Annotated in this window: 60 protein-coding genes; 31 read left to right on the forward strand and 29 right to left on the reverse strand. The window is 71.1% G+C overall.

Going from position 1 to position 53791, the window contains the following annotated elements:
• Window positions 1–317: 317 nt before the first annotated feature.
• Window positions 318–899, reverse strand: coding sequence for a TetR/AcrR family transcriptional regulator (locus BGO91_RS18645; protein WP_290474230.1), 582 nt, complete (start codon window positions 897–899; stop codon window positions 318–320).
• 104 nt (window positions 900–1003) lie between these two features.
• On the opposite strand from BGO91_RS18645, the gene BGO91_RS18650 reads away from it, so the two are divergent.
• The gene (locus BGO91_RS18650) at window positions 1004–2254 is read left to right on the forward strand and encodes an amidohydrolase family protein (RefSeq protein WP_290474231.1); all 1251 of its coding nucleotides are present in this window, start codon (window positions 1004–1006) and stop codon (window positions 2252–2254) included.
• 120 nt (window positions 2255–2374) lie between these two features.
• Here BGO91_RS18650 and BGO91_RS18655 read toward each other — a convergent pair whose 3' ends face one another.
• Window positions 2375–2719 (reverse strand): VOC family protein, encoded by a 345-nt coding sequence (locus BGO91_RS18655; RefSeq protein ID WP_290474232.1) that lies wholly within the window; start codon window positions 2717–2719, stop codon window positions 2375–2377.
• 53 nt (window positions 2720–2772) lie between these two features.
• Window positions 2773–3090, reverse strand: a complete 318-nt coding sequence (locus BGO91_RS18660) for a MerR family transcriptional regulator (RefSeq protein WP_290474233.1) — start codon at window positions 3088–3090, stop codon at window positions 2773–2775.
• Between the two features lie 428 nt (window positions 3091–3518).
• Between BGO91_RS18660 and BGO91_RS18665 the strand changes: the two genes are divergently transcribed.
• The gene (locus BGO91_RS18665) at window positions 3519–3947 is read left to right on the forward strand and encodes an Hsp20/alpha crystallin family protein (protein WP_290474234.1); all 429 of its coding nucleotides are present in this window, start codon (window positions 3519–3521) and stop codon (window positions 3945–3947) included.
• A gap of 112 nt (window positions 3948–4059) precedes the next feature.
• On the opposite strand, the gene BGO91_RS18670 is transcribed toward BGO91_RS18665, so the two are convergent.
• Window positions 4060–5148, reverse strand: coding sequence for an alkene reductase (locus BGO91_RS18670; RefSeq protein WP_290474235.1), 1089 nt, complete (start codon window positions 5146–5148; stop codon window positions 4060–4062).
• Window positions 5149–5518: 370 nt separating this feature from the next.
• On the opposite strand from BGO91_RS18670, the gene BGO91_RS18675 reads away from it, so the two are divergent.
• Both BGO91_RS18675 and BGO91_RS18680 read left to right on the forward strand, forming a co-directional pair.
• Complete coding sequence (locus BGO91_RS18675; protein WP_290474236.1) at window positions 5519–6010, forward strand: hypothetical protein; 492 nt, start codon at window positions 5519–5521, stop codon at window positions 6008–6010.
• A gap of 85 nt (window positions 6011–6095) precedes the next feature.
• Complete coding sequence (locus BGO91_RS18680; RefSeq protein WP_290474237.1) at window positions 6096–6413, forward strand: hypothetical protein; 318 nt, start codon at window positions 6096–6098, stop codon at window positions 6411–6413.
• 158 nt (window positions 6414–6571) lie between these two features.
• On the opposite strand, the gene BGO91_RS18685 is transcribed toward BGO91_RS18680, so the two are convergent.
• The 3 genes from BGO91_RS18685 to BGO91_RS18695 all read right to left on the reverse strand — a co-directional run bounded on the left by BGO91_RS18685 (window position 6572) and on the right by BGO91_RS18695 (window position 7510).
• The gene (locus BGO91_RS18685) at window positions 6572–6739 is read right to left on the reverse strand and encodes a hypothetical protein (protein ID WP_290474238.1); all 168 of its coding nucleotides are present in this window, start codon (window positions 6737–6739) and stop codon (window positions 6572–6574) included.
• Window positions 6740–6872: 133 nt separating this feature from the next.
• Window positions 6873–7205 (reverse strand): hypothetical protein, encoded by a 333-nt coding sequence (locus BGO91_RS18690; RefSeq protein WP_290474239.1) that lies wholly within the window; start codon window positions 7203–7205, stop codon window positions 6873–6875.
• Window positions 7205–7510, reverse strand: a complete 306-nt coding sequence (locus BGO91_RS18695) for a hypothetical protein (protein WP_290474240.1) — start codon at window positions 7508–7510, stop codon at window positions 7205–7207. The genes BGO91_RS18690 and BGO91_RS18695 overlap by 1 nt, the downstream gene beginning before the upstream one ends.
• 59 nt (window positions 7511–7569) lie before the next feature.
• On the opposite strand from BGO91_RS18695, the gene BGO91_RS18700 reads away from it, so the two are divergent.
• The 3 genes from BGO91_RS18700 (at window position 7570) to BGO91_RS18710 (ending at window position 10160) form a co-directional block, all read left to right on the forward strand.
• Window positions 7570–7932 carry a hypothetical protein gene (locus BGO91_RS18700; RefSeq protein WP_290474241.1) on the forward strand — a complete coding sequence of 121 codons (363 nt, stop codon included), beginning with the start codon at window positions 7570–7572 and terminating at the stop codon, window positions 7930–7932.
• Window positions 7933–7945: 13 nt separating this feature from the next.
• Window positions 7946–8797, forward strand: a complete 852-nt coding sequence (locus BGO91_RS18705) for a hypothetical protein (protein ID WP_290474242.1) — start codon at window positions 7946–7948, stop codon at window positions 8795–8797.
• A gap of 376 nt (window positions 8798–9173) precedes the next feature.
• Window positions 9174–10160 carry a YaaC family protein gene (locus tag BGO91_RS18710; protein WP_290474243.1) on the forward strand — a complete coding sequence of 329 codons (987 nt, stop codon included), beginning with the start codon at window positions 9174–9176 and terminating at the stop codon, window positions 10158–10160.
• Window positions 10161–10728: 568 nt separating this feature from the next.
• Here the strand turns inward: BGO91_RS18710 and BGO91_RS18715 are convergent.
• On the reverse strand, window positions 10729–11031 hold the full coding sequence (locus BGO91_RS18715; protein ID WP_290474244.1) for a DUF5652 family protein: 303 nt from the start codon (window positions 11029–11031) through the stop codon (window positions 10729–10731).
• Window positions 11032–11144: 113 nt separating this feature from the next.
• Here BGO91_RS18715 and BGO91_RS18720 point away from each other — a divergent pair, with 113 nt between their 5' ends.
• Both BGO91_RS18720 and BGO91_RS18725 read left to right on the forward strand, forming a co-directional pair.
• Window positions 11145–12008: a universal stress protein gene (locus BGO91_RS18720; RefSeq protein ID WP_290474245.1), complete on the forward strand. Its 864-nt coding sequence runs from the start codon at window positions 11145–11147 to the stop codon at window positions 12006–12008.
• Window positions 12001–12855: a universal stress protein gene (locus BGO91_RS18725; protein ID WP_290474246.1), complete on the forward strand. Its 855-nt coding sequence runs from the start codon at window positions 12001–12003 to the stop codon at window positions 12853–12855. Before BGO91_RS18720 ends, BGO91_RS18725 begins: the two co-directional genes overlap by 8 nt.
• A gap of 6 nt (window positions 12856–12861) precedes the next feature.
• Here BGO91_RS18725 and BGO91_RS18730 read toward each other — a convergent pair whose 3' ends face one another.
• The 5 genes from BGO91_RS18730 to BGO91_RS18750 all read right to left on the reverse strand — a co-directional run bounded on the left by BGO91_RS18730 (window position 12862) and on the right by BGO91_RS18750 (window position 16506).
• On the reverse strand, window positions 12862–13764 hold the full coding sequence (locus BGO91_RS18730) for a universal stress protein (protein WP_290474247.1): 903 nt from the start codon (window positions 13762–13764) through the stop codon (window positions 12862–12864).
• A complete protein-coding gene (locus BGO91_RS18735) occupies window positions 13761–14318 on the reverse strand; it encodes a flavodoxin family protein (RefSeq protein WP_290474248.1) in 558 nt (185 codons plus the stop codon). Before BGO91_RS18735 ends, BGO91_RS18730 begins: the two co-directional genes overlap by 4 nt.
• A complete protein-coding gene (locus tag BGO91_RS18740) occupies window positions 14315–14992 on the reverse strand; it encodes a BON domain-containing protein (protein ID WP_290474249.1) in 678 nt (225 codons plus the stop codon). The genes BGO91_RS18735 and BGO91_RS18740 overlap by 4 nt, the downstream gene beginning before the upstream one ends.
• Window positions 14993–15055: 63 nt before the next feature.
• Window positions 15056–16063, reverse strand: coding sequence for a zinc-binding alcohol dehydrogenase family protein (locus BGO91_RS18745; RefSeq protein WP_290474499.1), 1008 nt, complete (start codon window positions 16061–16063; stop codon window positions 15056–15058).
• A 5-nt stretch (window positions 16064–16068) separates the two neighbouring features.
• Window positions 16069–16506: a hypothetical protein gene (locus tag BGO91_RS18750; RefSeq protein ID WP_290474250.1), complete on the reverse strand. Its 438-nt coding sequence runs from the start codon at window positions 16504–16506 to the stop codon at window positions 16069–16071.
• Window positions 16507–16630: 124 nt separating this feature from the next.
• Between BGO91_RS18750 and BGO91_RS18755 the strand changes: the two genes are divergently transcribed.
• Together BGO91_RS18755 and BGO91_RS18760 are read left to right on the forward strand one after the other, a co-directional pair.
• Complete coding sequence (locus tag BGO91_RS18755) at window positions 16631–17701, forward strand: zinc-dependent alcohol dehydrogenase (protein ID WP_290474251.1); 1071 nt, start codon at window positions 16631–16633, stop codon at window positions 17699–17701.
• Entirely contained in the window at window positions 17698–19572 is a 1875-nt protein-coding gene (locus BGO91_RS18760; RefSeq protein WP_290474252.1) for a heavy metal translocating P-type ATPase, read from the forward strand. The genes BGO91_RS18755 and BGO91_RS18760 overlap by 4 nt, the downstream gene beginning before the upstream one ends.
• A 22-nt stretch (window positions 19573–19594) precedes the next feature.
• Here the strand turns inward: BGO91_RS18760 and BGO91_RS18765 are convergent, their stop codons facing one another.
• On the reverse strand, window positions 19595–20251 hold the full coding sequence (locus BGO91_RS18765) for a response regulator transcription factor (protein ID WP_290474253.1): 657 nt from the start codon (window positions 20249–20251) through the stop codon (window positions 19595–19597).
• A complete protein-coding gene (locus tag BGO91_RS18770) occupies window positions 20248–21879 on the reverse strand; it encodes a GAF domain-containing protein (RefSeq protein WP_290474254.1) in 1632 nt (543 codons plus the stop codon). Before BGO91_RS18770 ends, BGO91_RS18765 begins: the two co-directional genes overlap by 4 nt.
• A gap of 165 nt (window positions 21880–22044) precedes the next feature.
• Here BGO91_RS18770 and BGO91_RS18775 point away from each other — a divergent pair, with 165 nt between their 5' ends.
• Genes BGO91_RS18775 through mgtA form a run of 5 tightly spaced genes read left to right on the forward strand, consistent with a single transcriptional unit; the run spans window position 22045 to window position 27271 of the window.
• A complete protein-coding gene (locus BGO91_RS18775) occupies window positions 22045–22956 on the forward strand; it encodes a universal stress protein (RefSeq protein ID WP_290474255.1) in 912 nt (303 codons plus the stop codon).
• A complete protein-coding gene (locus tag BGO91_RS18780) occupies window positions 22943–23389 on the forward strand; it encodes a pyridoxamine 5'-phosphate oxidase family protein (protein WP_290474256.1) in 447 nt (148 codons plus the stop codon). The genes BGO91_RS18775 and BGO91_RS18780 overlap by 14 nt, the downstream gene beginning before the upstream one ends.
• Window positions 23386–23862 carry a universal stress protein gene (locus tag BGO91_RS18785; protein ID WP_290474257.1) on the forward strand — a complete coding sequence of 159 codons (477 nt, stop codon included), beginning with the start codon at window positions 23386–23388 and terminating at the stop codon, window positions 23860–23862. The genes BGO91_RS18780 and BGO91_RS18785 overlap by 4 nt, the downstream gene beginning before the upstream one ends.
• Window positions 23859–24677, forward strand: a complete 819-nt coding sequence (locus BGO91_RS18790) for a universal stress protein (protein ID WP_290474258.1) — start codon at window positions 23859–23861, stop codon at window positions 24675–24677. The genes BGO91_RS18785 and BGO91_RS18790 overlap by 4 nt, the downstream gene beginning before the upstream one ends.
• An 8-nt stretch (window positions 24678–24685) precedes the next feature.
• Window positions 24686–27271 (forward strand): magnesium-translocating P-type ATPase, encoded by a 2586-nt coding sequence (gene mgtA, locus BGO91_RS18795; protein ID WP_290474259.1) that lies wholly within the window; start codon window positions 24686–24688, stop codon window positions 27269–27271.
• A gap of 19 nt (window positions 27272–27290) precedes the next feature.
• Here mgtA and BGO91_RS18800 read toward each other — a convergent pair whose 3' ends face one another.
• From BGO91_RS18800 to BGO91_RS18815, 4 genes are read right to left on the reverse strand one after another with little or no spacing between them, the layout of a single operon-like run.
• The gene (locus tag BGO91_RS18800; protein WP_290474260.1) at window positions 27291–27533 is read right to left on the reverse strand and encodes a ferredoxin; all 243 of its coding nucleotides are present in this window, start codon (window positions 27531–27533) and stop codon (window positions 27291–27293) included.
• A gap of 3 nt (window positions 27534–27536) precedes the next feature.
• Entirely contained in the window at window positions 27537–28781 is a 1245-nt protein-coding gene (locus tag BGO91_RS18805) for an NADH-ubiquinone oxidoreductase-F iron-sulfur binding region domain-containing protein (RefSeq protein WP_290474261.1), read from the reverse strand.
• Window positions 28778–29350: a ferric reductase-like transmembrane domain-containing protein gene (locus BGO91_RS18810; protein WP_290474262.1), complete on the reverse strand. Its 573-nt coding sequence runs from the start codon at window positions 29348–29350 to the stop codon at window positions 28778–28780. The genes BGO91_RS18805 and BGO91_RS18810 overlap by 4 nt, the downstream gene beginning before the upstream one ends.
• Window positions 29347–30339 carry an FAD:protein FMN transferase gene (locus BGO91_RS18815; protein WP_290474263.1) on the reverse strand — a complete coding sequence of 331 codons (993 nt, stop codon included), beginning with the start codon at window positions 30337–30339 and terminating at the stop codon, window positions 29347–29349. The genes BGO91_RS18810 and BGO91_RS18815 overlap by 4 nt, the downstream gene beginning before the upstream one ends.
• A 56-nt stretch (window positions 30340–30395) precedes the next feature.
• On the opposite strand from BGO91_RS18815, the gene BGO91_RS18820 reads away from it, so the two are divergent.
• The 9 genes from BGO91_RS18820 (at window position 30396) to BGO91_RS18860 (ending at window position 36169) form a co-directional block, all read left to right on the forward strand.
• Window positions 30396–30647, forward strand: coding sequence for a hypothetical protein (locus BGO91_RS18820; protein ID WP_290474264.1), 252 nt, complete (start codon window positions 30396–30398; stop codon window positions 30645–30647).
• 327 nt (window positions 30648–30974) lie between these two features.
• Window positions 30975–31223, forward strand: coding sequence for a cation transporter (locus BGO91_RS18825; RefSeq protein WP_290474265.1), 249 nt, complete (start codon window positions 30975–30977; stop codon window positions 31221–31223).
• Window positions 31220–31657 carry a DUF1232 domain-containing protein gene (locus BGO91_RS18830; protein ID WP_290474266.1) on the forward strand — a complete coding sequence of 146 codons (438 nt, stop codon included), beginning with the start codon at window positions 31220–31222 and terminating at the stop codon, window positions 31655–31657. The genes BGO91_RS18825 and BGO91_RS18830 overlap by 4 nt, the downstream gene beginning before the upstream one ends.
• Window positions 31658–31845: 188 nt before the next feature.
• Window positions 31846–32328, forward strand: a complete 483-nt coding sequence (locus BGO91_RS18835) for a helix-turn-helix domain-containing protein (protein WP_290474267.1) — start codon at window positions 31846–31848, stop codon at window positions 32326–32328.
• Between the two features lie 299 nt (window positions 32329–32627).
• Window positions 32628–33551, forward strand: a complete 924-nt coding sequence (locus tag BGO91_RS18840; RefSeq protein ID WP_290474268.1) for an MFS transporter — start codon at window positions 32628–32630, stop codon at window positions 33549–33551.
• Window positions 33545–34369, forward strand: a complete 825-nt coding sequence (locus BGO91_RS18845; RefSeq protein ID WP_290474269.1) for an MFS transporter — start codon at window positions 33545–33547, stop codon at window positions 34367–34369. The genes BGO91_RS18840 and BGO91_RS18845 overlap by 7 nt, the downstream gene beginning before the upstream one ends.
• A gap of 4 nt (window positions 34370–34373) precedes the next feature.
• Window positions 34374–34823, forward strand: a complete 450-nt coding sequence (locus BGO91_RS18850; protein WP_290474270.1) for a MarR family transcriptional regulator — start codon at window positions 34374–34376, stop codon at window positions 34821–34823.
• Window positions 34824–34936: 113 nt separating this feature from the next.
• The gene (locus tag BGO91_RS18855) at window positions 34937–35371 is read left to right on the forward strand and encodes a hypothetical protein (RefSeq protein WP_290474271.1); all 435 of its coding nucleotides are present in this window, start codon (window positions 34937–34939) and stop codon (window positions 35369–35371) included.
• Window positions 35372–35509: 138 nt separating this feature from the next.
• On the forward strand, window positions 35510–36169 hold the full coding sequence (locus BGO91_RS18860) for an HAD family hydrolase (protein ID WP_290474272.1): 660 nt from the start codon (window positions 35510–35512) through the stop codon (window positions 36167–36169).
• Here the strand turns inward: BGO91_RS18860 and BGO91_RS18865 are convergent.
• On the reverse strand, window positions 36156–37529 hold the full coding sequence (locus BGO91_RS18865; protein WP_290474273.1) for a sensor domain-containing diguanylate cyclase: 1374 nt from the start codon (window positions 37527–37529) through the stop codon (window positions 36156–36158). The two genes, BGO91_RS18860 and BGO91_RS18865, sit on opposite strands and share 14 nt — an antisense overlap.
• Window positions 37526–38368: an alpha/beta hydrolase gene (locus tag BGO91_RS18870; protein ID WP_290474274.1), complete on the reverse strand. Its 843-nt coding sequence runs from the start codon at window positions 38366–38368 to the stop codon at window positions 37526–37528. The genes BGO91_RS18865 and BGO91_RS18870 overlap by 4 nt, the downstream gene beginning before the upstream one ends.
• Window positions 38369–38551: 183 nt before the next feature.
• Here BGO91_RS18870 and BGO91_RS18875 point away from each other — a divergent pair, with 183 nt between their 5' ends.
• Window positions 38552–39337, forward strand: a complete 786-nt coding sequence (locus BGO91_RS18875) for an EAL domain-containing protein (protein ID WP_290474275.1) — start codon at window positions 38552–38554, stop codon at window positions 39335–39337.
• Between the two features lie 31 nt (window positions 39338–39368).
• Here BGO91_RS18875 and BGO91_RS18880 read toward each other — a convergent pair whose 3' ends face one another.
• Entirely contained in the window at window positions 39369–39626 is a 258-nt protein-coding gene (locus BGO91_RS18880) for a hypothetical protein (RefSeq protein ID WP_290474276.1), read from the reverse strand.
• Between the two features lie 134 nt (window positions 39627–39760).
• Between BGO91_RS18880 and BGO91_RS18885 the strand changes: the two genes are divergently transcribed.
• A complete protein-coding gene (locus BGO91_RS18885) occupies window positions 39761–40078 on the forward strand; it encodes a hypothetical protein (protein WP_039922040.1) in 318 nt (105 codons plus the stop codon).
• A gap of 21 nt (window positions 40079–40099) precedes the next feature.
• Here the strand turns inward: BGO91_RS18885 and BGO91_RS18890 are convergent, their stop codons facing one another.
• The 4 genes from BGO91_RS18890 to BGO91_RS18905 form a co-directional block, all read right to left on the reverse strand.
• Window positions 40100–40903 carry an energy-coupling factor transporter transmembrane component T gene (locus BGO91_RS18890; protein ID WP_290474277.1) on the reverse strand — a complete coding sequence of 268 codons (804 nt, stop codon included), beginning with the start codon at window positions 40901–40903 and terminating at the stop codon, window positions 40100–40102.
• Complete coding sequence (locus BGO91_RS18895) at window positions 40900–42708, reverse strand: ABC transporter ATP-binding protein (protein WP_290474278.1); 1809 nt, start codon at window positions 42706–42708, stop codon at window positions 40900–40902. Before BGO91_RS18895 ends, BGO91_RS18890 begins: the two co-directional genes overlap by 4 nt.
• Before the next feature lie 5 nt (window positions 42709–42713).
• Complete coding sequence (locus tag BGO91_RS18900; RefSeq protein ID WP_290474279.1) at window positions 42714–43307, reverse strand: ECF transporter S component; 594 nt, start codon at window positions 43305–43307, stop codon at window positions 42714–42716.
• Window positions 43308–43433: 126 nt separating this feature from the next.
• The gene (locus tag BGO91_RS18905; RefSeq protein WP_290474280.1) at window positions 43434–44996 is read right to left on the reverse strand and encodes an amino acid permease; all 1563 of its coding nucleotides are present in this window, start codon (window positions 44994–44996) and stop codon (window positions 43434–43436) included.
• A 52-nt stretch (window positions 44997–45048) separates the two neighbouring features.
• Here BGO91_RS18905 and BGO91_RS18910 point away from each other — a divergent pair, with 52 nt between their 5' ends.
• Window positions 45049–46032 (forward strand): Gfo/Idh/MocA family oxidoreductase, encoded by a 984-nt coding sequence (locus tag BGO91_RS18910; RefSeq protein WP_290474281.1) that lies wholly within the window; start codon window positions 45049–45051, stop codon window positions 46030–46032.
• A gap of 83 nt (window positions 46033–46115) precedes the next feature.
• Here BGO91_RS18910 and BGO91_RS18915 read toward each other — a convergent pair whose 3' ends face one another.
• The 3 genes from BGO91_RS18915 to BGO91_RS18925 all read right to left on the reverse strand — a co-directional run bounded on the left by BGO91_RS18915 (window position 46116) and on the right by BGO91_RS18925 (window position 48227).
• Window positions 46116–46694 (reverse strand): hypothetical protein, encoded by a 579-nt coding sequence (locus BGO91_RS18915; protein ID WP_290474282.1) that lies wholly within the window; start codon window positions 46692–46694, stop codon window positions 46116–46118.
• 97 nt (window positions 46695–46791) lie between these two features.
• The gene (locus BGO91_RS18920; RefSeq protein WP_290474283.1) at window positions 46792–47652 is read right to left on the reverse strand and encodes an EamA family transporter; all 861 of its coding nucleotides are present in this window, start codon (window positions 47650–47652) and stop codon (window positions 46792–46794) included.
• Window positions 47652–48227, reverse strand: a complete 576-nt coding sequence (locus BGO91_RS18925) for a dihydrofolate reductase family protein (RefSeq protein ID WP_290474284.1) — start codon at window positions 48225–48227, stop codon at window positions 47652–47654. The genes BGO91_RS18920 and BGO91_RS18925 overlap by 1 nt, the downstream gene beginning before the upstream one ends.
• 95 nt (window positions 48228–48322) lie before the next feature.
• Between BGO91_RS18925 and recQ the strand changes: the two genes are divergently transcribed.
• The 3 genes from recQ to BGO91_RS18940 all read left to right on the forward strand — a co-directional run bounded on the left by recQ (window position 48323) and on the right by BGO91_RS18940 (window position 53206).
• On the forward strand, window positions 48323–50335 hold the full coding sequence (gene recQ, locus BGO91_RS18930) for a DNA helicase RecQ (protein ID WP_290474285.1): 2013 nt from the start codon (window positions 48323–48325) through the stop codon (window positions 50333–50335).
• A gap of 181 nt (window positions 50336–50516) precedes the next feature.
• Window positions 50517–50960, forward strand: coding sequence for a DapH/DapD/GlmU-related protein (locus tag BGO91_RS18935; RefSeq protein WP_290474286.1), 444 nt, complete (start codon window positions 50517–50519; stop codon window positions 50958–50960).
• A 161-nt stretch (window positions 50961–51121) separates the two neighbouring features.
• Window positions 51122–53206, forward strand: a complete 2085-nt coding sequence (locus BGO91_RS18940; RefSeq protein WP_290474287.1) for an acyl-CoA dehydrogenase — start codon at window positions 51122–51124, stop codon at window positions 53204–53206.
• The last annotated feature ends 585 nt before the right edge of the window (window positions 53207–53791 follow it).

Below are 53791 nucleotides of genomic sequence, written 5' to 3' on the forward strand. Positions count from 1 at the left end.
CCGGGCCCGCTCGTGACGGCGCGGGCCGTTCTGCTCGTTCTGCTCGGCCGGCTCGGTCGGCTCGTTCTGTTCGCTCACGGAGGGAACCCTTCGTTCGTTCGCATCGACATACGAGTCTCAGCAGAGCGCGCTGGCAAACCCTGCAGACGTGCACCGCGGGCCAGCGGCGCGCGGGAGTGGACTACCCGCGGTCGGGGGACAGGCTCCGGAGGCGGGATCGAGCGGCGCTCGCCGGTGAGCGCGGGGAGGAGCGTCCGCACGGCGTCGAGGGGACGCCGCGCGATCATCGCCTGAGAGAACTCACAGAAACGGGCGGATCAATCCGCTCGATCGAGCCTCCAGCCGCGCCGGAGGTTCTCGAACACGATCCGCAAGGCGTCGGCGGGGGAGGGTTCGCGGGCCGCGAGGTCGGGCGTCTCGAGGATGAATCGGGCGAGCGAGCGGAGGCCCGCACCGTCGCGCTCCCGCCACTCCTCGGCGAGCGCCGAGACCAGCGCATCCTCGCAGTCGGTCCACTTCGTCCGCACGTACGCGCGGAGCTGCGGCGTGGAGAAGATCAGCTCGAGGATCTCGCGCGAGTCCTGGTCGCCGCCATCGAACGGGAGCCGGCTGTCCATGAAGGTCTCGATCGCGCTCAGCGGGTCGGTTCCGGCCGGCCGCTCGCGGATCGCCTGGACGAGTGCCGTCGCGCGGTCCTCCTCCTGTTCGAAGACCAGACCGACCTTGCCCGCGGGGTAGTAGGTGAAGAGCGTCGTCAGCGCGACGTTCGCCTCGTCCGCGATCTCGGCGACGGTCACGTCGTCGAACCCGCGTTCCAGGAACATCCGGACGGCGGCGTGATGGAGAGCGCGCCGGGTCTGCACCCTCTTGCGTTCGCGGAGTCCGGTCCCTGCTGCCACGCGACCATCCTAGATGATGGACGCAAGCGAATCCAATTATGGTATTACTAGTTTTCTGTAGTCACTACAGAATTACGATTCGACGCGGAAGCAAGGAGAAGCGGATGGACAGGACGGCGATCGTCGATGCACGGATCTTCGACGGCGAGGAGGTCATTCCCGAGACGTCGGTGGTGATCGAGCGGGGCCGCATCGTGGCGATCGGGGGCGCGGTCCCCGACGGAGCGGCCATCGTGGACGCTCGTGGCGGGACGCTGCTGCCCGGTCTGATCGACGCGCACGTCCACACCTCCCTCGACGGGCTCGAACAGGCCCTCACCTTCGGCGTGACGACCGAGCTGGAGATGCAGGGGATGTTCACGCGCGGCGCGCGCGCGCAGGTGGCCGAGAACGATCGCGTCGCCGACGTCCGCTCGGCGGGTTTCGGGATCACGCCGCCCGGCGGCCACCCGAGCGAGCTGATGGGCGACGGCGGGCACGACGACGGCGACGAGGCCCCCTGGGAGTCCGAGGGCGAGGTCGCCGACCAGTGGGCCGACATCGTGATGCCGTTCGCGACCACCCCCGAGGAGGCGGTCGCGTTCATCCCGCGGCTCGAGGCGGCCGGTTCGGACTACATCAAGTTCATGATCGACGACGGGACCGTCGAGGGCGCCCCCGGCCTCCCGGTGCTCGACGACGCCACCGTCGCGGCGGGCGTGGAGGAGGCGCACCGCCGCGGCCTCCTGACCGTCGCGCACACGCTGACCGTGGAGGCGACCTCCTCGGCGATCGCCGCCGGCATCGACGGGCTGGTCCACCTGTTCATGGACCGGCCCGGCACCCCGCAGCTCATCGACGCCATCGGGAGGTCGGGGGCGTTCGTCGTGCCCTGCATCGTGCTGAACGCCTCGATGATGGGGATCCCGGCCACGGCGTTCGCCGCGGACCCGCGGGTGCGTTCCAAGCTCGACGACGCCTGGATCGCGACCCTGGAGAGCAGCTACGACCGGTATCCGCAGGGCGATCTCGACGCGGTGCTCGCCTCCGTCGGCGCCCTCCACGCCGCGGGCGTCGACATCCTCGTCGGCACCGACGTGTCGTTCCCGCTCCCGACGCTGGGCGGCATGGCGCACGGTGCCAGCGTCCACCACGAGCTGCAGCTCCTCGTCCGCGCCGGCCTGACGCCCGTCGAGGCGCTGCGTGCCGCGACCGCGACTCCCGCACGCCGGTTCGGTCTCGACGACCGCGGGCGGATCCGCGAGTCGCTCCGGGCCGATCTCGTGCTCGTCGACGGGGACCCCACGACGCGGATCTCGGACACCCTCGACGTGCGCCAGGTCTGGCGTCGCGGCGCAGCGCTGTTCGCGAACTGAACCACCCCGCCGCGCTCCCTCCTCCCCCTGGCCTGCCCCGCCGAGGTTCACGTCGTTGCGCTCATTCCCGCCCGAATGGCGACCACGTCGTGAACCTCGGCGGTCCGCCTCCGCGGGGATTCAGGTGTGCGTGCCGACGTTGATGACGCGCCCCGCCGCGTCCCGGTAGAAGAACCGAGTCACTCCCCACGGCTCCTCCGTGAGGGGGTGGACGATCTCGGCGCCCGCCGCCACCGCCCGGCGGTGGGCCTCGTGCACGTCATCGACGAAGACGGAGACGTCGGGATTCGTCGGTGCGGAGGCGTCGTGCGTCAGGAGGCTCAACTGGTGGCCGTCGCTGTCGCCGAGCGTCACGATCCAGCCGTGATCCATCAGCACCGACCAGCCCAGGACCGCCCGGTGGAGTTCGACGGCGCTCGCGATGTCCGGCACCTGCAGGATGGGGACGACCCGTTCGACTCGCATGCCCCCATTAGACCGCGCCGCGCGTGCGGGAGGCTATCCCGGCGGGCGCCCGCTCAGCGCTCCGGGTCGCGATCCTCGGTGGCCGCCGCCGCTCTGGTCGCCGCCAGGTCGCGGCGCAGCGCTTCGTTCTGATCCTCCAGGTCGATCACCCGGCCGATGCCCGACAGGTTCACCCCGTCGGCCTGGAGGTCGGCGATCCTGCGCATCCGCTCGATGTCGTCGGCGCTGTAGCGGCGTGTGCCGCCCTCGGTGCGGGCCGGGGTGAGCAGCCCCTTCTGCTCGTACAGCCGCAGCGTCGCCGGCGCCAGGCCGAGGAGCTCGGCGGCGATGGCCATGCTGTAGACCGGGCGGCCGGCGTGCGGAGTGCTCATTGCAGAGAGTCTGCAGAACCGGGTTGCATCCTGTCAATGTTTGATGTAGAAAATCTGTATCAACTGATCCACATCCTTTCAGAGATGGAGGTGATGAGCCGTGACCGTGGCGGACAGTGTTGATCAGGCATTCGCCGACATCGTCTGCTCCGATCCGGAGTGGGTCGCTGCCGAGTTCGAGCAGATCGTCTCCGGACTGTGGGACGAACCGGTCGCCGTGCGCACTGCGGCATCCGGATCCCGCTCGGCGAGGGGACCGGTGAGCGGGGCGGCGCGTCGACGCCGCGGGGCATCGAGATCCCTGTGGCGGGTCGACGTGCTCGCGACCATCCGCTCCCCACCGCGGAAAGCAGTGCAGCAGTGAAGGAGTGAAGCAGTACGCAATTCGGGCGGCGGGATGCCGCCCCTATCGGAAGGAGAATCTCACCATGTCGATGTCATTCGATCCTTTCAGCCAGCTGGACCGCATCGCGCAGAGCCTGTTCGACACCAGCCGGCAGCCGCGCCTGATGCCGGTGGACCTGTTCCGCGAGGGCGATCGGTACGTTCTGAACGCCGACCTCCCCGGCGTCGACCCGGGCTCTGTCGATATCGATGTCGACGGCCACCTGCTGACCATCCGCGCCCAGCGCTCCGCGGGCAACCGGGAGAACTTCCGCTGGCTCGCCCAGGAGCGGCCGTTCGGCTCCTACATGCGGCAGTTCACCATCGGTGACGACGTCGACGCCGAGGCCATCAGCGCCAGCTACGACAACGGCGTGCTCAGCGTCGTCATCCCGATCGCCGAGCGGGCCAAGCCGCGCAAGATCCAGGTCGAGTCCGCGGCGGAGAACGGTCGCAAGGCCGTGGCCGCCTGACCATCGCGCAGAACACCGCGGGGCGGTCGCCGGGAGGATTCCCGGCGGCCGCCCCGTCGGCGTCTCCGCGGTCCGGTCGGCGAACGACAGCCGCGCCGACGGAAGCGCGCCGCTACCGGGCCCCGGTCGCCTCGGCCAGCGTCGGGTAGTCGATGTAGCCGCGCGGGCCGCCGGCGTAGAACGTCGACGCGTCGTGGTCGTTGAGCTCGTGGCTCGCGGCCCAGCGCTCGGCGAGGTCCGGGTTGGCGATGGCCGCCCGCCCGACCGCGACCGCGTCCGCGACACCGGACTCCACCAGCTCGACGGCCTCCTCGCGCGTCGTCACCGTGCCGAAGCCGGTGTTGGCGATCAGGGGTGCGCCGAGCGCACGGCGGATGCCCTGCACGAGCTCGCCGGCCGGGTCGGCGTGCAGGATGTCGACGAACGCGATGCCGAGCGGCGCGAGACCGCGGGCGACGGCGGCGTAGGTGGCGGCGGTCTCGGCGGCGTCCTCCTCGAGGGCGCCCTGGATGTTGTGCTCGGGGGAGAGGCGGATGCCGACCCGGTCGGCCCCGATCGCACCGGCCACCGCGGTCACGACCTCGACCGCGAACCGGGCGCGGTTCTCGGCGCTGCCGCCGTAGCCGTCGGTGCGCTGGTTGGTCGCCGGCGACAGGAATTGGTGGACGAGGTAGCCGTTGGCCCCGTGCACCTCCACGCCGTCGAAGCCCGCGCGGATCGCGTTGCGGGCGGCCGCGGCGAACCCGGCGACGGCCTCCTGCACCTCCGCCTCCGTGAGCGCGTGCGCGACGGGCAGGTGGGTCTTCCCCTCGGGGGTGCGGATGGTGCCCGGGCCGGCGAGGGCGCTGGCCGAGACGACGCGGCCGGTCCCGGAGATCGTGGGGTGCGAGATGCGCCCGCCGTGCATGAGCTGGGTGACGATCGTCCCGCCCGCCGCGTGCACCGCGTCGGTCACGCGCCGCCAGCCGGCGACGTGCTCCTCGGTCTCCAGCCCGGGCTGCCCGATCCAGGTGCGCCCCTCCCGCACCGGCCACGTGCCCTCGGTGAGGATCATGCCGAAGGAGGCGCGCTGCTGGTAGTAGGTGACGAGCAGGTCGCCCGGGGTGCCGTCCTCGCCCGCCCGGATGCGCGTGAGCGGCGCCATGACGAGACGGTTGGGGAGGGAGAGGGAGCCGAAGGCGGCGGAGCTGAAGATGTTCACCCCGAAGGCAACCGGAGGACCGCCGATCGTATTTCCCGCCCGGGTCGACGTCGATCTGACGGAGTGTCCTCTCCTGAGCGGCTCACTCCAGGTCCGTCAGCGGGATGCCGACGAGCGACAACCCTCGGCCGCGGCGGCACGCATCCTCGTACTCGACCCTCGGGAGGCCATCGACCGCATCCGAGAACAGCGGCCTCGTGCCCTCGCGGCTCGGCGGGTCTGCCCCCTGCACTTGCATCGTTAGAAGGGGTCTTGTGGCATGGTAGGGATACCGTCTCCGGAGACAGCAACCGACGGGCCGTCGAGAACGGATCGGAGACCGCCTCGGATGCGCAGAAGACTGCGTCCCCACATCCTCCAGATCGTTGGGATGTTCATTCCGACAGGGGTCCTGATCTTTGCGTCGCTGTCGGTGTGGAACCCGGATAAGCCGGCCGTCAGTCTGATCTTGGTGCTTGTTTTCTGTCCGGTCAGCGAAGCGCCGGCTGTCGTCAAGCAGATCCAGTCCGCTGATGCGGCCGGGAAGGCTCAGAAGCTCGGCCAGGTTGTTGCACCGCTGGCCGGTTGCGGCGAGAACGTACGGTCCCTCGCGGGGCCGTTCGGGTACGCCACGAGCGTCCAGGGTTGCGCGGTGATCGGCTATCCCGGCTACCAGCGCGAGTACCACTGGTACAAGGAGTCCGACGTCAGCATCTGCACGCACGGCAAGGGATTCAACAGCAGCAACGCGGCAACCTGGTACAACACCGGATGCCAGGACGGCAACTGGCTTGTGCCATGGGGAAACACCCTCGCGTACACGCAAATGCAGGGTCTCTCCCTGTCCGGCGCGACCGGCGCCGCCTACGTCTGGCGTGCCTGACGCGGCGTAACGTGTAGTCCAACCGGGCCAGCTCGGCGTCCTGACGGGTGCCGGGCTGGCCCACAACGACAGACCAGAAGGAACAATGCCGAACTCGCGCCTTCAGCCGAAAATCGTCCTCTGGTGGGGGATCGCCCTCACGGTCGTGGGCACACTCCTCATCATCTTCCTGCCAGACATCGCCTACTACATCGGCGGCAGCAGGGACTCCGCGGCAGGCGTCGATCAAGGCCTACTGCTCGGGTTCGATCTCGTCGTGCGCATCATCAGCGCCGTCGTCACACCCCTCGGCGTAGTGCTGATCGGCGTCAGCATCGTCATGGCGTACGTGCGACAGCTCCTTCGCCCCACTCTGGGTGCCATGGTCACAGCGCGAACCGAATCCACTCGACGCGACTTCTGAGCCGATGCGATCGGCCACGGTAGGGGAGGGTAGCGCCCGAGGCTATGCGAAACCACCCTCGACCTCGATCAGGTCGGACAAGATCCCGGGCAGCTGACCGGCGGCGATCGTCACCGTAATGGCCTCGGGATCGGCGGCCGCCACCGCGATCGCCCGACTCATTGCAGGCTCTCCGCGAGATGATCGAACACGCTTCGGCCCTGGCTGGAGATCATCGGCCCAAACTTGTCCTTGGCCATCTCGACCCGGAGTAGCTCTGCGGCTTCCTTGCGTCGCCCGTTGGCGATGAGGGCGAGCGCGTGGCGCAGGCGCGCCTGCAGCCGCACTGCCTCATCCTCGGGATCTGTGCGTCCAGCTGGCCGAGGAAGTCGGCCGGGGTCGGCGCGACGCGCAGGTACTCCGTTAGCAGTTCGTCGAACCGGTCGAACATGACGGCCAACGTCGGCTCGGGTTCTACACCTACGGGGCCGTCAGCTTGCCACGCTCAGGGTCGAGGGCGGGGGTGGTGAATGCTCCGTTGACGCGCAGGCTGCGCCGCTTCGCCGGGCTGAGCTGAAGGTCGGGCATGAACGCCGCCCAGAGGATGTCGTCGAGCTCGGCCGGTTTGATGGAGGCGGACCAGCTGACCGTGTAGGGGTCCGTGGCCTGCGCGATATACCCGCCGACGGAGGCGACGTAGCCGTCGACGTAGACGTACGCGTAGCCGCCGACGGTGCGCAGCCCGCGTTCGCGTGCGACTTCGACGAACCGGCGATTCCAGACCCTCCGCGTCTGCGGCAGACCGGATGGCACTACTGCGCCCTCCGGTCGCTGACTGCACTGGCGACGGGGATCCCGTACTGGTCCTCGGTTCGGTCCAGGGGATGCTGCCCCGGGTGCCAGCGGAACGAATAGCCGGCGTCGCGCAGGCACTCCAACCCCTCGAGCGCGACCACCCCGATGTCGAGATCGAGGGTGCGGTCTTCCGCGTTGCCGCCGCGTGCAGCCGATACCTGGCAGCCGCCGGTTTCAAGGAGCGCCCGCAGCAACTCCGCCTGGTCTCGATCAGCAGCCCACACCCACGTGGCCCGAAGGCTCGTCGACAGTTCTAGCTCCATGCGTTGAGGCTAGTGGGCCAGCGTCCCAATCGGCTCGTGTCGCCGGTAGCCTGGGCGGCATGGCCAACCTCACGGAAGAGCAGCGCGCGGCCCAGCGCAAACTCGTCGGCACGCTCAACCGGCGGAACGCGATGTGGTTCGAGCCGAACGGCGCGTTCTGCATCTGGCGTGACGAGGTCGCAGAGGAGTGGGGTGGTGGCATCCCTCAGCTCAGTGAGGCCTACGATGCCTTGGCGATTCCGTACGTCGTCCGCGTCGAACAAATGATCGTGAGCAAGCGGAAGAAGGTCGGATTCACGATCGTCGTCAACTGGGAGGACCTGCCCTGCTTAGTGCGGTGGGCACCGTCGTTCGAGAAGACGATCGACGGTGTACGCGCGGAGGTCGAGAAGGCGCGGGCGGCTGCGGAGACCGCACAGTGAGGAGACCTGTCCCATGACGGACGCCTGGTCGGAATGGGAGCAGCGCCTCGCGCACATCGCAGCTGCGGTCGAGCTTTGGAGCGGTCGAACGAAGACCGCGCCGGTGGTCCCCGCCGGGAGCGCACTGAGCGGCGACGACCGCCCAGCGCTGTCAGTCTCAAGCATTGCCTGGTACCCGCTGATCATCGCCGTCGAGCACCTTGACTTCGCGCTCTCGACGATGCGGGCCACACAGACGATGTACCCGACCAGCTACATGACGACGCTGCGGACGGCGTTGCTGACGGCATCGCAAGCGGCCTGGGTGCTGGCCCCTGTCCAGCGCGCCGAACGACGAGGGCGCGCGATGCGCCTGCGGATGCAGGATCTCGATGACCAACTCAAATTGGTGAACAGCGCGTCCGAGCTGACGAAAGGCCAGGAGCGCGCACGGACACACGACGTCGAGGAGTTGAACAAGCAACTGGAAGAGTGCCGGCACACTGCCGCCACGCTCGGCCTACCGAAGAGCAGCACGGCGAAGCTTAACAACACGGACATCATCACCGAAGCAGCCAAGCAACTGCACGATGACCCGGTCGCGGCGTCCGGTGTACAGCTCCTGTGGCGGACGGGCTCAGCAGCCGCACACGGTCAACGCGCATACGCGCTCATGCGGATGAACACCAACGTGGTGGAGAACGACGGGGAGCGGCGGGTGATGCAGCTGCGCGGCGACCTCGTCCACGACGTCGGCCCGGCGGTGGCCGCTGCGACTCTCGCGGCAAACGAGGCGTTCCGGCTGTTCGACCTCCGATGCGGTCACGCGCCGGAGTCGATAGGGCAGTTGCAACGCATCATCGACCTGCTGCCCGGGCGGAGCTAAGCATACAAGCGCCTATCATCTCGAACAGCTTCGGCTTGGCGGCCACAACACGCCAGTCGTGTTCGGCGCTCCCTGCGCGATCGCGGTGAAGCCGACCGCGCCCCTCGTTGCCCTCGGTCCTCAGCTAATTTCGGGGGCTCTTAGAGGTGTGTTCGGTGACTTGGGGTCTGCCATGATGCGATTGGATAGAAGAGAAGCGGGGGTGCGGGATGGCTCAGAAGCGAGCGCAACGATGACAGTTGGGATGGCTGGGCGTCCTTTGGCGGCGCGGATGGGGGAAGCCGCTGCCAGCAAGGGCCGGGCTGTGGTTCCGGGTGTCGGGTCATTTCTCCACCCGATCTCACCCCGGGCGTCTGTCGCCGACCTGTGGTCAACGATGGACATCGCCGCCGCCGCGGGCGAAACCGCGCTTCAGCGCTCGGGCTCCCCAAAACTAGACCTCGCGGCGCGTGCACGTCTAAGGGCTTATGTAAATCAGGCGCGCCAGTACTACGAGGCAGTCACCAATGCCGATCCCGTAGCGAAGCCCCTCCTCGGCTACTATTTCGTCCTGAATGCCGCGAAGGCGTACCTGACAGCCATCGATCCTGATTCGACGAAAAAGTCAGCGTCCCACGGTATCGGTCAGAACAACTCTCACATGCAAGATCCTTACGATTTCTACCAAGAGCATTTCGAGGTAAAGCCGCCCGGTGTGTTTCAGCTGCTTGCTCGGAAGAGTGGCCGCGGATATGTGTGGAGCGCCGGCTCGATGAAGCTCTCCCGGCTTATGCCGTATCTAGCGGAGAGCACCGACCTGTTCTCCAGTTCGTTCGGAATACGACCGGCCCTAATACCTATCGACTCAATCCGAGTCGAGTCGTCCGGCAAGCGGCCAGATCAAGACGCCTGGTTAAGCGTTGAGATATCTCGAAATGCTCTAAAGGAAGCGGAGCTCAGCCCTCGTCTGCTTCTCACGAGAGCGGCAGCCTTCGCAGAGTCGTTCGATCTCGTCGACGCCGGAAGTGACGCGACTGCCACGTACCAGCTCAAGCAACCCGTGCACTATTCGGCAATGCCCGCTCCTTTATCCGGTCTCCGGGAAGCATTTGACAGGTCTCTCATCGTGAGAAATCGGTCTCTCGCGCAGCCGCGCGACAGCGTCATAATTTCGCCACATGTCGATCTCGTATCAAGCGAGGGCATCACCTTTGCGGTGATGATCCATCTGAGCAACATGGTGAGATATCGGCCCCACCACGTTGAAGAGCTGAGAGGCTCGGGCCACTGGTGGCTATTCACAAGCTGGGTGGACCGTGCGTGCGAGAACTTTCTCTTGGCGGTTTCCTCACGTATTGCGCTCGAAGAACATCTTGTCAGCTGACACGTCAGCGGCCCCGCTGAGGCAAGAGACACCATACCGATAGGTGGCGCCCCAACAGGACGTGCGTAAGCCGCCGCAGTTCTCGTCCCAGGCGTGGGCCGCTGACGACCGCCACTCGGCGACGCCGGCCCGACCTGCCCGTCGAATCTTGGGGACTACGTGAGGCGGCATGAGGACGACGCCTACTTCACGGTCTTCGGCCAAGCCGGCGCTCACTACGATGTTGCCCTCATCGTGGAGAGCCAAGTTGACGATCGCGGCAAGGCAGAGGCGATTGCGCAATGGCATGCGGTCCAAAATGGCCTTCCATATCGCTAGTCGCGCACATGCTCGCCTATGCCTCCGCGATTCGAATTCGGAAGAGGCGCCAGCCCGCTGGAACGGCTGCACGGCATCGGTGCGGAACCAGTCCGTCGCGGGCGGCCCCAGGTCGGTGCTCCGGTTTCCATCGGATACTCACTTCTGCGGTCATGCGCAACCCGAGTTGAAGTCGCGTTCGAAAGGGCGCCCTCCTGCGTAATCTGGAGGGCTGAGCACCTCGCGGGGATTTCCGACGTAACGAACTCCGTCAGGTCTCCTGCGGGTGGCCGCCCTGTTCGGGCTCGCCCGTGAGCGTCAGGATCGCCCGCTCGGTCAGGTCGCCCCGTTTCGCCTGTCGATCGACGCCGAAGAGATAGACGGCGTCGAGCACGCCCAGGGTGTTGGTGACGAGCAATCCCACGAACCAGGGCTTGCTGCCATTGCGCGCGGCGCGCCACATCGACGCGCCCTTCCACGCCAGGCTCCAGGCGACGACGGCGACGAAGGCCCCCCGGGCACCCGGGGGGATGTCGTGCATCGGCGTCCGCGATGCACCGTGATGGCTGTTCATGACCTCATTCGACCGTGCGTGCCTCGCGACGGCAAGGGCCGAAGGTCCCGGTGGTCGGGTGCGAGCCGGTGCCATGCTCGGGAGCAGCAGCACGAGCACGGGATGGAGCAGCGATGAGCGACGGGCGCACGGTGGTCGGATTCGACGGGACGCCGGCCGCCTGGCGCGCGCTGGACTGGGCGACCGAGCGCGTCGCGGCGCGCGGCGGGCGCCTGGACATCGTCCAGGCGGTTGATCGCAGGCTCGGCGAAACGCTCACCGGCCGGGACGCGTCGGGCACCACCGCCGCGGAGGAGGGCCTCCGGGCCGCCGCCGAGCATGCCCGGGCGCTCGCTCCGCAGGCGCTCGTCGAATCACGCTGGATGGACGGGCCGCCGACACGGGCTTTGATCGCGGCCGCGGTCGACGCGACCCTCCTCGTCGTGGGCACGGACCGGCGCCCGGGCGGCGGGGACGGCGCCGCGGTCGGTTCGGTGCCTCTGACCGTCGCGGCCAAGGTCGGCTGCGTGGTCGCCGTCATCCCGGACTCCCCGCGCGCGGCGAGGAAGGTCGTCGTCGCGGGCGTCGATGCGTCACCCTACGCCCGCTCGGCGCTGGCTCTCGCCGTCACGGAGGCCAGCTGGCTCGGCGGTCAGGTCGAAGCCGTGCACGCCTGGGACGTCCCGGAGCCGTTCGAGCGTCCGCTCGACGACGATCGCACCGACCCGGTCGCCGCCGCTCGGGAGCAGCGGGTGATCCCCGACGCCATCGCCGACGTCCCCATCGCGCGGACAGCCGCGATCGTACCGGTCATGGTGCGCAGCAACCCGGCGGACGCGTTGGTGAGCCGGGGAACGGGCGCGGCCGCCATCGTGGTCGGCACCCGCGGTCGGGGGCGCGTCGCCTCGTCCCTGCTGGGGTCGGTCAGCCGCGACCTGCTCGAGAACATCCCGTGCCCCGTTCTGGTGACCCCGAAGGAGTGGAGAGACCATGGATGACAGGACGATCGTGGGCTGGGACGGCTCGCAGGAATCGGAGCGCGCCCTCGACTGGGCCATGGCGCGGGCGGAGGCCGAGCACGACGGGATCCTCCTCGTGGACGTGGAGGACACGGAGACCGGGGCGCCGGGGCTGGTCGTGACAGAGCAGATGGTGGCGGAACGCCACCTCGCCGCCGACGCCCGGGCCGAGCGCGCCGCTGCAGCACACCCCGGTTTGCGGATCAGCACCCACATCATGGCGGGCGACCGGCTGGAGGAGTTGCGGCGGTTCTCCCGCCCCGACACCCTCGTGGTCGTCGGCACGAGTCGGCGCACCTGGCCGCACGCGCGCTATCGCTGGTCGATCGGAGCGAAGCTCGCCGCCGTCGCCAGTGGCGCCGTCGCCATCATCCCCGAGATCCCGGAAGGCCGCTCGACGGTCGTCGCCGGCATCGACGGTTCGGAGGTGTCGATGAAGGCGGCCCGCTTCGCCGCCCGTGAGGCCCGTCGGCTGGGCGCGTCGCTCCGGCTCGTCCACGCCTGGGCGGAGCCCGCGATCGCCGCACGCGGCATGGCGGCGGATGCGGTGTTCCTCGACCAGATCCGCGATGAGCACCGCCGGATCCTGCAGTCGGCGGCCCGCGCCGTCCGCTCCGCGAACCCCGACCTCACGACGACGATGTCGCTGGTGCACGGCGAGCCGGCCCGAGCGCTGGCCGAGGAGCTGGACGACGCCTGTCTGCTCGTCGTCGGAACGGCGCAGTACACCGGCATCGACCGCCTCCTGCTCGGGTCCGTCAGCCATGCGATGGTCATCGACATCAGCGTGCCGACGGTGATCGTCTCGACGGACGCCCTCGTCTGACCCGGCTCAACGGTCGAGAGAGGAGCTCTCCGCTCCGATGACGACAGTCGGCGCGGCGAGGTCGAGCACGAGCCCGTGCGAGACCGAACCGAGCCAGGCGCGCTTCCAACCCGTGAGACGACGACTGCTGACCACCAGCATGAACGCGTCCTGCGAGCGGGAGCGCAACCCGGAGATCGCGTTCTCGCGCAGCAGCACCGGTTCCACGTTGACGCTGGGATGCCGTTCCCGCACCGTGCGCACGTGATCCTCCAGGAGTTCGGCGTGCGCCGACTGCTGTGCGTCGATGAAACCGTCGAATTCGTCGTCCGGGACGACCAGGGGCTCCGCGGCGAGCGGCTCCTGCCAGCAGTGCACGATGGTGAGGGTGTGCTGCGCGGCTTCCGCCTGCTCGGCGGCGTACGCCAGTGCGCGGCGGGCCACGGCCGAACCGTCGACGCCGACCACGATCCCGGTCCGATCCCGGTCGGCGACCCGCTCCTCCATCGGAACGATCGCCACCGGACCGTCCGCCGCCGTCGCGAGCCGGGCACCCAGCGACCAGCCGTACCGCAGCCGGGGTCCGACCCGTCGGCGCGTGCCCACCACGACCAGCGTTCCGGGACCGGTCTGCGTTCTGAGGATCTCCTCTGGATCGCCCACGAGCAGGGCGCTCGAGGAGACGGCGCCGCGATGCTCGAGTGCGAGGTCGTCCATCCGCCGCGCGAGCCGCCCCTCCTCCTCCACGGTGGCGCGGTCGAGCGCACGCGGGTCGCCGCGGAACAGCCCGCGATCCACGACGTCGAAGACCTCGACGGTCCCGCCGACGTCGCCGGCGTGACGTATCGCCCACGCGACGGCAGCGTCTGCGGGCTCCGTCCCATCCCAGCACACGACGGTCCGTTCGGGCGCCGCCGCCCCGGGGGTCACCGCGCACCCGCTCGCGAGCCGACGGCCTGCGCCAGCGTTCCGCCCCACGCGCGGGCGCGCTCGAGTTCACCGGCTTCGAGCGCGCTGTCCTTGTCCACGAGGAAGCTCGCCCGATCGGCGAAGCGTCGCGACCCGGCCGCGCGGAGGCGCTTGTCGAGGGCTGCCGCTGCCGAACCGGAGAACAGCTCCGTCATGTCGGCGCGGGTGTCGAAGGCGGCGAACAGGCCGGGGAGGGTGCCGCAGCTGTCGAGCCACTCACCCATCCCGATGCCCTCGGCGTCCGGTTCCAGGGTCAGCGCTCGATCCGGGTCGTCGCCCCAGCGGCCGGCCTCGGCGCGCGTCGAGGGTCTGCTCAGCCCGTGCACGTGGGTCGGAGCGCCGACCACGATCGCATCGGCGTCGGGGAACGTCTCGGGTGCGTCCTTGACGGGCAGCACCGTGACGTCCGGTCCGCCGCGCATGCCCTCGGCGATCGCCTCGGCGATACGGCGGGTGCTGCCGAACATCGACTCGTACACGATGACCACCCGGCCGTTCGCGGCTCCCGCGCTCATCGGATCGCCTCGGGCTCGACCCGGAGGAGATCGTGCACCATCCGGACGTGCGGCGATGCCCAGGCGATGCGGGTCGCGTGGCGGCGTTCCGTCCACGAGCTCACCGCGCCCGTGAGAGTCACCTCGTCGCCGTCGACCGTCACCTCGATGCGCCGCGCGTCGAGGATCGCATTGCGCGTGATTCCGTTGGCGATCTGCTCGGCGATGTCGTCCGCTGCCGGGCGCCGGGTCAGTTCGATGCGGCTCTCGACCGAGCGCACGCCGCAGATCCGTTCGACGGCGCGTTTGGCGGCGGCACGCTGCGCATCCCATTCGACGGTGCCGCTCAGCACGACATGATGCCCGTCGACCTGGGCGTGGATGCCGTCGTGGGGGACGCCGCTGGTCCAGGCGAGGATCGCGTCGATCGCTGCGGCGAGTCGACGCCCTTCGGGCTCCCGCGCGGTCGACGGGAGGCTCAGCTCGTCCGCGACGGTGCGCACACCGGCCACGCGCTGGACGGCGTCGACGGCGGCGATGCGCTCGTGGAGCGTGGCGACCTCGCCCGTGAGGGTCACGACTCCGTTCTCGACGGAGACGCCGATCGCGGGGGCGCTCACATCCGGGGTCCACGCGAGCTCGGCTTCGACCGCGCGGCGGACGGCGAGATCGCTGAAGATGATTGTGGCGTTCATGCGGCCAAGCATCCACGCCGCACGGTCGCCCGGGGTGGGCCGAAGGTCCCGTGGCGCGGCCGGTCAGGCGGGGACGTCTCCTGGCGCGACCCGCACGACGAGCGAGCCGCCGGCCCGACCCGAGCGGACCCTGTCGATCGCCTCCGCGACGTCGTCGAACGGGACGACCGTGACGCGCGGACGCAGGTGCAGAGTGCGTGCCAGAGCGAGGAACCGTGTGCCGTCCTCCCGGGTGTTCGCGGTGACCGTGCGCAGATCGCGCTCCCGGAACAGCGAGTCCTCGTAGACGAGGGAGGGGATGTCGCTCATCTCGATCCCGGCGAGCACGACGGTGCCGCCGCTGACAGTGGCCGCGAGGGCGACGGGGACGAGTCCGCCTGCCGGCGCGAACACGATCGCCGCGTCCAGCGGCTCCGGCGGCCGCTCGGCCTCGTCGCCGACGAACGTCGCCCCGAGCTCGCGGGCGAGCGCCCGGTTCTGCTCACCGCGCGTCATCGCGAACACCCGGGCGCCGCCCGCCATGGCGAGTTGCGCTGTGACGTGCGCGCTGGATCCGAAGCCGTAGATCCCGAGGTTCCCGCCGGGCGGGAGGTTCGCGCGGCGGAGTGCGCGGTAGCCGATGATCCCGGCACAGAGCAGAGGGGCGATGCGGACGGGATCGACGTCGCCGTCGACGGGATACACGTACGCGGCGGGTGCCGTGAGGTACTCGGCGAAGCCGCCGTCCGCGTCCCACCCGGTGTACTCCGAGTGCGGGCAGAGGTTCTCCGCCCCGCGCCGGCAGAAGGCGCACTGGCCGCAGGTGCGGCGCAGCCACGCCACGCCCACCCGATCGCCGAGCGCGACACCGGTGACGGCCGTGCCGCGGCCGACCACGCGCCCCACCGCCTGGTGGCCCGGGATGACGTGCGGACGATGGACGGGGATCTCGTGATCGACGACGTGGAGGTCGGTGCGGCACACTCCGCACACCTCGACCTCGACCAGCACCTCGTCGACCGACGGCTCCGGGACGGGCACCCGCACCTGCTCCAGCCCCCCGCTCGTCCCCGTGGTCCGCCAAGCCCGCATCGACGTCACGAGGCGACCGTCCGGCCGGACGTCCGTTCGACCGGGAGCAGGCCGAGGGCGAGCAGCAGGAGCCCCAGCTCCGTCAGGCCCGCGGCGAAGTACGCCGCCTGCAGCGGACTGAACGGGATGAACGCCATCTGCACGAAGATCCAGATCAGCAATCCGAAGCCGGCGACGGCGACCGCGAACGGCCCGCGGCGCGAGCCGCGCCCGATCAGCAGCGCGGCGACGACATGGGTTCCGCCGACGACCAGGGCCAGGATGAGCCCGGGCAGCAGATACGTGGCGAAGGGGCTGCCCGTGAGGTACGCCGGATTCGGCAACGCGCCCCCCTCGCCCGCGCCGGTCATCGAACCGACGGCCAGGGCGAGGCCGCCCGCGAGCGCGGTCACGGCGACGGTCGCCGTGAGCGCCGTCTCCACGATGCGGATCCATCGTCGCATGGCGTCCTCCTCCTGCTGTGCCTGGATCGAGCATCCCAGCGCGCTCGGTCGATCGGGAGGGCCGAAAGTCCCATCCCGAGGCGCCTCCGTGCGGTCAGACTGGCGGCAACCGGAAGGAGCCGCCATGCACGCAGCCGTCGTCAACCGATTCCACGAGCCCCTCACCATCGAGGACCGCCCCATCCCATCACCCGGACCCGGTCAGGTCCTGGTCCGGCTGGAGGCGTGCGGCCTCTGCCACACCGACATCCACGCCATCGACGGCGACTGGCCGGTGAAGCCGGGCCTGCCCTTCGTGCCGGGCCATGAAGGCGTCGGCATCGTCGAACGCGTCGGAGCGGGGGTGACGACCCGCACGATCGGCCAGCGGGTGGCGCTCCCGTGGCTCGGGCATGCCTGCGGCGAGTGCCGCTACTGCGTCGACGGGCGCGAGAACCTCTGCGAGAGCCAGTACAACACGGGGTACGCGGTCGACGGGGGCTACGCGGAGTACGCCCTCGCGGACGCGCGCTTCGCATCGCCGGTCCCCGACGGCATCTCGCCGTTGGAGGCGGCTCCGCTCACCTGTGCAGGGGTGACGACGTACGCCGCCGTCAAAGCGGCACGCGTCGTGCCGGGCGAGCGCGTGGCCGTCTTCGGCGTCGGCGGCCTGGGCCATCTCGCCGTGCAGTACGCGCGTCTGGTGGGGGCGAAGGTCGTGGCGGTGGATGTGACGGACGAGAAGCTGGACCTCGCCGTCGAGCTCGGGGCGGACCACGTCATCAACGCGGCGGAGGTCGATCCAGCCGAGGCGCTCCGCCATCTCGGCGGCGCCGACGTCGCCATCGTCCTGGCGGTCGCTCCGAGCGTGTTCGATCAGGCGTTCCGCTCGTTGAACCGGGGCGGTCGGCTCGTACTGGTGTCCCTCCCGGCCGAGGGGACTCTGACCGTGCCCGTCTTCGACACCGTCCTGAAGGGGATCTCCATCATCGGCTCCATCGTCGGCACCCGTCAGGACCTCGCGGAGGTGTTCGCCCTGCACGCCGCGGGCCGCACGCGCGTCGTCGCATCCCGCCGTGACATCCACGATGTGAACGCAGCCGTCGCGGAGGTGCTGGCGGGCTCGGTGCCCGCGCGTCTCGTCTTCGTCTACGACGCCCCGCTCCCGGTGGAGGAGCAGGTGGCGGACGGCGTCGTGACGTCCGTCACGGGATGAGCGTGTCCGCCGCGGCACGGTCCCGCCGCGGCGGGCCCCTGGCCGTCCTCCGGCGCCACTGGCTGGTGGCGGCCACGATCCTCGTGTCCGCCGGCGCCGGCACTGTCGCGCTCGCGGGAGCGGGGACGACGGGCGCCTGGCTGGGCGGGGGATATGCCCTCGCCGTGGCGGCCGGCTACGCGGTCCGGATGGTCCGCACCGTCGCGCGCGGGAGCTTCGGCGTCGACCTGCTCGCCGTCGTCGCGATCGTTGCCACCGTACTCGTCGGCGAGGTGATCGCCGCACTCGTCGTCGTGCTCATGCTGACCGGCGGCGAGGCGCTGGAGGACTCCGCGAACCGGCGGGCGCGGCACGAACTCGACGCGCTCCTCGATCGCGATCCGCGGCTGGCGCATCGGCTCGCAGGCGAGCAGGTCGAGGACGTGCCGATCGATGCCGTGGCCGTCGGCGACCTCCTCCTGGTGCGTCCGTCGGAGGTTGTGCCGGTGGACGGCGTCCTCGTGAGCGACGGCGCCGCTTTCGACCTCTCCTCCCTGACGGGCGAGAGCCTGCCGGTCGCGCTCACTGAGGGGGAGCCCGTCCTCAGCGGAGCGATCAACGGCGCGGAGGCCGTGCGCATCCGGGCCGCCGCCGTCGCGGCGGACAGCCAGTACCAGCAGATCGTCGCGCTGGTCGCGCGCGCCGCGCACAGCAAGGCGGCCGTCGTCCGGCTCGCGGACCGCTTCGCGCTGCCCTTCACGGTCTTCTCGCTCCTGCTGGCCGGTGTCGCGTGGATCGTGAGCAGCGATGCCGTTCGCTTCGCCGAGGTCCTCGTACTCGCCACGCCGTGCCCGCTGCTCATCGCCGCGCCTGTCGCCTTCATCGGCGGGATGGGCAGCGCGGCGCGCGCCGGCATCATCGTGCGGGCCGGCACCGTGTTCGAGGCGCTGGCGAAAGCGCGGACCGTGGTCTTCGACAAGACGGGGACGCTCACGTCGGGGCGCCCCGCGCTCCGCAAGATCCGCCCTGCGGAAGGATTCACCGCGGACGAGCTCCTCGCCCTGGCGGCCAGCGCCGAGCAGTACTCCTCCCACGTCCTGGCGGCGTCCGTCGTGCAGGAGGCGGCCTCCCGTCGCGTGGGACTCCTGCCGGTCGACGCCGCCCGTGAGCAGGCGTCAGACGGTGTGTTCGCGCGCGTCGGCCAGCGAGAGGTGGCGGTCGGCACACGCGCGTTCGTACGATCGCACGCGCCAGCGACACCGCGGGAGCCGATCGCCCCAGGGGAGCTGGCCGTCTACATCGGCGTCGACGGAAGCTACGGCGGCGCGCTGATCGAACGCGACGCCCCCCGGCAGAACGCCCGCGCGACCTTGGACCGCCTCCGCAGCCTCGGCGTCACCGATATCGAAATGCTCACCGGGGACGCCGCCGAGACCGCGGCCGGCATCGCCGCCGAGCTGGGCATCGCCCGCTACCGGGCGGAGTGCCTGCCCGCAGACAAGGTCGACCGCGTGGCCTCCATCGCCCGGAGACCGGTCGTCATGGTGGGCGACGGCGTCAACGACGCACCGGTGCTCGCAAGCGCCGATGTGGGGATCGCGATGGGCGCGAACGGCGCGACCGCGGCGAGCGAGTCGGCCGACGTGGTGCTCCTCGTCGACGACATCGGCCGTGTCGCCGACGCCGTAGTGATCGCCCGGCGCACGGTGAGCGTCGCCCTGCAGAGCATCTGGCTCGGGATCGCCGCCTCAGTCGTCCTGATGATCATCGCCTCCTTCGGCCTCATCCCCGCCGTCGCCGGCGCCCTGCTCCAGGAGGCCGTCGATCTGGCGACGATCCTGGCCGCTCTGCGGACGGCCCGGATCCATGTCAAAACGAGTCGCGCTTGCTGACCCAGCAGCTCTTCAATGCCCGCTACTGCCTGTGAGGCGAGCGTGAGCCGTGGCGTTCTGTCTGCAGCACGGCGGCCTGCGTGCGGCGTTCCAGGCCAAGTTTGGCGAGCAACGAGCTCACATAGTTCTTGACGGTCTTCTCGGCCAGGTCGAGGCGTTCCCCGATCTGGCGGTTCGTGAGGCCGTCGGCGATCAGAGCCAGCACCTGCCGCTCACGGAGGCCGAGGGCTGCGAACCGGGGGTCGTCGGCCGGATCGCGCAACCGGGTGGCGACGCGGGTGACGACCCGGGGGTCGATGAGGCGCCGACCGGCCGCGCACGCGCGGATGTCGTCGAGGAGCGTGCTCCCGCGGATGTCCTTGATGACGTACCCGTCCGCTCCGGCGATCACCGCGGCGTTGAGGGCCTCCTCGTCGTCGTACGCGGTCAGGATCAGGCACCGGATCGCGGGATCGTCCTGCTTGAGGCGGCGGCACACGTCGATCCCGCTGCCGTCGGGCATCCGCACGTCGAGCACCGCGACGTCGGGTCGCACGGCCGGGATGCGCGCCCGAGCCTGGGCCGCCGTGGCGGCCTCGCCAACGACCTCGAGGTCCGCCTGGCTGTCGATGAGAGCGGCGAGCCCGCGACGGACGATCTCGTGATCGTCGGCGAGGAACACGCGGATCGGCGGAGTCATGAGCCGTCCCCGCCCGAGAGCGGAAGGCAGAAGGTGAGCCTTGTGCCGGCCGAGTCGGAGTCCACCACGAGCGAGCCGTCGCGCCCCCGCGCCCTCTCGGCCAGATTCGCCAGCCCGCTCCGCCGTGGCGTCGTGCCGATCCCGTGCCCGTCGTCGGACACCACGGCCACGACCTCATCCGCCGAGGCTGTAACGAAGACGGCGGCGGTGGATCCACCCGAGTGCCGCACCGTGTTCGCCAGCGCCTCGCGGACGAACGCGACGATGTCGTCCGCGAGCCGGGGCTCGACGACCGTCTCGACAGGCCCCGAGAACGAGACCGTCGCCGGAACGGGCAGGGTCCCGCCGATCTCGTGCACGATGTCGATCAGGCGGTGGCGGAGGCTGGAGTCGTCGCCGTGCGGCTGGGCGAGCGCGAAGATGATGGTCCGGATCTGGGCGATGGTGTCGTCCAGCGTCCGCACGGTGGAGTCGATCCGCTGGGCGAGCGGGCCGCCAATCGCCGCCTGGATGCTCTGCAGCTCCAGCCCGGCGCCGAAGAGCTGCTGGATCGCATGGTCGTGGAGGTCGCGGGCGATGCGTGCGCGGTCCTCGAGGAGGAGCATCCGCTGCCGGTCCGCGCGGGCAGCGGCCAGCTCGACGGCGAGCTGCGTCTGGCGGGCGAGCGCGACCGTGCGTTCCAGCTCGAACGCGGTGAAGACCCGGGCTCCCGGCTCGCGCGCCACGACCAGCAGGGACCGGCCGGCCTCGTCGCGGTCGAACGGGACGAGCAGGGCCGGGCCCAATCGGTCACCCCCATCCGGCGGCAGCGCTCCGAGATCGTCGGTGCGGGCGGGCTGCCGCCCTTCGACCGCCGAGCGGAGGACGGCGTCGTCCGGCCAGGCGTCCGCCTCCACATCGACGATGCGCACCGCGCGTGCACCGGTGAGAGCGACCAGGCGCGAGATCAAGTCCGCGACGCCCTCGTCGACGCTCCCCCCGAGCACGGCCGCCGTGATGTCGGCGGTGGCCGCGCTCCACGCCTGCCGCGCGGCCGTCTCGGCGAAGAGACGCGCGTTGTCGATCGCGAAGCCCGCGGTGGCGGCCAGCGCCCGGACGAGCTGCTCGTCGTCCTCGGTGAACCCTCCGCGCTCGGGGTCGGTGAGGTAGAGGTTGCCGTAGACCGTGTCGCGCACGGTGATGGGCACGCCGAGGAAGGCCGACATCGGAGGATGCCCGGGCGGGAAGCCGGACGAGCGCGGGTCAGCGGCGATCGCGTCGATGCGGATCGGCCGCGGGTCGTCGATCAGCGCGCCGAGCAGACCGTGGCCCTCGGGGAGGTGACCGATCTCCTCCACCGCCCCCTCATCCATCCCGACATGGATGAACTGCTCCAGGCCGCCCCCGTCGGAGATCACGCCGAGCGCGCCGTACCGGGCGCCCACCAGCTCCACCGCGGACGCGATGATCGTGCGCAGCACCGTCTCCAGTTCGAGGTGCGACACGACGGCACGGTTGGCCCGGACGAGCGCCCGGAGGCGGCCCTGCGTCTCCAGCACCTTGCCGGCCTGCTCCACGAGCGTGGTGAGCGCCTGGTCCAGCTCGGCGCGAGGGACGTCGGGGAACGTGAGCGGGTCGTCGCCGGCCATGTCGCCCCCTCGGCTCTGTCGCGGGCCGGGCGGATCGGCCCCTGCTGCGACCGAGTGTAGCTTCCCGACCGGCGGACGCAGCAGTCCCGCCCGCGCAACTCCACGGGACCAACGGCCCGCGCGCAGTGCCTGCACGATCCGACACTGGTCGTAGGAGGTGCAGGCATGGTGATCCGCAGGCTCGTGGTCGGGGTGGACGCATCGGCGCCGTCGCGCGCCGCGATCCGATGGGCGACCGCTCACGCCGCCGGCTTCGGCGCCGAGGTGCTGCTGGTGCACGTCGCCGACGATGAATGGGGCACGGTCGGCTCTGTGCTCATCGACGAGGTCGACGACCAGGCGGGGCGGACGCTGAGCGCTGCGGAGGCCTTCGCGCGGTCGCTCCATCCGGACGTCCCCGTCCGCACCGAGCTGCGCAGGGGCAGCCCGATGGTCGAGCTCGCGGCCTTCAGCGAACCGGGGACGGCGCTCGTCGTCGGGACGCACAAGACCGGCTTCCATTACGGCCGCGCCTTCGGATCCCGCAGCCTCCAGCTGGCGAACCTGGCGACCGGGCCGGTCGCGGTCATCCCCGGCGTCAGCTCCCGGTTGCGGAGCGGCGTCGTGGTCGGAGTCGATGACACGCCCGCGGGCGAGGCGGCGGTCGACCTCGCCGCCGACCTGGCGGCCTCCCACGCCTGCGAGCTCCTGGCCGTGCGCTCGTCCGGGGCGAGCACGGCCGTCGACATCGAGCGGGACGACCAGCGCGAGGACTGGCAGCGGCGCCGCGACGACGACGCCAGGGCGCTCATGTCGGCCGTGCTCGACCGGGCCCGACGCCGGCAGCCCGCCATCGTCATCCGTGCGCGGGTGGTCCGCCGGCCGGCGGGGATGGCGTTGAACGAGCTCGCCCGCTCGGCCGAGCTGCTGGTCATCGGCGACTCGCGTCGCGCGGAGGCGCGGCTCGGCACCCTCGGAGCGGTCGCGTACGACGTGCTGCTCAACGTGTCGTCGCCGACCCTCGTCGTCCACGCCCCGCTCGACGTCGAGCGGGTTGATGCACGCAACACGGAAGGAGAACACGATGCCATCGGATGACGTTGTCCGAGACCTCGACCGCAGCGAATCCAGAGAGCTGCTCCGCCTGGGGGTCCTCGGCCGCCTCGCGACCGCCGCCGGCGGGGAGCCCGACATCTTCCCCGTCAACTACTACTCCGACGGGGAGACCGTGCTGGTCCGCACCGCTCCGGGGACGAAGCTGCTCGAGCTGACCGTGCACGACACGGTCGCGTTCGAGATCGACGGCTTCGACAACCTGCAGGCGTGGAGCGTCGTCGTGCACGGTCGCGCCCATGAGTTGCAGAGCGGCGCCGAGCTCGACGAGGCCGAGCGCTTCCCGTTGCAGCCGTGGATCCCGACCCTCAAGTACCGATTCGTCCGGATCTCCGTCGACCGCATCTCGGGCAAGCGGTTCCTCCGCGTGCCAGAACCGGACCGCTGGCCGGTCCCGCAGGAAGGAAGCACATCATGAACCAGGACGCGCACCCGGAGAAGTCCGACGATCGCATCCACCCGGGCGGGCGGATCGTGGTGGGTGTGGACGGCTCCGCCTCCTCCATCGCGGCATTGCGACGGGGTGTGACCATCGCCGAGAGCCTGGGCTGCTCGCTCGTCGGGGTCACCGTGTGGGAGTTTCCCCCGTCCTGGCCCGGGTATGTCATGGGAGGCTGGTCGCCCGAGGCGGACGCCCACGCGATCGCCGCGGAGGCTGCCGCCGAGGTCTTCGGCGAGACCTCGCCGTCGTGGTACTCCTCGGTCGTCCGCAGTGGTCCGCCCGCGCCCGAGCTGGTCGCGGAGTCGACAGGCGCGGAGATGCTGATCGTGGGCAGCCGGGGACGCGGGGGTTTCACGGGGCTGCTCCTCGGATCCGTCTCCCGTGCCTGCGCCGAGCGCGCTGCGTGTCCCGTGCTGGTCATCCACGACGCGGAGGAGCACGGCCGATGACCACGACCATCGCGGTCGGGGTCGACGGCCGACCCGAGCATCGCGCCGCGCGGGACTGGGCGATCACCCGGGCGATCCGGGACGGTTCGCGGCTCGAACTCGTCTACGTGATCCAGCGCGGGTGGGGGGATGTCCTCGACGAACCCGACGACGCCTTGGCTCTCGCCGCGCGACGGCTGGTGGAGTCGGACGCCGCCGCGGCCGACCGGGTCGAGGACGTGTCGGCCACAGTCCGCTACGGGCACGTCGGTACCGAACTGGTCGCCGCCGCGCGCGACGCCGACCTTCTCGTCGTCGGCGCGCATCCGGCGACCGAACGGTCGCAGTTCACGGGGTCGCTGGCCGTGCGGGTCTCCGCGGGCGCCGCCGGCCCGGTAGCCGTCGTACCGCACGGCTGGGCGGGGCGTGACGGAGGCGTGACGGTCGGCGTCGACGGCGGCCTCCCCTCCGAACTCGCGGTCGCCTTCGCGGCCGACGAGGCCGCCGCACTCGACGCCCCGCTGGTCGTCGTCTGCGCGGGCTTCACCGCGAATCCCCTCCTCGCCGGTCTGGTGCCGGAGATCGGGCTGGGCGATCGTCGGGAGCGGATCGTGCAGAAGGCGGCGGAGCAGGCGAGGGAGCGGCATCCGTCGCTCGACGTGCGCACGCGGGTGATCGAGGCGGCGCCATCGCGCGGCCTGGTCGAAGCGGCGGCCGGGAGCGCGCTGCTGGTGGTCGGGACGCACAACCGGCACGCCGGCGGCCGGTTCCTGTTGGGTTCCGTCAGCCACGACGTGCTGCTCAACCTCCGGTTGCCGGTCGTGGTCGTGCGGTGAGCCTCACCGTGGCGAGTGCCGTACGGGCGGCCGCCTCCGACGATGCCGCCGCTGTACTCCGGTCGACGAGCTCGACGACGGCCGGTCTGAGCTCTGCCGAGGCGGCGGCGCGCCTCGTGCGGGTCGGACCGAACGCCGTGGCGACCCAGAAGGCGCGGCCCTGGCGGGTGCTCTCACGCCAGCTGCGCAGCCCGATCCTCATCCTGCTGTTCGCGACCGCGGTCGTCTCCGCGTTCCTCGGCCAGGGCGTCGAGGCGCTGATCATCGCCGTCATCCTGGTCGTGAGCGTCGGCCTCGGCTTCGTCGGGGAGTTCCGCGCGGCCCGGGCGGCCGACGCGCTGCACGACCGGCTCCGGCACACCGCGACCGTCCTCCGCGACGGGTCGAGGGCGACGGTCGACGTGACCGACCTGGTGCCCGGGGACGTCGTCGTGCTCGCCATCGGCACCATCGTGCCCGCCGATCTGCGGCTGCTCGAGTGCAACGGACTGGAGTGCGACGAGAGCATCGTGACGGGGGAGGCCTCCGCGACGGCGAAGAGCCCGGCCGTCGTCGCTGCCGGGAGCGGCATCGGCGATCTGTCCGGGAGCGCCCTGATGGGCACGGTCGTCCACGCCGGGAGCGGCGTCGGCGTGGTCGTGGCGACCGGCCGGGAGACGGAGTTCGGCCGGATCGCGGTCGGCCTCGGTGCCGAGGAGCCGCAGACCGAGTTCCAGCGCGGGCTCGGCCGGTTCTCGTCGTTCCTCCTCATCGTCGCCCTGCTGCTGACCTCGACCATCTTCGTGATCGCCGTGCTCCTGGGGCGGCCGATCATCGAGTCCCTGCTGTTCTCGCTGGCGATCGCGGTCGGCATCACCCCGCAGCTGCTCCCCGCAGTGGTGAGCACCAGCATGGCCGCCGGCTCCCGCGTGCTGGCGCGCAAGCGGGTGCTGGTCAAGCGACTCGTCTGCATCGAGGACCTCGGCGACCTCGACCTGCTCGTCACCGACAAGACCGGAACGCTCACCACCGGGCAGATCGTCTTCGACCGGGCCGTCCCGGTCGACGGCTCGACGACGGACGACGCCCTCCTGCTGCTGGGACTGCTCGCGACCGAGGCGGATCCGCGGGATCCGTCGGTCGTCGGCCTCAATGCGCTGGATGCCGCCCTCTGGGCCGGTGCCGGCGCCGTGGTCGCCCCCACGGCCGCGTACCGCCGGCTGGATGCGGTGCCGTTCGATCACGAGCGCCGCATGTCGAGCGCGCTGGTGCAGGCGGCCGGCGCCGACCCGACGATCGTCGCGAAGGGCGCACCCGAGTCGGTGTTCGACCGCTGTCGCGCCGTGCCCGACGCGGCACGTGCACAGCTGGACGCTCTCTACGAGTCCGGCTCCCGGGTGGTCGCCGTCGCCACGCGGGTCGCGCCCGGCGCCGATCGGCTCGTGGTCGCCGACGAACGCGATCTGCAGCTCGTCGGCCTCCTGTCGTTCGCCGACGGGGTGAAGGCGGATGCCCGCGCCTCCCTCGGCCGCCTGAGCGGACTGGGGGTGGAGGTGAAGATCGCGACGGGCGACGGTTCGGTCGTGGCCGAGCGGGTGTGCGCCGAGCTCGGCATGACCTCGAAGGGCACGCTCACGGGCGACCGCATCGACTCCCTCAGCGACGCGCAGCTGGCGGAGGCGGCGAGGAACGCCTCGATCTTCGCCCGCGTCTCGCCCGAGCAGAAGGCGCGGCTGATCCAGGTGCTGCGACAGAAGGGGCGTGCCGTCGGCTTCCTCGGCGACGGAGTGAACGACGCGCTCGCGCTCCACCACGCCGACATCGGGATCTCGGTCGACTCCGGCGTCGACGTCGCCAAGGATGCGGCCGACGTGCTCTTGCTCGAGAAGGACCTCGGCGTGCTGGCCGACGGCGTCACCGAGGGCAGGCGCATCTTCGCCAACACCATCAAGTACGTGCTGATGGGCACGTCCAGCAACTTCGGCAACATGTTCAGCGCGTCGATCGCCTCGGTCATCCTGCCCTTCCTCCCGATGCTGCCCGGCCAGATCCTGCTGAACAACCTGCTGTACGACGCCTCGCAGCTCGCCATCCCCACCGACACGGTCGACGAGGAGCAGCTGCGCGCCCCGTCGCACTGGGACATCGGGGCGATCCGGCGCTTCATGCTGCTGTTCGGGCCGATCAGCTCGGTCTTCGACTTCGCCACGTTCGGCCTCATGCTCTGGGTCTTCCACGCGGCGGCGCCGGAGTTCCGGTCGGGGTGGTTCATCGAGTCGATCGCCACCCAGTCGCTCATCGTCTTCGCCATCCGCACCCACCGTGTGCCGTTCCTGCGCAGCCGGCCCTCGCGCTCGCTCGCCCTCTCGGTGCTCGCGGTCGTCGCCGTCGGCGTGTGGCTGCCGTATTCGCCGCTCGCGGGCGTGCTCGGCTTCTCGCCGCTTCCGGTCCCCTTCTTCTTGGCCCTGGTGGCGATGGTGGTCGCCTACCTGGTGCTCGTGGAGGCGGCCAAGGTCTGGTACTACGCACGCCTCAGCCGGACGCCGCCGGCCGCGAGGGTGCGCGGGTACCGCCATCGCGTCGCGCGTCGCGCTGCCCGGTTCACTGCGCGCTGACGGCTGCGCCCGCTCGGCGTCAACCGGCGTCCGCGCGCAGCAGCGTGAGCGCGAGCACCGGGCACAGGCGTACCGCGTCCTCCGCATCCTCGAGCTCGGCGTCGCGGATCGGCACGTTCGTGCGTCGAGCGGGGTCGCCGCGTCGGGAGACGGGGTACCCCCAGTCGTCGCGGCCGATCGCGTCCTCGAGGAGCTCGGCGCAGAGTCCGCGCCCGTCGCAGCGGGTCCAGTCGATGTGGAGCTGGTGGTGCGGTGCGGCCATGGTTCAGCCCTCCTGTCGGGTGCAGTGCCCGTGGCCGTGCGCCCGCACATCGGCGGCGAAGACCATGAGTGCGCTGCGGACGAGACGTGCGGTGCCGTCGGGGTGGTGGCAGGCCCCGCGGCCGACGACGAGGTCGGAGAGGCGGACCAGTTCGGCCGCGTTCGCCGCCGCCGACACACCGGCGGCGAGTTCGCTCAGGCGCGACGCCATGGTCGGCAGGCCGAACATGCACGGGCCGCACTGGCGGGCCGACTGACCGGCGAGGTAGTCGGTGATCTCGGCCGTGGCGTCGAGGCCGCAGCGGGTGCGCCCGAGCACGTGCACGATCCCGGCGCCCGGCTGGGCTCCCACGGCGGCGAGGCCGGCCGGCGAGAAGGCGGCGCCGAAGGACGCCGACGGCACCCAGGCGCCGTGGTACCCGCCGATCAGTGCCGCGGTCGCGGTTCGCGGATCGGTGCCGGACTTCCGCAGGACCTGATCGACGGTGCTGTCCGTCGTCACCTCGAACACGCCCTGCTGGGCGACGTCTCCCGACACGGTGACGAGGCGCGTCCCGGGGTCGTCGGGAGCACCGACGCTCCGGAACCAACGGCCGCCGTACCGGGCGATCAGTGCGACGTGGGCGAGCGTCTCGACGTTCTGCAGCAGGGTCGGGCGACCCTTCAGGCCGGAGTCGGTCATCCGGACGATGCGATCCGCCGGGCGGGGGTCGTCGTGCTCGATGGCGTTGACGACCGCGCTGGCCTCTCCCGAGACGAAGGAGTCCGCGGCCTCGAGCAGCTCGATCCGGCGGGCGTCGTCCCGCTCGGCGATGGCCCGGGTGAGGGCGTCGAGGGAATCCGTGCCCGTGTAGAGGATGATCTTGCGTGCACCGACCGTATGGGCCGCGACGAGCAGACCGTCGATCACCAGGTGCGGGGCGTTCTGCAGCAGGACGGCGTCCTTCCAGCTCAGCGGCTCGCCCTCCGCCCCGTTGCCGATCACGATCGGCGCGCGGCTGCGGCGCGGCGACCGGTCGCGACCGGCCGCCGCGACCTTGCGCCAGGTCGCGAAGCCGGCGCCGCCGCGGCCGGTCAGACCGGAGGACTCGAGCTCGGCGAGCATCCTCCCGCTCTCGGGCAGTGCGACGGAGCCGAAGGTGCGCAGGTGCGTGCCCAGGTCGGCGTCCCGTCCCGCGGCGAGGAGACGTCGCGAACCCGCCGGGGCAGTGTTCCGCTCGCGTGTGGTGGGGCCGGATGTCATGGTCATCGCAGTGCCTCTCGTTCTGCGGCCGATCGCCGCGCGCCGGACTTCTCGAGGTATCCCGCCGACAGCCGCCAGATGATCGCGGCCCCGACGGCCGCGGTGGAGGCGACGGCGAGCAGCAGGAACCAGCCGCTCGTGCCGTTCGTGCCGTTGCCGATCCCGTGCAGCACGGCGATCGGCCACATCGCGTAGGCGAACCAGTGGACGAATCGGAAGACGCGCTGCCCGATCCGGCGGCGCAGCAGCCCCGTCACCACGATCGCGATCACCAGGTCGAAGGCGACGGTCCCGAGCCCTTGCCAGAACGGCTTGAAGGATCCGAGGAACGGGACGACGACGTCCACGGGGTTCAGCTTGGCGTAGGAGTCGAAGAGCAGCGTGCCCACGTGCAGGACGAGGAAGACCACGGCGAGCAGCGAAACGTTGCGGTGCACCAGCGCGACGGAGAAGCGCGGGAGGCCGGGGAGGGGGCGCCCCGAGCGAGTCACGATGCCGATCAGGACCGTCACCGTGAAGAGGACGAGCGAGATGATCCCGCTGGCGCGACCGAAGGCCCACAGCATCTCGTTCATTGGTCCGTCCCCGTCGCGCCGGTGGGTTCGAGGGCGGGGTCGGCCGGCCGTGGCCAGGCGCCCACCGTCACCACGCGTCCCGCGAGATCGACGAGCCGGGCGTCGGCGCTCTGCGCTGCGAGCCAGCCGACGGCCGCGCGCCCGCGGACGATCGCGGCCGTGCTGAGGGCGTTCGCCCGCAGGCAGGTCTGGGCCGCCACGGTGGCGGAGCGCCAGACGGGGACGACCGGCGTGCCGAACGACGGGTCGAGGATGTGCTGCACCGTCCGGCCGTCGTGCAGCCAGCGGCGCTTCTGCGTGCTCGACGTGGCGAGGCCCGCACCCGAAGGCAGTCGCACCTGCTGCGACGGGTCGTCGTCGAGGTCCTGTACGGTGACCTCCCACCCCGGCGCGTCCGCAGGGCCTGCGGTCGCGATGTCGCCGCCCAGCGAGACGAGCACGCGCGTGCCGAACGCGTCGGCGATGCGCTGCGCGATGCGGTCCGCCGCGAACGCCTTGGCGGTCGCCCCCAGGTCGAGGACGATCCCCGCGGGGATGACGAGCCGGCGCCCGTCGAGGCGCACCCGGCGCCACGCGGGATCGCGGGGCTGGACGGACAGGGTGAGGCCCGCGGCGGCCGCTCCGGCGTCGGGCGTCGGGAGTGCTGCGAGATCGCGGTCGTAGCCCCAGGCCGCGAGGTCCGCGCCGAGCGTCGGGTCCACGCTGCCGCCGGTATCCGCGGCGACCTCGAGGGCTGCACCGACCAGTTCGGCGAGGAGGGCGGAGACCACGACGCCGTCAACGGTCACCGCCTCCCGAGAGAGCCGGGAGAGCTCCGACGCCTCGTCGAACCGGCTGCACGCCGCGCCGACCTCGGCGAGCACCTGCTCAGCGAGAGCGGTGGCGCCCGCCAGGGCTTCCGGCCGTCCGACGACCACCGACGCCTGCACACCCCAGATCCGCCAGTCGGATCGGGTGGTCAGAGGCTTAGGATCCCGACGAGCGGCCACTGCTCTGTCCTCCCTGGCTCGGCTGCACAGTGGTGCCCTGGGAGGAGTCGCTCGACGTGCCGGACGAAGTCCCGGTCGAGCCGGAGGAGGAGTCGCTGGAGTCCGATGACGATCCGGTGGAGGTGTCCGTGCCGGAGTTCGACGAGCTCGAGGACCCGGAGGTGCCGCTGGTCGTCGATGCCGGGGACGAGTCGCCGCCCGTCGCCAGGACACCGGACAGGATGCCGGTCACCGCGAGGCTCCCGATGCCGATGATCCCGGTCAGCCAGCCGACGACCGCCTTGCCCCGTGCGCGTGTGCTCATCTGAGAACCTCCCGTTCGTGGTCGATGCCTCCACGATCCGACGAGGATCTTGGCGGATTCTTACTCCACCTGCGAGCGGCCTGACGATGCCCTATCGATTCCCAGAGGAAGTGCTCCTGACCACACGGCGGTCATGCTGACTGGCCCAGCACAAACTCGCGTTCATATCTCGTCGACCCACTCAAACCTCTTCGCCAGCTCGCACGGACCAGCGTGGTTTATCTCGCATTTCGGAGCTTCCAAACGGCCCTACTTCTCCGCCTGGATCATCTAGCCGCTATGTCTACGATCGTTGGGCCGCGTAGGCCGGCACCGCTGGCGGGTGCGAGCCGTGCGATCAGATCGGGCCGGTAGCCGTCCCAACTGCTCCTTCGGCAAAGCCCGCACCGGCCATCGGCTCGGCATCCCGGTGCTGACCACGGAGGGCCGCGTGACGCTGGTGGATGGCATCCTCGCTACCGCGGTCCTGCTCGGCATCGCCCTCGACGCACTCCTCGGCTGGTGGTGGGCGGATCCCGTGGCCGGACTCGTGATCGTCGCCTACGCCGTGCGCGAGGCCGTCCACATCTTCCGGGAGTGACCGTGCCCGAGTGGATGTGGACCGTCGTCGGAGTGCTCATCGGCCTGGCCGTCATCTGGATCGCCCTCGTGGTCGTCCTGCTCATCCAGCAACGCCGCGTCGGGCGAGACTTCGACTGGCGTGCCATCCTGCGGCTGGTGCCCGACGTGATCCGATTTATCCGGCGCCTCGCGACTGACCCGGCCGTGCCGCGAGGCACCCGCTGGTGGCTGTACGGGCTGCTCGCCTACCTGATCCTCCACATCGACCTCATCCCCGACTTCCTCCCCGGCATCGGCTACGCCGACGACGCGATCATCACCGTCCTCGCCCTGCGCTTCGCCGCCAAACACGCCGGCTACGACGCCCTCGAACGCAACTGGCCCGGCACGCCCGACGGACTCACCGGCCTGGTAGCACTCGCCCCCATCCCACGAACCCCGGAAGGTTGCTAGCACGCGACCGGCAACCCGCTCGAACATTTTCGCCTTGCCGCCGGCTGCACATACAGCCGACCGTTCAAGCCTCCGCGACGACTTACTCCCGTCTCATCAACTCCCGCTACTGCCAGTTGAAACCCGAGTCTTTTATGCCCTATACGAAAGAAACGAAAAGTTATTCGTTTGTTTCGAAGGAGGCGATGATGAGCGCTACCACGTTGGCCCGCACCTATCTGCCGGGAGATGAGAACGATCTGCAGCGTCTGCATGATCTGTTCGATCGGCCGCTCAGGGATCATCCACGGTACTACCTGGTGGGTGCTGATCAGGACGATCGCACGGAGGTGCCTGCACCGGTGTACCAGCTGCTGCAGCAGGTTGTTGGGGCCATGCGTCTGGGACAAGCGGTGACCATTCAGCCCCAGTCTCGGGTGCTCACCACGCAGCAGGCCGCCGATCTGTTGGGCATCAGCAGGCCAACCCTGGTCAAGCTTTTGGATGCGGGCGAGATTCCCTTTGAGCGCGTCGGAACTGCACACCGTCGGGTCGCACTCGGCGATGTGCTCGCGTACGCCGAGCGCCGCCGCCAGGAGCAGTACGAGGCGATCGCGGCGACAGGTGTCGAAGACGATGAGGATCTCGACGAGGTGCTCGCTGGTTTGCGCGCGGCGCGGGTCGGGAACTGACGCGTCCTCTCGCCGGTCTTGGATGCGTGCGTACTCTAGCCGAGTCTGCGTTCCGGACCCCGAGCACCACGATCCTCGCCCCGATGAGGAGAAGGCCGAGCCGCTGCCAACTTTGTTGTGAACTGCCAAGTAGGTTGCGCGTCACTGCCAACGGCGTTGTGCAACTGCCAGGTTGAGTTGTGTCTCACACACACCCCGAAGGCAACCGGACGATGGCAGAGTCTATTTCCCGGCTATATAGTTAATGCATATAAAGCAACGACTCCACGTACCCGCACGTCCCAAGTCAGGAAACTCCCGTGGCCCGCACCGGCATCTTCACCAAAGACCACCCGCACTACCGCTGGGTGGCGCTCTCGAACACCACGCTCGGCATGCTCATGGCGACGATCAACTCGTCGATCGTCATCATCTCGCTGCCCGCCATCTTCACCGGCATCAAGCTGAACCCGCTGGAGCCGGGCAACGTCTCGTACCTGCTCTGGATGCTGATGGGCTACATGCTCGTCACCGCGGTGCTCGTCGTGATGTTCGGCCGCATGGGCGACCAGTACGGGCGCGTGCGCATCTACAACCTGGGCTTCGTGATCTTCACCATCGCGGCCATCCTGCTCTGCCTCGACCCGTTCACCGGGGGACCGGCGGCGACGTGGCTGATCGGCTGGCGGTTCGTGCAGGGCATCGGCGGTGCGATGCTGTTCGCCAACTCGACGGCGATCCTGACGGACGCCTTCCCGGCCAACAAGCGCGGCTTCGCGCTGGGACTCAACCAGGTGGCGGCGATCGCGGGATCGTTCATCGGCCTCATCCTGGGCGGCGTGCTCGCCGAGATCGACTGGCGCATGGTGTTCTTCGTGTCGGTTCCGTTCGGCGTGATCGGCACGATCTGGTCGATCAAGTCGCTGCACGAGGTCGGCCAGAAGAACCCGGGCCGCATCGACTGGCTCGGCAACCTGACGTTCGGGATCGGGCTGGTCGCCCTGCTGACCGGCATCACCTACGGCATCCAGCCCTACGGCGACAGCAGCCAGGGCTGGGGCAACCCGTGGGTGCTCGGCTCGATCATCGGCGGCATCCTGCTGCTCGTGGCGTTCGTGTTCGTCGAGCTGAAGGTGCCGTCGCCGATGTTCGACATGCGGCTGTTCCGGATCAGACCGTTCTCGGCCGGATCTTCGCGGGCTTCCTCGCGGCGATCGGGCGCGGCGGCCTCCAGTTCATGCTGATCATCTGGCTGCAGGGCATCTGGCTGCCGCTCCACGGCTACAGCTACGAGTCGACGCCGCTCTGGGCCGGCATCTACATGCTCCCGATCACGATCGGCTTCCTCATCGCCGGCCCGATCTCGGGCGCGCTCTCCGATCGCTTCGGCTCGCGCGGCTTCGCCACGGTCGGCCTGGTGCTGGTCGCGGCGACCTTCATCGGCCTCCTGCTCATCCCGGTCAACTTCGAGTACTGGCAGTTCGCGCTGCTCACCGGCCTCAACGGCATCGGCTCCGGCCTGTTCTCGTCGCCCAACCGCACGGCGATCATGAACAGCGTGCCGCCGAACGAGCGCGGCGCGGCGTCGGGCATGGCGGGCGTCGCCCTCAACGCGGGCAGTTCGCTCTCCATCGGCATCTTCTTCTCGCTGATGATCGCGGGCCTCTCGGTCGCACTGCCGACCGCGCTCACGCAGGGGCTGACGTCGCACGGCGTGCCGCAGACGGTGGCCTCGCAGATCGGCAACACGCCACCGGTCGGCAGCCTGTTCGCCGCCTTCCTCGGCTACAACCCCATCCAGAGCCTGCTCGCGCCGACCGGCCTGCTCTCCAGCGCCAAGGTGGATGCGGCCACGCTGACGGGCAAGGAGTTCTTCCCCCAGCTCATCTCCGGCCCGTTCCACGACGGGCTCGTGATCGTGTTCCTCGCCGCGGCGATCATGAGCATCATCGGCGCCATCGCCTCGTTCGCAGGCGGAGCCAAGTATGTTCATGGAGAGGGGACCGCGGCCGAGCGGTCCACCAGCGACGAAGGCGAGGACGTGGGTGCAGCCCGAGCATGACGAGATGACCGGCCCGGACCGCGACGACGTGGCCGGACGGCTCGCGCTCGCCGTCGGACGCCTGAACCGCCGCATCCGCTCGGGCACCGGCGGGCTGAGCCACGGCCAGCTCTCCGCGCTGTCGACGATCGTCCGCACGGGGCCGCTGCGCCCCAGCGAGGTCGCCGCCGTCGAGCAGGTCGCCGCCCCCACGGTCACCCGGCTCGTCTCCGAGCTGGAGGCGCGCGGACTGGTCGAGCGCACACCCGACCCCGACGACGGCCGCTCCTTCTTCGTCTCGGGCACCGACGCGGGCATCGAGCTGCTGCGGGAGGCGCGCTCCGACCGAGCGCGCGCCGTCACGCGCATCCTCGACGGGCTCGACCCCGCGCAGGTGGCGGCCCTGCACGCCGCGCTCCCGGCCCTCGAGGAGGCCGCAAGCATCGCGCGCCCGGACGCCTCGTCGGCGCGCTGACCCGACCGATCCGGCGCTTTTCCCGTCACGCTGCGGCGGTTCCCGCGTCTCTTGGGTGAGGCGCCGCATCCCCGTCCCGCGCGCGCGTCTCACCGCCGACCCCAGGAGACGCCATGGGTACCGACCTCCCTGCCGACGCACGCCTCCGCGCGCAGCTCGACCGGCTCCGCGCCGCGCTGCACCCGCCGGCCGAGCCGACCGCGGACGCGTCCCCGACCGCAGTGGAGCTGCTCGCCGTCGGGCCGGAGCCGGGCGGATTCGTCGCCGTCCGCGTCACGCACACGCCCCTTGCCCGCCCGGGATGGGGCGACGGCACGGACTGGCGGCTCACCGTCGTCGCGCTGACCGGCCTCGATGCCGAGCGCATGCGGTTCGTCCCCGTTCCCGGCGGGGTCGAGCACGACCTCCTGGAGCTGCTCGGGGTGGGCCCCTCGCGTGCCGAGCGCGGTGCGCAGCTCGGCTGCACGACGGCGCACGCGCTCATCCGCGACGACCGAGGCGTCCGGCGCCCGCGATCCCGACCGGGAGGCGCGGCGGCGGCCCGCTGAGACCCCCGTCTGCAGGCCGCCGCCGTAACCGGGGATGCAGTACTGCCGCCCGGCTCATCCGGTCCGGCCTGCCATCCGGTTAGTGCGCTAACCAACGTACGGGAGTGGACGAATCTGTCAAGGGGTGTAAGCAGGGGTATGACCGTTTCCGCAGTCCTCTTCGATGTCGACGGCACGCTCGTCGACTCCAACTACCTGCACGTGGACGCGTGGCAGCGCGCGTTCGACGAATGCGGCGTGCACGTGGACGCCTGGCGCATCCACCGTGCGATCGGCCAGGACTCCGACCGTCTGCTCCGTTCGCTGGTGGGCGAGCGCGACGACGACTGGGTCGCGCGCGCGACGGACCTGCACTCCCGCAACTACCGCGGCATGGCGTCCCGCCTCGCCGCCTTCGAGGGAGCCGCCGACCTGCTGCGCGCGCTGCGCGACGCCGGCGTGCAGACGGTGCTCGCCACCTCCGCCCCCGACGACGAGCTCGACCTGCTGCTGGAGGCGCTGGACGCCGGCGACGCGGTGACCGCCACGACCTCGGCCGACGACGTCGACGACGCCAAGCCCGACCCCGGCATCCTGCAGGTCGCGCTCGACCGGGTCGGCGCGACCGCGGACCAGGCGATCATGATCGGCGACGCGGTGTGGGATGCGCGCGCCGCCCAGCGAGCCGGGGTGCGCTCGATCGGGGTGCGCTCCGGCGGAAGCGGAGCCGACGAGCTGACAGAGGCGGGTGCCGCCCTGGTCTACGACGACCCGGCCGACCTCCTGCGCCACCGGGACGAGTGGCTCAGATCGTCGTGACGCTGACGCGGTCCTTGCCGGCGTCCTTCGACGCGTACATCGCCTTGTCGGCGAAGCGGAAGATGTCGGCCGTCGAGAGCGGGTCGCGCCCGGCCGGACGGTAGACCGCGACGCCGATGCTCGCGCTGATCGCGCGCTCGTCCGCGATTCCGAGCAGAGGAGCGCGGATCGCGGCGCGGATGCGTTCGGCGATCGCCTCGGCCGCCACCTCGTCCGCGCCCTCGCACACGATCAGGAACTCGTCGCCGCCGAACCGGCCGACCACGTCGCCCTGCCGGATGTTCGCATTCAGCCGGCTCGCCACCTCCCGGAGCACCTCGTCCCCGACCCCGTGGTCGAAGACGTCGTTGATCTCTTTGAAGCCGTCGAGGTCGACGAAGATCAGCGCGATGGGGGTGCGGGCCTCGGTCGCCGTCGCCAGCGCGTCGCTGAGGCTGCTGCGCAGGGCCGTGCGGTTCGCCAGGCCGGTCAGCGGGTCGTGCAGGGCGTACGCCTCCAGCAGCGCCTGCAGCCGGATGCGGCGGAGCACCTGCGCGGCCTGGCGGGCGAGCGCGTAGTGCAGATCGGTCTGGAGGTCGTCGAGCCCGCGCGCCCGGCCGAAGAAGCAGGTGATCGCCCCGATCACCTGATCCCCGTCGAGCAGGGGCGTCACGGTGATCTCGGCCACCCGCGCCTCCTCGAGGGTCGCGACGAGCTGCTCGTCCTCCTCCTCGTCGGTCCGCAGCACGAGGATGTGCTCGTCGAGCTCGCGGTCGCCGAGCAGGGCGTGCAGGTCGACGGGCTCCGTCCCTCCCGCGAGCACGAAGCCGCCCGCCGTCGCGAAATGGACCGCGGAGTCCGCGGCGGAGAAGGCGTGCCGGGCGCCCGCCGCGAGCATCACGGCGAGCTCGTCCTCGGTGTCGCAGCCCGCGAAGGCCGCCGAGGCCTCCTGCAGCGCGCGCGTGCGGGCCTCCGACTCCTCGGCGGCGCGGCGGGCGGCGAGCAGCTGCCGCTCCCAGTCCTCGCGCCGGCTGGCGTCGAACACGGCCACGTCGATCCGCTCGAGGGCGCCGTCCGCATCCGTCACCGTCGTGGAGTTCATCAGGGCGGGCAGCCGAGTGCCGTCGGCGGCGATCACGTTCACCGCGACCTCGTGCACCTCGCCGTCGAGCAGCAGGACGGGCAGCTGGCGGGTCTCGTAGAAGATCCGGCTCCCGGGGTCGAGGAGCTCGGCGAACGTCCGGCCCGCGAGCTGGTCGCGGGAGTAGCCGGTCCAGGCCGCGAGGGCGGCGTTCGCCCGGGTGATGCGCCCCTCCGGGTCGGTGGTGAGCAGGCCGCAGGGCGCCGCGTCGTAGAGCGCGGCCAGATCGTCCGTCGTCATCGCGTCGCGGTGACCTCGACGAATGCGCGGAGCGCGGACTCGACCTCCTGCGGCGACGACAGGTGGGGGCAGTGCCCGGTCGCGTCGAGCTGCACGAAGGTGCTGCCCGCGATGTTCTCGTGCACGTGCCGGCCCACCTCGACGGGCGCGATGATGTCGTCCGAGCTCTGGAGGATCAGCGTCGGCACGGTGACCTTGGCGAGGTCGCGGCGGTTGTCCGACAGGAACGTCACCTGGGCGAACTGCCGGGCGATCTCGGGGTCGGTGCGGCAGAAGCTCTCGGTGAGCTCGTCGCCGAGCTCCGGGAAGCCGGGGTTGCCCATGATCTGCGGCGCGAGCGTCGCCGACCAGTTGAGGTAGTTGCGGTCCAGGGCGTCGAGCAGGCCGTCGATGTCCTCCTGGCTGAAGCCGCCGCGGTAGCCGTCGTCGTCGACATAGCGCGGCGACGGGGAGACCAGCGCGAGCGCGCCGAAGAGATCGGGCCGGCGGATCGCCGCGAGCACGCCGATCATCGAGCTGACCGAGTGGCCGACGAAGACCGCGTCGGTCAGACCGAGCTCCTCCGCGATCTCGATCACGTCGTCGGCGTAGCCGTGCAGGGAGTCGTACTTGCCGGCGTCGTACGCGGCGAGATCCGACCCTCCCGAGCCGACCAGATCGAACAGCACCACCGGGTGCTCCGCCTCGAACGAGGGCGCGACCAGGCGCCACATCTCCTGGCTGCAGCCGAAGCCGTGCGCGAACATCATCGGCCGGCCGGTGGCGGCACCGCTCACGCGGACGTTGTTGCGACGCTGCACGGGTGTGGCGTCGATCTCGTCGGAGGCGACGAAGGTCATGCGGCTCCTCGGTGGGCGGCCCGGCACTACTACGGGGCGATTCGGGTCGGACGCTTTCTATTATCCGGTGCGGAATCCGCGGGCGGGAGGGATAGAGACGGGAGTCGGATCGGTGTATACACCCCTTTAAGACGATTGCAACCCCCGTTGACTCTCGGATGCGGATCGGGAACGATCGCATATATGTCGTTGATCCGTGAGTCGAGCAGCATCGAGCGCCTCGTCGCCGAGCTGCCCGTCGCGGTGGAGGACGAGCAGATCGTCCCCTTCTTCCAGCCCCAGATCTCGGTGCCGACCGGACGCGTCGTGGCGGCCGAGCTGCTCGGCCGCTGGCGGCATCCCGAACTGGGCTTCGTGCCGCCCGCGGTCTTCATCCCGATCGCGGAGCGCACCCGCGCCATCCACCAGCTCGGTCGGCAGATGCTCCGCGCTGGCTGCCGGGCCGCCGTGTCGTGGCAGCGCAAGGGACGGCCGCTGGACGTCGCCGTGAACGTGGCGCCCTCGCAGCTGGCGACCGAGGAGTTCTACCTGAGCGTCCGCGAGGAGATCGACACCTCGGGGATCGACCCGACCCGCCTCACCCTGGAGGTCACGGAGGAGACGGTGATCGCCGATCCCGCACTCGTCGCCGAACGGCTCGACGGGTTGCGCGACCTGGGCGTCGTCGTCTCCATCGACGACTTCGGAGCCGGTCACTCGTCGCAGCGCCGGGTGCTCGACCTGCGCGCGTCCGAGCTGAAGCTCGACCGCCGCCTGGTGGCGCCGGACGACGCAGAGCGCTCCATCGCCACCGTCATCGACTTCGCGCACGAGCGCGGCATCCGCACCGTGGGTGAAGGCGTGGAGACGCGAGCCCAGCTCGACCGGCTGCGCGCCCTCGGCTGCGACCGAGCACAGGGCTACCTCATCGCCCAGCCCGCCGACGAACAGCAGTTCGGCGCGTGGCTGCGCGAGTACGCCCGGGCCTAGCGGTCCCGGGCGCGCGGACGGACCGGACGGCTCAGAGGCTGTCGAGGTCCGCGTCGGGCTCGACGATCCCGGAGTCGGCGGAGCCGTCTCCGCCGACGTCGATCTGCGTCCACACCACCGGCATGCCCGGGGAGAACAGGATGTCGACGCCGGGCCCTCCGCGCAGCGGCGGGATGTTGACGTAGCCGCCGCCGGCCTTGACCGCCTCGAGGATCTTCGTGCGCAGCTCCGTCACCGGCTCCGGCAGGAAGTAGTCTTTTCCATCCACGGTGAGCCGGTTGACGATCATGTGCGGGAGTACCTCCGGAAGCTGGGTGCGGGTCGTTGCATCGACTGTACCGCGCCTCGTGCCGAGCGTCGCCCGGGGCGGGTATCCTGCCAGGAGGCGCCACACCCGTCCCGGCGCCGGTGAAAGGCTTGGCTGTGGGAACACTCGCGTACAACGGTGAGAGCTTCGAGATCGACGACCGGGTGCTGACGCACCTGCAGATCGTCATCAGCACGAAGCTCCGGCGCGGGGAGAACTTCTTCCTCTCCTGGCCGCTCCCGGTCGAGCGCGGCAGCGGACGCCACGCCATCTGGGTGGACAACGGCGTGCCGATCCACATCTACTACAGCGGCTCCCGCGCCATCAGCATCAACCGCGACTGGATCGAGTCGATGATCGTCGCCGCCGGCCGCGCCTCCGGGCTCGTCATCACGGACGAGTCGGCCGGCAACGAGGGGCCCTCCGGCTCCTGACCGGCGTCGGTCGCCCGCGGGTCAGCGGGCGACCAGCACGAACACCGCGGCGGTCACCGCCCAGCCCGCGAGGGTGAAGACGGTGTCGCGCACGCGCCAGCGCGACGGCGTCCGCTCGGTGCGGGTGGGATGCGCGCCGAACGCGCGCGATTCCATCGCCAGCGCCATCCGGTCGGCGTGCCGGATGCTCGACGCCAGCAGCGGCACGACCGCCGCGAACGCCCGGCGGAACGCGGCGACCGGCCCGCGCCCCGGGGCCACGCCGCGCACGCGCTGCGCCTGCCGGATCAGCGTCAGCTCGGCGCCGAACCGCGGAACGAACCGGTACGCGGCGACGGCCGTGTAGCCGATGCGGTACGGGATGCGCAGCTGCGCCACGAGCGCCCGCGCGAGGTCCGGCCCCGTCGTCGTGAGGCCGCCGACGAGCGCGAGGACGACGAGGGCCGTCAGGCGCAGGGCGGTCGCGAACCCGACGGCGAGCGCACCCGCCGTGTAGTCGAACGCGCCGATTGAGAAGAGCACCGTGCGATCGGCGACGCGCGACGGGTCGGTCCAGAACCCGAAGCTGATCGCCATCACCAGCACGACCACGGGCACCCCCACGAGCAGGGCGGCCAGCCCTCCGGGCCGCAGCCGTGCCCCGACGAGCAGGAGCAGCATCCCGAGCAGCAGGAGCACGAGCGGGGTGACCACGTCCCGGGTGAAGAGCAGGGCGACCCACGCCGGAACGACCGCGGCCACCTTCGCGAGCGGGTTGAGGTGGTGCAGGAACCGGCCGGCGGGCGGCGCCCCGGTGCCGTAGGGGTCGGCGGCGAGGAAGGTCACGGCGCTCCTCCCGGCAGGTCGCGCAGCCGGGTGGCACCGCGCACCGCCGCGGGCACGCGCGGATCGGCGAGCGCGCGGACGAGTGGAGGCTGGCGCAGCCCCGAGCGCTCCAGCAGGGCGGCGTCGCGCAGGATGGCCGCCGCCGCGCCGAACGCGGCGACGCGACCGTCGTCGATCACGGCGACGTGCGAGGCGTACTCGGCGGCCAGCCCCAGGTCGTGCGTCACGACGACGACCGTCGTGCCGGCGGCGTTGAGCGCGGCCAACAGCTCCAGCAGCTCGGCCGCGCGGGCCCGGTCCTGGCCGAACGTCGGCTCGTCGAGCACCAGCAGCGGGGCGCCCGCGATCAGCGCCGTCCCGACCGAGAGCCGTCGCTTCTGGCCGCCCGAGAGGAGGAAGGGGTGCGCGTCGCGCTGGGCGCCGAGACCGAGCGTCGCGAGCATCCGCTCGACCCGCTCGTCGATCTCCGCGGCGGGGCGGTGCTGCTGGCGGAGGCCGTAGGCGAGCTCGTCGGCGACGGTGTGGACGACGAACTGGTGCTCGGGGTTCTGGAAGACGAAGCCGACCGTCGCGGCGAGCGCGCCCGCCGACGCACGGGCCGGGTCGACGCCCTCGGTGCCGGCGCGGCCGAGGGCCACCGTGCCGCGGGGCGGTCGCAGCACGCCCGCGATCGCCTGGACGAGGGTGCTCTTGCCGGCGCCGTTCGGGCCGACGATCGCGACGAAGTCGCCCGGCGCGATGCGGAGGGAGACGTCGTGCAGCACCTCCCGGCGTCCGCGGCGGAGGGTGAGGCGGGAGACGGCGACGGCGGGGGCGTCAACCGGGGCGGGCGCGTCCGCCGGGGCGGGAGTCGCGGGGGAGGCGGTGGCGGCGGGCGTGGCGGTGGCCGCGGGGGTGGTGGTGGCCGTCGCGGACGGTTCGGTTCCCGTCGCGCGGAGGGGGCCGTCCGCGGACGCCAGCCCCGCGGTGAGGTCCTCGGGCGTGAGGGGCAACGGGTCGAGCGTCAGGCCGGCGCCGCGCAGGCGCAGAGCGGCGATCGTCGCGGTCGGCAGCCAGACGCCCAGGGCGGCCAGCTCCTCCGCCCGCTCGCGCAGCACCGTCGCGGCCGGGCCGTGGGCGACGGGCCGGCCGTCGGCATCCAGCACCAGCACCGTGTCGACGATGCCCATCGCGGCGTCGAGGTTGTGCTCGACCAGCACGACGGACCGCCCGGAGTCGTCGGCCACCAGCTCTCCCAGCAGCCGGTACACCTCCTCGGCGCCCGCGGGATCGAGGTTCGCGGTGGGCTCGTCCAGCACCAGGAGGGGAGCGTCCAGCGCCAGCGCGCACGCGATCGCCAGGCGCTGCTTGCCGCCGCCGGAGAGGGTGTCGGGATCGTCGGCCCGGCGCTCCCAGAGCCCCACCGCCCGCAGTGCCCGCTCCGCGCGTGCGAGCACCTCGGCGGCGGGCACGAGGCGGTTCTCGGGGCCGAAGCACACCTCGTCCAGCACCGTCGCGGTCACCAGCTGCGCGTCGGGATCCTGGAACACCATCCCCACGTGCTCGCTGAGATCGGCCACGCGCGCGCCCGCCGTGTCCACGCCGGCGACGGCGACCGTGCCCTCGAGCGTCGCCGGGACCGCGTGCGGCACCAGGCCGTTCAGCGCGAGCGCCAGCGTCGACTTGCCGCAACCGCTCGGCCCGAGCACGAGCAGCACCTCGCCCGGCGCGACGGCGACATCCACCCCGTCCGGCGTCCACGTCTCGGCGCCCTCGTGCCGGATGCGCACCCCCTGCACCCGCAGGGGCGCGGGCCCCGCCGTCACGGCGGTCAGGCGGCCATCATCGGCAGCGGGCCGGCGTCGCGGCGGCGCGGGCGCACGATCGGCAGCTGCAGTCCGCGGCCAGCTCCGGTGCGGTCGAGCCCGGCGGCGACGACGCGACCGAGCCAGGTGAAGAGGATGGGGCTGACGACGAACAGTCCGATGTGCACGACCTGCACCCACGGCTCCGCCAGATCGGCGCCCTGCGCGATGAAGACGCCGAATCCGAAGATCAGCCCGGCGATGGTGACCGCCACGTAGAACAGCCACGCCCTCCAGTACCGGTACAGCGTGATCGCGAACGGCACCTCCTGCAGCAGCCCGATCGAGCCGGCCGCCATGACGGCCGCGAACCCGATCGGCTGGAACGGCACCGACACCAGCCCGGCGATCACCGACGTGATCAGGGCGACCCCGCCGCGGCGCAGCAGCGCCTGGGCGATCACGCCCGGTAGGAAGTACACGCCGATCACCGCGCCGTAGAACATCGGGGCCGCCGCGGCGACCGTGCCCGAGATGTAGGCGGAGATCGAGAAGACGATGCCGCCGGCCACGCCGATGGCGGCGCAGGTGAGGAGGAGTCGCGTGCTGATGTTCTTCATGTCGCCTTCAGCCTAGAGAGGCAAGGCTAGCCTTACAAGCCGACCGGGAGAGCCCCGGCCTTTCGCCGAGGTTCACGACGTGGCGCCCATTCCGGCCGGAATGAGCGCCACGACGTGAACTTCGGCTCAGGGGCGGCGCGGTGGACGCGGTGGGCGGGGCGGACGGCGCGAGGCGACGACGGGGTGGGCTCCCGTGTATCCCTCGCGCTTCTGGGCGATCTCGAGGATGCGGCCGCGCTGCGCGTACCAGCCGATGATCAGCAGCGGGATGATGACCACGAGCGAGGCGACCGTCCACGTCCCCGTCGGGTAGTCGAACGCCATCAGCACCAGCACGAGCACGAGGAACGCGAGCGTCAGGTAGGCCGTGAACGGCGCGCCGAAGAGGCGGAACGACGGGCGCGTCATCCGCCCCTGCAACGACCACCGCCGCAGCTGCATCTGGCAGAGGATGATCATCGCCCAGCTCGTGATGATGCCCAGGGCGGCGACGTTCAGCACGATGTCGAACGCCTGCTTGGGCACCACGAGGTTGAGGAAGACGCCCAGCACGCCGATCGCCGCGGTGAGCAGGATGCCGCCGTACGGCACGCCGCGCGGGTTCATCCGGCCGGTGAAGGCGGGGGCGGCGCCGGTCTGCGCCATCGAGTGCAGGATGCGGCCGGTCGAGTACATCCCCGCGTTCAAGCTGGAGAGCGCCGCGGTCAGCACGACGAAGTTCATGACCGAGCCGATGACCGCGCTCAGCTGCGGGCCGCCGAGGTGGCTGAAGAAGGTGACGAACGGGCTCTCGCTCGCGCTGTACGCGCTCGACGGCAGCAGCAGCGCCAGCAGCAGCACCGAGCCGCAGTAGAACACCGCGATGCGGAACACGACGCTGTTGATCGCGCGCGGCATGATCTTCTCCGGGTTCGCGGTCTCGCCCGCCGCGATGCCGACCAGCTCCACCCCGGCGTAGGCGAACACGACGCCCTGCACGAGCACGATCGCCATCGCGATGGTGGCGACGCCGTGCGGGAGGAACCCGCCGTTCTCGGCCAGCATCGCGATGCCCGTCGGGCCCAGGTCGGTCGGCCATCCCGCCGCCAGCACCACGATGCCCACGACCAGGAACGCCACGAGCGCCCCCACCTTGATCAGCGCGAACCAGAACTCCATCTCGCCGAACACCTTCACCGAGATCAGGTTGAGGCTCACGACGACCACGAGCGCGATCAGGGCGAGCAGCCACTGCGGCACGGAGGTGAAGAGCGTCCAGTACTTCACGTAGAGCGCGATCGCCGTGGAGTCGACGATCGCGGTCATGGCCCAGTTGAGGAAGTACATCCACCCGGCGACGTACGCCATCTTCTCGCCGTAGAACTCGCGCGCGTACGACACGAACGAGCCGGACGACGGCCGGTGCAGCACCAGCTCGCCGAGCGCCCGCAGCACCAGGAACGCGAAGAAGCCGCAGATCGCGTACACGAAGACCAGGAGCGGTCCGCCCTGCTCGAGGCGGCCTCCCGCACCGAGGAACAGGCCCGTGCCGATCGCGCCGCCGATGGCGATCATCTGCAGCTGACGCGCGGACAGCCCCTTGTGGTAGCCCTCCTGCTCGCTGGCGAAGTCCTGGACCGCCTGGCTGACGTCGCCCAGGTGCTCGCGGCCGTTCTCCAGATCGTCGGCCGGATCGTGCGGTGTGCTCATCGGCGCCCTCCCTGCTCGGCGACCCACGATACCCTCGGGCGAGGAGGCTCCTATGACGAAACCGCTGACGATCGCCGCAATCGGCTTCTGGCACGTGCACGCGAGCGACTACGCCACGGCCGCGCAGGAGCATCCCGGCACCGAGCTGGTGGCGATCTGGGACGACGACGAGCAGCGCGGGCGCGAGGCCGCGGCCTCCTACGGCGTCGAGTTCGTCGCCGACCTGGACGAGCTGCTCGCCCGGCCCGGCCTCGACGGCGTCACGGTCACCACCGCGACGAACCAGCACCGCGACGTGATCCTGCGCGCGATCGCCGCCGGCAAGCACGTCTTCACGGAGAAGGTCCTCGCCGCGACGGTCGCCGACGCGGAGGAGCTCATCGCCGCGGCCTCCGCCGCCCGTGTCGCGCTCGTCGTCTCGCTGCCGCGCCTCTACGACGGCTACACGCAGGCGATCTCGCGCCTCCTGGACGAGGGCGCTCTCGGCACCCTCACCTACTCGCGCGTCCGCCTCACCCACGACGGCTGGGTCGCCGGCTGGCTGCCCGACCGCTTCGGCGACCCCTCGGCCGCGCTCGGCGGTGCGTTCATCGACCTCGGCTGCCACCCCGTCTACCTCACCCGCCTCTTCCAGCGGGCGGAGCCGCTCACCGTGAGCGCCGCCTTCGGGAGCATCACCGGCCGGGCGGTCGAGGACAACGCCGTGGTCACCGAGACCTTCCCCGGCGGCGCGATCGGCGTGCTCGAGACGAGCGTCGTCGCCGCGCCGCACGCGTTCGGGATCGAGCTGCGGGGGACCGGCGGCGCCGCGATCTACGACGGCGAGCGCCTGCTCGTCTCGGGCGGGAGGTACGGCGAGGGCTGGAGCGAGCTGCCCGTCCCCGACGGCGTGCCCGGCGCGTTCGACCAGTGGGTCGACCACATCCACGCGGGCACCGTCGCCGAGGACAACCTCCGTCACGCGCTCGAGCTCACCCGCGTGGTCGAGGCGGCGAGCCGCTCCGCCGCGACCTCCCGCGTGGTCGCGCTGGGCTGACGCGCCGCCTCCCTCCCGCACATTCGTCACGAATCGCGGGAATGGCGCCGCCATAACGCACATTCGTGCCGAATGCGCGCGGGTCAGGAGGGAGTGCCGCGGTTCCAGCCCGGCTGCTGCAGCAGGAGGTCGTCGTGCTCCCGCAGGCGGCACTCCTCCACGAACGCGAGCGCGGCGTCGGGGTCGGCGAGGAAGCGGGCGTGCTGCTCCGGCGTCAGGCGGTAGAACTCCTCGTAGTCGGCCACGCCCGTCGTCACCGGCACGGACGCGTAGGGCTCGCCCGTCGCCTCCACCGTGCCGAGGGAGTACCGGTGCTCGCGGGAGGTGTACTCGTCGCGGGGACGGAACGGCGCGGAGGGCGCGGGTGCGGGCGCTGCGGCGGGCGCGCTGGCGGGTGCGCTCAGCGCGGCCTCCAACTCGTCGATCTCGGCGGTGAGGAGGTCGGTCGGGCGCACGCGGAACCGCCGCAACTGCAGGGAGAGGACAGCGAAGGCCGTGCCGGCGTCGCAGCCCAGCAGCTCACCGATCGCCGCCGCCGCGCCGTCGTCGCTGTCGGAGTCGCGGATGATCGCGAGCACCTCGTCCACGCGGTCGCGGCCGGCGCGCATGACCCGCAGCAGCTCGAGTCTCTGCGTCGCGCGTGCGCGGGCGTCGGCGTCCATCCCTCCACCGTATCCCGGCCCGCCCCTCCGAGATTTGGCACAAATGTAGGGAATGGGGGCGCCGAAGTCGACATTTGTGCCAAATCTCGGAGGGGGGTCAGGCGGCGGCGAGCATGCCGGCGGCGCCGACGGCGAGGGCGAGCCCGATCCACTGGACGGGAGCGATGCGCTCCCGCAGCACGATGGCGGCCAGGATGATCGTCCCGGCCGGGTACAGCGCGACCAGCACCGACATCGTCGCCAGGTCGCCCGCCCGCAGGCCGATCAGGATGAGCACGTTGGCCGAGGCGTCGAGCACACCGCTGGCCGCGGCGAGGCCGGTGCCGCGCGCCGTGAACCGGTCGGCGCCGGGGGGCCGCGTCCGCGCGCGCAGCACGGCGAGCCCGACGACGCTCCACATGATGGCCCCGTTGACGGCGCGGTTGGCGATCAGCGGCACGACGCCGGAGTCGGCCGGGGTCTGGTCGAGCAGGATGAGGAACGCCCCGATGAAGACGCCGGCTCCCACCGCCATGAGCAGGGCACGGCCGCTGGGCCGGACGGCGCCGCGCTCCGGCACGAAGCCGACCAGCACGACCGCGACCAGAGCCACCCCGAGAGCGACGTAGCCGATCGGGGCGAAGCGGTCGCCGCCGATCAGTCCCCAGGTCAGCGGGACGATCGCCGAGACGACGGCGGTGAGGGGCGACAGGATGCTCATCGGCCCGATCGCGAGGCACGCATAGAGGAGGAAGACGGCGATCGAGCCGACCACCCCGGAGAGCGCTCCCCAGCCGAGCGCGGCGGGCGTCCACGCGCCGCCGACGAGGGGGAGGGAGAGGAGGAGCAGCGCCAGCCCGCTGACCGCCCCGACGGCGGTCACCCGGAGGGCCCCGATGCGCCGCGCCGCCACGCCACCGACGAAGTCGGCGGACCCGTAGACGATGGCGCTGAGGAGGCCGAGCGCGACGGCCGGCATCAGCTCCCGGCCAAGCGGTAGACGTGGAGGACGGCGCCGCTGTCGTAGCGGTCGAGCTCGGCGAGCTCGAACGTCCACTTCTCCCGGTCGTCCGGGAAGATGCGCCGGCCGCCGCCGAGCAGCACGGGGTAGATGAGGAGACGGAGCTCGTCGACGAGGCCCCAGACGACGAGCGAGCGGACGAGGGTCGCGCTGCCGGCGACCAGGATGGGGCCGCCGTCGCCCTCCTTGAGCGCGGCCACGGCGGAGCGCACCGTGCCGGAGGCCGCCGTGTCAAGCCGCGAGGCGTTCCAGTCGAGCGGCTCGCGCCCGGAGGCGACCACGGTCTTCGGGAGGCTGTTCATCCGGTCGGCGAACGCGCCCTCGCGCGGCGGCCACGCCTCGGCGAACTGCTCGTACGTGTGCCGCCCGAGGAGCAGGGAGTCCGCCTCGCGGATCTCCTGGAGTTTCGCGGCCTCCAGGGCGTCGGTCGCATAGGGGAAGGTCCAGCCGCCGTGGCGGTGGCTGCGCTCGCCGCCCGGCGCCTCGACGACGCCGTCGAGCGACATGAACTCGGTGACGATGAGCCGACGCATGCGGTGATCGTATCGGAGGCCTGTGGAGTGCGGCGAGCATCCACAGATTCACGGCCCCGGGGGCGACGGTCAGGCGTCGTCGTTACGATCGGGGCATGAGTTGGAACGCCTGGGTGCCGGACGATCGCGACGCGCCGCCGCTGGAGGACGAGCCGCCGCTGCCCGACTTCGGCGACGACCCGTACGCGGGGGTGCCGTACGACGACGCTCCGCCCGTCGGCGCACCGCTCGCCGGCGGATCCGCGCCCACCGCGACTCGCGCCCCGGTGACCCGTGCCCCCGCGGTCACTGCACCGCGCTTCTCGACTCCCGCCGAAGCGCTCAAGACGGTGTTCGGCTACGACAGCTTCCGCGGCGATCAGGCGCGGATCATCGACCAGGTGGTCTCCGGCGGCGACGCCGTCGTGCTGATGCCGACCGGTGGCGGCAAGAGCCTCTGCTACCAGATCCCGTCCCTGGTCCGCGAGGGGACCGGCGTCGTCGTGTCGCCGCTCATCGCCCTCATGCAGGACCAGGTCGACGCCCTCACCGCCGTCGGCGTGCGGGCGGCGTTCCTCAACTCCACGCAGGATCCGCAGCAGCGGGCCGCCGTGGAGAGCGCGTACCTCGCCGGCGAGCTCGACATCCTCTACGTCGCGCCCGAGCGCCTGTCGTCCGAGGCGACCAAGCGCTTCCTCGAGCGGGGCCGCATCGCCCTCTTCGCGATCGACGAGGCCCACTGCGTCTCCCAGTGGGGTCACGACTTCCGGCCGGACTACCTGGCCCTCTCCGAGCTGGCCGATCGCTGGCCCGAGGTCCCCCGCATCGCGCTGACCGCCACCGCGACCGACGCGACGCATCGCGAGATCACGACGCGCCTCCGGCTGGAGGGCGCCGAGCACTTCGTCGCCGACTTCGACCGGCCCAACATCCAGTACCGCATCGTGCCGAAGGTGGAGGTGCGCAAGCAGCTGCTCGACTTCATCACCGTCGAGCACCCCGGCGAGGCGGGAATCGTCTACGCCCTGTCGCGCAACTCGGTCGAGCGCACGGCGGAGTTCCTCTCCGCCCGCGGCCTCACGGCCCTGCCGTACCACGCCGGGCTCGACGCCGGCCTGCGCGCCAGGACCCAGGCGCGGTTCCTCCGCGAGGAGGGCGTGATCGTCGTCGCGACCATCGCGTTCGGCATGGGCATCGACAAGCCGAACGTCCGCTTCGTCGCCCACATCGACCTCCCGAAGTCCGTCGAGGGCTACTACCAGGAGACGGGTCGCGCCGGCCGCGACGGCCTCCCGTCGACCGCGTGGCTCGCCTACGGGCTGCAGGATGTGGTGCAGCAGCGCCGCATGATCGACGACTCCCCGGGCGACCTCGCGCACCGCCGTCGGCTGACCCAGCACCTGGACGCCATGCTCGCCCTCTGCGAGACGGTGCAGTGCCGCCGGGTCAACCTGCTCGGCTACTTCGGCCAGCGCTCGGAGCCGTGCGGAAACTGCGACACCTGCCTCACGCCGCCCGAGAGCTGGGACGGCACCGTACCGGCCCAGAAGCTCCTCTCGACCGTCGTGCGGCTGGCCCGTGAGCGCAACCAGCGCTTCGGCGCCGGGCACCTCGTCGACATCGTGCGCGGCAAGCGCACGCCGCGCGTCGACCAGCACGGCCACGACGCCCTCTCCACCTGGGGCATCGGCGCCGACCTCTCCGAGAGCCAGTGGCGCGGCGTCGTCCGTCAGCTCATCGCGCAGGAGCTACTCAAGCCGGAGGGCGAGTACGGCGTGCTCGTGCTCACGCCCGGCAGCGCCGAGGTGCTGGCAGGCAAGCGGCCCGTCATCCTGCGCCGCGAGCCCGAGCGGCCCGAGCGCGCCAGCCGGTCCTCCCGCAGCGCGGCCCCGGCCGACGTCGCCCCGACCGACCTCCCGCTCTTCGAGGCGCTGCGCTCCTGGCGAGCGGGCGAGGCGAAGTCGCAGGGGGTCCCCGCCTACATCGTCTTCGGCGACGCCACCCTGCGCGCCGTCGCCTCCGCCCGTCCGGCGAGCCTGGGCGACCTCGACGGCATCAGCGGGATCGGCGCCAAGAAGCGCGAGGCCTACGGACAGGCGCTCATCGACGTGGTGGCCGCGCAGGGCTAGCCTCCGGGGCCGCCGCTCGGCCATCTGCCACCGTCTCCCCAGCCGTCTCCCATCTGTACCCCTGGTCTCCCGACGCTCCTCGGCGTACGGTGGCCGTTCTCTGGGGCGATCAGGGAATCTTCTCGCGTCCCCCGGTGTTGTACAGATGTTCGGATACGCGACGATCTCGAAGGAGGAGACGATGGCACGGATGATCGAGGAGCTCGAAGACGAGACCGGCGCAGTGATCAGGTATCGGCGGCACGCCAACGGCCGGGGGCTGGTGGCTCCGACCGCACGGGTGGCCGAGTCGGCGTACATCGAGCCGACCGCCTACGTGGAGGCCGACGCGCGCGTGGGTCTCGACGCCTATGTCGGCGCCGGCAGCTGGATCGACCGCGGCACGACGATCGGCGACCGCACCTTCGTGGGTGCGAACGTCCACATCGGCGCGGGCAGCGTCGTGGGCAGCAACGTCAAGATCGGCAGCAACGCGAAGATCGGGTCCGACGCGATGATCGGCAACGGTGCGCGCATCGAGCGCGACGCCCAGCTGAACCCCGGCAGCGTCATCACCGGCCGGGATGCGGCCCCCGCCCGCGACGCCCTGCGCGCCGCCCCGCGGCAGGCCCGCCGCGCGGCCTGAGGTTGCGGATCCTCCAAGCCGGAGCACTCTGTTTTGGAGGATCCCACCAATCCCGTTGCGGACGTCGCCGTCGCGTTTTGTAGGCGGCGCACCGCGCGTTTCCGCTCTGTGTGAAGCGGTCGTACCGTGGCAGAGACCCCGAGAGAATCGAAGAGGAACTCATGGTTGACACCGCCGAGCGCGTCCCCGCCACCCCTGCCGCCGCATCCCGCCCCAATCCGGCCTCCGCCGCGGGCGCCTCGCCGCGGGTCGATGTCGAGGCGCTGGGCCGTCAGCTGCTCGGCGACTGGGCCGAGGCGCGTCTGGCGTCTCGGGAGCTCTCCAGCCGCCCGGAGATGCAGAAGATCGAGGGTCTCTCGGTCGCCGACCACCGCAAGCGCGTCTTCGGTCAGCTCGGTCTGCTCGTCGAGAACGGGCAGGTGCACCGCGCCTTCCCGAAGTCCGTCGGCGGCGAGGACGACCACGGCGGCAACATCGCCGCGTTCGAGGAGCTGGTGACGGCCGACCCGTCGCTGCAGATCAAGTCGGGCGTGCAGTGGGGCCTGTTCGGTGCGGCGGTGCTGCACCTCGGCACCGCTCCGCACCACGAGAAGTACCTGCCCGGGATCATGTCGCTCGACGTGCCCGGCGCGTTCGCGATGACGGAGACCGGGCACGGCTCGGATGTCGCGAGCATCGCCACGACCGCGACCTACGACCCCGAGTCGCAGGAGTTCGTGCTCGACACCCCGTTCCGCGGCGCCTGGAAGGACTACCTCGGCAACGCGGCGGTCGACGCGACCGCGGCCGTCGTGTTCGCCCAGCTCGTCACCAAGAACGTCAACCACGGCGTCCACGCCTTCTACGTGCCGATCCGGGATGCGGACGGCGCGTTCCTGCCCGGCGTCGGCGGCGAGGACGACGGTCAGAAGGGCGGCCTGAACGGCATCGACAACGGCCGCCTCCACTTCACCGGCGTGCGCATCCCGCGCACCGATCTGCTCAACCGCTACGGCGACGTGGCCGAGGACGGCACGTACACCTCGCCCATCCAGAGCCCCGGCCGCCGCTTCTTCACCATGCTCGGGACGCTCGTGCAGGGCCGGGTCTCGCTCGACGGGTCCGCGACGATCGCGTCGAAGATCGGCCTGAAGATCGCGCTCACCTATGCCGCCGAGCGTCGCCAGTTCACGGCCGGGAGCGACACCGACGAGGAGGTGCTGCTCGACTACCAGCGTCACCAGCGCCGCCTGCTCCCGCTGCTCGCGACCACGTATGCGGCGAGCTTCGCGCACGAGGTGTTCCTGCACAAGTTCGACGACGTCTTCAGCGGCACGGCCGCGACGGACGACGACCGGCAGGACCTCGAGACCATCGCCGCCGCGCTCAAGCCGCTGAGCACGTGGCACGCGCTCGACACGCTGCAGGAGGCGCGCGAGGCGTGCGGCGGCTCCGGCTTCCTGACCGAGAACCGCATCACCTCGCTCCGCCAGGACCTCGACATCTGGGTCACCTTCGAGGGCGATAACAACGTGCTGCTGCAGCTGGTCGCGAAGCGTCTGCTGACGGACTTCAGCCGCAAGTTCGCCAAGGCGGACGCCGGCGCGCTCGCGCGCTACGTCGTCACCCACGCCGCCGGCCGCGCCTACCACGGCAGCGGGCTGCGGTCCGTCGCCCAGACGGTGCGCGACTTCGGCTCGACCGCGCGCTCGGTCAACTGGCTGCAGGAGTCGGCGACCCAGCGGGAACTGCTCACCGACCGCGTGGAGACGATGGTCGGCGAGATCGCCGGCCGGCTGCGCCCCGCCTCCAAGCTGAACAAGAAGGCCGCCGCCGAGCTGTTCAACGCACAGCAGAACGAGCTCATCGAGGCCGCCCGCGCCCACGGCGAGCTGCTGCAGTGGGAGGCATTCACGGAGGCGCTGGAGCAGGCTCCCGACGCCGGCACCAAGCAGGTGCTCACCTGGCTGCGCGACCTGTTCGGCTTCCAGCTGATCGAGAAGCACCTCGCCTGGTACCTCATCCACGGCCGCCTCTCGCCGCAGCGTGCACAGGCCGTCACCGCCTACATCGACCGCCTGCTCACGCGCATCCGCCCGCACGCCGTCGACCTGGTCGACGCGTTCGGCTACGGCCCCGAGCTGGTCCGCGCCAAGATCGCCACCGGCGCCGAGGGCGAGCGCCAGGCCGAGGCCCGCGCCTACTTCGCCGAGCACCGCGCCGCGGGCACCCTCCCGGCGCAGGAGAAGAGCCAGAAGAAGCGCTGACTCGCCGCCGGGCCAACGAGTCGTCACAACACGCCGTCTCTCCACTCGGGGAGGCGGCGTGTTGCGTCAAGTGGATGGATGGGGCCTGTCCCCGGCCCGGGGGAAGCGGCTCCCGAACGGCGCCCCCTAGGATGGCCGCGTGGAGCGGGTGGGGTTGCAGAGCGACATCGTGGTCGACGAGCGGATGGTGCGCCGACTCGCCTGGGACGCATTCCGTCGTCTGGCGCGCGGGCCGCTCTGGCTGCTCATGCTGTTCTGCGTCCTGTTCGCGGTCGCAGCCGCGATCGTGCTGCGGGATGCGGCGGGCCCGTTCGTGGTGACGGCCGCGCTCGCCGTGGTCGTTCTCCCGCCCGCCGCCTATCTCACGGTGCGAAGTCACTTCCCCGATCCGTCGGCGGTCGCACGATCGCCATCGGCTTCGGCGAGTCGGCATTCACGCTCTCGGCAGCAGGGATCCGTTCGACGATCGCGTACGCGCACGTCGTCGACGCCAGGCGTCGCGGGAAGCTGGTCGTCGTGCGCTACCGGGATGGTCAGAGCAGCATCCTGCCGATCGAGCTCATCACCGATGACAGGCTCCGTCTC

This window comes from Leifsonia sp. 71-9 (genome assembly GCF_001898805.1).
In the GTDB taxonomy this organism is placed as follows: Bacteria; Actinomycetota; Actinomycetes; order Actinomycetales; family Microbacteriaceae; genus Leifsonia.

What these genes read in the sequence shown, in the direction of transcription:
- BGO91_RS18765 (WP_290474253.1), bottom strand. Translation starts at nt 20,251, where the DNA reads ATGACTCCGCCGATCCGCGTGTTCCTCGCCGACGATCACGAGATCGTC.
- BGO91_RS18850 (WP_290474270.1), top strand. Translation starts at nt 34,374, where the DNA reads ATGACCGGCCCGGACCGCGACGACGTGGCCGGACGGCTCGCGCTCGCC.
- BGO91_RS18790 (WP_290474258.1), top strand. Translation starts at nt 23,859, where the DNA reads ATGACCACGACCATCGCGGTCGGGGTCGACGGCCGACCCGAGCATCGC.
- BGO91_RS18650 (WP_290474231.1), top strand. Translation starts at nt 1,004, where the DNA reads ATGGACAGGACGGCGATCGTCGATGCACGGATCTTCGACGGCGAGGAG.
- BGO91_RS18940 (WP_290474287.1), top strand. Translation starts at nt 51,122, where the DNA reads ATGGTTGACACCGCCGAGCGCGTCCCCGCCACCCCTGCCGCCGCATCC.
- BGO91_RS18935 (WP_290474286.1), top strand. Translation starts at nt 50,517, where the DNA reads ATGGCACGGATGATCGAGGAGCTCGAAGACGAGACCGGCGCAGTGATC.
- BGO91_RS18735 (WP_290474248.1), bottom strand. Translation starts at nt 14,318, where the DNA reads ATGAGCGCGGGAGCCGCGAACGGCCGGGTGGTCATCGTGTACGAGTCG.
- BGO91_RS18865 (WP_290474273.1), bottom strand. Translation starts at nt 37,529, where the DNA reads ATGACGACGGACGATCTGGCCGCGCTCTACGACGCGGCGCCCTGCGGC.
- BGO91_RS18880 (WP_290474276.1), bottom strand. Translation starts at nt 39,626, where the DNA reads ATGATCGTCAACCGGCTCACCGTGGATGGAAAAGACTACTTCCTGCCG.
- BGO91_RS18705 (WP_290474242.1), top strand. Translation starts at nt 7,946, where the DNA reads ATGACGGACGCCTGGTCGGAATGGGAGCAGCGCCTCGCGCACATCGCA.
- BGO91_RS18680 (WP_290474237.1), top strand. Translation starts at nt 6,096, where the DNA reads ATGCCGAACTCGCGCCTTCAGCCGAAAATCGTCCTCTGGTGGGGGATC.
- BGO91_RS18770 (WP_290474254.1), bottom strand. Translation starts at nt 21,879, where the DNA reads ATGGCCGGCGACGACCCGCTCACGTTCCCCGACGTCCCTCGCGCCGAG.
- BGO91_RS18750 (WP_290474250.1), bottom strand. Translation starts at nt 16,506, where the DNA reads ATGCGACGATGGATCCGCATCGTGGAGACGGCGCTCACGGCGACCGTC.
- BGO91_RS18915 (WP_290474282.1), bottom strand. Translation starts at nt 46,694, where the DNA reads ATGGACGCCGACGCCCGCGCACGCGCGACGCAGAGACTCGAGCTGCTG.
- BGO91_RS18910 (WP_290474281.1), top strand. Translation starts at nt 45,049, where the DNA reads ATGACGAAACCGCTGACGATCGCCGCAATCGGCTTCTGGCACGTGCAC.
- BGO91_RS18845 (WP_290474269.1), top strand. Translation starts at nt 33,545, where the DNA reads ATGCTGATCATCTGGCTGCAGGGCATCTGGCTGCCGCTCCACGGCTAC.
- BGO91_RS18740 (WP_290474249.1), bottom strand. Translation starts at nt 14,992, where the DNA reads ATGAACGCCACAATCATCTTCAGCGATCTCGCCGTCCGCCGCGCGGTC.
- BGO91_RS18905 (WP_290474280.1), bottom strand. Translation starts at nt 44,996, where the DNA reads ATGAGCACACCGCACGATCCGGCCGACGATCTGGAGAACGGCCGCGAG.
- BGO91_RS18720 (WP_290474245.1), top strand. Translation starts at nt 11,145, where the DNA reads ATGAGCGACGGGCGCACGGTGGTCGGATTCGACGGGACGCCGGCCGCC.
- BGO91_RS18780 (WP_290474256.1), top strand. Translation starts at nt 22,943, where the DNA reads ATGCCATCGGATGACGTTGTCCGAGACCTCGACCGCAGCGAATCCAGA.
- BGO91_RS18900 (WP_290474279.1), bottom strand. Translation starts at nt 43,307, where the DNA reads ATGAAGAACATCAGCACGCGACTCCTCCTCACCTGCGCCGCCATCGGC.
- BGO91_RS18695 (WP_290474240.1), bottom strand. Translation starts at nt 7,510, where the DNA reads ATGGAGCTAGAACTGTCGACGAGCCTTCGGGCCACGTGGGTGTGGGCT.
- BGO91_RS18660 (WP_290474233.1), bottom strand. Translation starts at nt 3,090, where the DNA reads ATGAGCACTCCGCACGCCGGCCGCCCGGTCTACAGCATGGCCATCGCC.
- BGO91_RS18675 (WP_290474236.1), top strand. Translation starts at nt 5,519, where the DNA reads ATGTTCATTCCGACAGGGGTCCTGATCTTTGCGTCGCTGTCGGTGTGG.
- BGO91_RS18835 (WP_290474267.1), top strand. Translation starts at nt 31,846, where the DNA reads ATGAGCGCTACCACGTTGGCCCGCACCTATCTGCCGGGAGATGAGAAC.
- BGO91_RS18715 (WP_290474244.1), bottom strand. Translation starts at nt 11,031, where the DNA reads ATGAACAGCCATCACGGTGCATCGCGGACGCCGATGCACGACATCCCC.
- BGO91_RS18710 (WP_290474243.1), top strand. Translation starts at nt 9,174, where the DNA reads ATGGACATCGCCGCCGCCGCGGGCGAAACCGCGCTTCAGCGCTCGGGC.
- BGO91_RS18655 (WP_290474232.1), bottom strand. Translation starts at nt 2,719, where the DNA reads ATGCGAGTCGAACGGGTCGTCCCCATCCTGCAGGTGCCGGACATCGCG.
- BGO91_RS18870 (WP_290474274.1), bottom strand. Translation starts at nt 38,368, where the DNA reads ATGACCTTCGTCGCCTCCGACGAGATCGACGCCACACCCGTGCAGCGT.
- BGO91_RS18920 (WP_290474283.1), bottom strand. Translation starts at nt 47,652, where the DNA reads ATGCCGGCCGTCGCGCTCGGCCTCCTCAGCGCCATCGTCTACGGGTCC.
- BGO91_RS18860 (WP_290474272.1), top strand. Translation starts at nt 35,510, where the DNA reads ATGACCGTTTCCGCAGTCCTCTTCGATGTCGACGGCACGCTCGTCGAC.
- BGO91_RS18755 (WP_290474251.1), top strand. Translation starts at nt 16,631, where the DNA reads ATGCACGCAGCCGTCGTCAACCGATTCCACGAGCCCCTCACCATCGAG.
- recQ (WP_290474285.1), top strand. Translation starts at nt 48,323, where the DNA reads ATGAGTTGGAACGCCTGGGTGCCGGACGATCGCGACGCGCCGCCGCTG.
- BGO91_RS18810 (WP_290474262.1), bottom strand. Translation starts at nt 29,350, where the DNA reads ATGAACGAGATGCTGTGGGCCTTCGGTCGCGCCAGCGGGATCATCTCG.
- BGO91_RS18725 (WP_290474246.1), top strand. Translation starts at nt 12,001, where the DNA reads ATGGATGACAGGACGATCGTGGGCTGGGACGGCTCGCAGGAATCGGAG.
- BGO91_RS18785 (WP_290474257.1), top strand. Translation starts at nt 23,386, where the DNA reads ATGAACCAGGACGCGCACCCGGAGAAGTCCGACGATCGCATCCACCCG.
- BGO91_RS18760 (WP_290474252.1), top strand. Translation starts at nt 17,698, where the DNA reads ATGAGCGTGTCCGCCGCGGCACGGTCCCGCCGCGGCGGGCCCCTGGCC.
- BGO91_RS18800 (WP_290474260.1), bottom strand. Translation starts at nt 27,533, where the DNA reads ATGGCCGCACCGCACCACCAGCTCCACATCGACTGGACCCGCTGCGAC.
- BGO91_RS18665 (WP_290474234.1), top strand. Translation starts at nt 3,519, where the DNA reads ATGTCGATGTCATTCGATCCTTTCAGCCAGCTGGACCGCATCGCGCAG.
- BGO91_RS18700 (WP_290474241.1), top strand. Translation starts at nt 7,570, where the DNA reads ATGGCCAACCTCACGGAAGAGCAGCGCGCGGCCCAGCGCAAACTCGTC.
- BGO91_RS18775 (WP_290474255.1), top strand. Translation starts at nt 22,045, where the DNA reads ATGGTGATCCGCAGGCTCGTGGTCGGGGTGGACGCATCGGCGCCGTCG.
- BGO91_RS18925 (WP_290474284.1), bottom strand. Translation starts at nt 48,227, where the DNA reads ATGCGTCGGCTCATCGTCACCGAGTTCATGTCGCTCGACGGCGTCGTC.
- BGO91_RS18855 (WP_290474271.1), top strand. Translation starts at nt 34,937, where the DNA reads ATGGGTACCGACCTCCCTGCCGACGCACGCCTCCGCGCGCAGCTCGAC.
- BGO91_RS18875 (WP_290474275.1), top strand. Translation starts at nt 38,552, where the DNA reads ATGTCGTTGATCCGTGAGTCGAGCAGCATCGAGCGCCTCGTCGCCGAG.
- BGO91_RS18745 (WP_290474499.1), bottom strand. Translation starts at nt 16,063, where the DNA reads ATGCGGGCTTGGCGGACCACGGGGACGAGCGGGGGGCTGGAGCAGGTG.
- BGO91_RS18805 (WP_290474261.1), bottom strand. Translation starts at nt 28,781, where the DNA reads ATGACCATGACATCCGGCCCCACCACACGCGAGCGGAACACTGCCCCG.